At 31.4% G+C, this 57671-nt stretch carries 49 protein-coding genes, 1 riboswitch and 3 other annotated features; of the genes, 5 read left to right on the plus strand and 44 right to left on the minus strand.

Annotated features, from left to right (window positions below):
- Positions 1 to 103 precede the first annotated feature (103 nt).
- From EDD60_RS03365 to EDD60_RS03455, 19 genes are all read right to left on the minus strand, one after another.
- On the minus strand, positions 104 to 1882 hold the full coding sequence (locus tag EDD60_RS03365; protein WP_066449317.1) for an ABC transporter ATP-binding protein: 1779 nt from the start codon (positions 1880 to 1882) through the stop codon (positions 104 to 106).
- Entirely contained in the window at positions 1875 to 3608 is a 1734-nt protein-coding gene (locus tag EDD60_RS03370; RefSeq protein ID WP_132226212.1) for an ABC transporter ATP-binding protein, read from the minus strand. The genes EDD60_RS03365 and EDD60_RS03370 overlap by 8 nt, the downstream gene beginning before the upstream one ends.
- A 110-nt stretch (positions 3609 to 3718) precedes the next feature.
- Positions 3719 to 5452, minus strand: a complete 1734-nt coding sequence (gene thrS, locus EDD60_RS03375; RefSeq protein WP_132226213.1) for a threonine--tRNA ligase — start codon at positions 5450 to 5452, stop codon at positions 3719 to 3721.
- Positions 5449 to 5979, minus strand: a complete 531-nt coding sequence (locus EDD60_RS03380; RefSeq protein WP_066449313.1) for a GNAT family N-acetyltransferase — start codon at positions 5977 to 5979, stop codon at positions 5449 to 5451. Before EDD60_RS03380 ends, thrS begins: the two co-directional genes overlap by 4 nt.
- 36 nt (positions 5980 to 6015) lie before the next feature.
- Positions 6016 to 6213, minus strand: a binding site (T-box leader).
- Positions 6214 to 6215: 2 nt separating this feature from the next.
- The gene (locus EDD60_RS03385) at positions 6216 to 6488 is read right to left on the minus strand and encodes a hypothetical protein (RefSeq protein WP_132226214.1); all 273 of its coding nucleotides are present in this window, start codon (positions 6486 to 6488) and stop codon (positions 6216 to 6218) included.
- Positions 6489 to 6543: 55 nt separating this feature from the next.
- Positions 6544 to 6807 (minus strand): hypothetical protein, encoded by a 264-nt coding sequence (locus tag EDD60_RS03390; protein ID WP_066449311.1) that lies wholly within the window; start codon positions 6805 to 6807, stop codon positions 6544 to 6546.
- A gap of 108 nt (positions 6808 to 6915) precedes the next feature.
- Positions 6916 to 8340, minus strand: coding sequence for a pyruvate kinase (gene pyk / locus EDD60_RS03395; protein WP_066449309.1), 1425 nt, complete (start codon positions 8338 to 8340; stop codon positions 6916 to 6918).
- Positions 8341 to 8376: 36 nt separating this feature from the next.
- Positions 8377 to 9336, minus strand: a complete 960-nt coding sequence (gene pfkA / locus EDD60_RS03400) for a 6-phosphofructokinase (protein WP_066449307.1) — start codon at positions 9334 to 9336, stop codon at positions 8377 to 8379.
- A gap of 76 nt (positions 9337 to 9412) precedes the next feature.
- The gene (locus tag EDD60_RS03405; RefSeq protein ID WP_066449306.1) at positions 9413 to 10324 is read right to left on the minus strand and encodes an ATP-binding protein; all 912 of its coding nucleotides are present in this window, start codon (positions 10322 to 10324) and stop codon (positions 9413 to 9415) included.
- On the minus strand, positions 10321 to 11559 hold the full coding sequence (locus EDD60_RS03410) for a DnaD domain protein (RefSeq protein ID WP_243646624.1): 1239 nt from the start codon (positions 11557 to 11559) through the stop codon (positions 10321 to 10323). The genes EDD60_RS03405 and EDD60_RS03410 overlap by 4 nt, the downstream gene beginning before the upstream one ends.
- Positions 11552 to 12148, minus strand: a complete 597-nt coding sequence (coaE, locus tag EDD60_RS03415) for a dephospho-CoA kinase (RefSeq protein WP_066449303.1) — start codon at positions 12146 to 12148, stop codon at positions 11552 to 11554. Before coaE ends, EDD60_RS03410 begins: the two co-directional genes overlap by 8 nt.
- Complete coding sequence (locus tag EDD60_RS03420) at positions 12145 to 13092, minus strand: Gfo/Idh/MocA family protein (RefSeq protein WP_066449301.1); 948 nt, start codon at positions 13090 to 13092, stop codon at positions 12145 to 12147. The genes coaE and EDD60_RS03420 overlap by 4 nt, the downstream gene beginning before the upstream one ends.
- 1 nt (position 13093) lies before the next feature.
- Positions 13094 to 13906, minus strand: a complete 813-nt coding sequence (gene mutM / locus EDD60_RS03425) for a bifunctional DNA-formamidopyrimidine glycosylase/DNA-(apurinic or apyrimidinic site) lyase (protein WP_066449299.1) — start codon at positions 13904 to 13906, stop codon at positions 13094 to 13096.
- 11 nt (positions 13907 to 13917) lie between these two features.
- Positions 13918 to 16527, minus strand: coding sequence for a DNA polymerase I (gene polA / locus EDD60_RS03430; RefSeq protein ID WP_066449295.1), 2610 nt, complete (start codon positions 16525 to 16527; stop codon positions 13918 to 13920).
- A gap of 2 nt (positions 16528 to 16529) precedes the next feature.
- Positions 16530 to 19586 (minus strand): DNA polymerase III subunit alpha, encoded by a 3057-nt coding sequence (dnaE, locus tag EDD60_RS03435; protein ID WP_066449292.1) that lies wholly within the window; start codon positions 19584 to 19586, stop codon positions 16530 to 16532.
- Between the two features lie 232 nt (positions 19587 to 19818).
- Positions 19819 to 20127, minus strand: a complete 309-nt coding sequence (locus tag EDD60_RS03440) for a hypothetical protein (protein WP_066449290.1) — start codon at positions 20125 to 20127, stop codon at positions 19819 to 19821.
- A 75-nt stretch (positions 20128 to 20202) separates the two neighbouring features.
- The gene (locus tag EDD60_RS03445; RefSeq protein WP_066449282.1) at positions 20203 to 20448 is read right to left on the minus strand and encodes a TIGR03905 family TSCPD domain-containing protein; all 246 of its coding nucleotides are present in this window, start codon (positions 20446 to 20448) and stop codon (positions 20203 to 20205) included.
- A gap of 12 nt (positions 20449 to 20460) precedes the next feature.
- Positions 20461 to 21582, minus strand: coding sequence for an FAD:protein FMN transferase (locus EDD60_RS03450; RefSeq protein ID WP_396627785.1), 1122 nt, complete (start codon positions 21580 to 21582; stop codon positions 20461 to 20463).
- Positions 21583 to 21654: 72 nt separating this feature from the next.
- On the minus strand, positions 21655 to 22620 hold the full coding sequence (locus tag EDD60_RS03455; RefSeq protein ID WP_066449278.1) for a hypothetical protein: 966 nt from the start codon (positions 22618 to 22620) through the stop codon (positions 21655 to 21657).
- Positions 22621 to 22911: 291 nt separating this feature from the next.
- Between EDD60_RS03455 and EDD60_RS03460 the strand changes: the two genes are divergently transcribed.
- Entirely contained in the window at positions 22912 to 24684 is a 1773-nt protein-coding gene (locus EDD60_RS03460; protein WP_066449276.1) for a glycoside hydrolase family 2 protein, read from the plus strand.
- On the opposite strand, the gene EDD60_RS03465 is transcribed toward EDD60_RS03460, so the two are convergent.
- From EDD60_RS03465 to EDD60_RS03560, 20 genes are all read right to left on the minus strand, one after another.
- Complete coding sequence (locus EDD60_RS03465; RefSeq protein ID WP_066449274.1) at positions 24681 to 25880, minus strand: MFS transporter; 1200 nt, start codon at positions 25878 to 25880, stop codon at positions 24681 to 24683. The genes EDD60_RS03460 and EDD60_RS03465 overlap by 4 nt on opposite strands.
- Before the next feature lie 137 nt (positions 25881 to 26017).
- Entirely contained in the window at positions 26018 to 26737 is a 720-nt protein-coding gene (locus EDD60_RS03470) for a lysophospholipid acyltransferase family protein (protein ID WP_066449271.1), read from the minus strand.
- Entirely contained in the window at positions 26734 to 27210 is a 477-nt protein-coding gene (locus EDD60_RS03475; RefSeq protein WP_066449269.1) for a dihydrofolate reductase, read from the minus strand. The genes EDD60_RS03470 and EDD60_RS03475 overlap by 4 nt, the downstream gene beginning before the upstream one ends.
- Positions 27210 to 28097: a thymidylate synthase gene (gene thyA / locus EDD60_RS03480; protein ID WP_066449266.1), complete on the minus strand. Its 888-nt coding sequence runs from the start codon at positions 28095 to 28097 to the stop codon at positions 27210 to 27212. Before thyA ends, EDD60_RS03475 begins: the two co-directional genes overlap by 1 nt.
- Positions 28098 to 28215: 118 nt before the next feature.
- Positions 28216 to 28893, minus strand: coding sequence for a beta/alpha barrel domain-containing protein (locus EDD60_RS03485; RefSeq protein WP_066449264.1), 678 nt, complete (start codon positions 28891 to 28893; stop codon positions 28216 to 28218).
- Positions 28894 to 28930: 37 nt separating this feature from the next.
- Entirely contained in the window at positions 28931 to 29818 is an 888-nt protein-coding gene (locus EDD60_RS03490) for an ROK family protein (RefSeq protein WP_066449262.1), read from the minus strand.
- 207 nt (positions 29819 to 30025) lie between these two features.
- On the minus strand, positions 30026 to 30523 hold the full coding sequence (locus EDD60_RS03495) for a shikimate kinase (RefSeq protein WP_066449260.1): 498 nt from the start codon (positions 30521 to 30523) through the stop codon (positions 30026 to 30028).
- 8 nt (positions 30524 to 30531) lie between these two features.
- Complete coding sequence (gene pheA, locus EDD60_RS03500; RefSeq protein ID WP_066449257.1) at positions 30532 to 31653, minus strand: prephenate dehydratase; 1122 nt, start codon at positions 31651 to 31653, stop codon at positions 30532 to 30534.
- Positions 31650 to 32726, minus strand: coding sequence for a chorismate synthase (gene aroC / locus EDD60_RS03505; protein WP_066449254.1), 1077 nt, complete (start codon positions 32724 to 32726; stop codon positions 31650 to 31652). The genes pheA and aroC overlap by 4 nt, the downstream gene beginning before the upstream one ends.
- On the minus strand, positions 32704 to 33981 hold the full coding sequence (gene aroA / locus EDD60_RS03510) for a 3-phosphoshikimate 1-carboxyvinyltransferase (protein ID WP_066449251.1): 1278 nt from the start codon (positions 33979 to 33981) through the stop codon (positions 32704 to 32706). The genes aroC and aroA overlap by 23 nt, the downstream gene beginning before the upstream one ends.
- Positions 33982 to 33984: 3 nt before the next feature.
- Complete coding sequence (aroB, locus tag EDD60_RS03515; protein ID WP_066449245.1) at positions 33985 to 35043, minus strand: 3-dehydroquinate synthase; 1059 nt, start codon at positions 35041 to 35043, stop codon at positions 33985 to 33987.
- Positions 35044 to 35055: 12 nt separating this feature from the next.
- A complete protein-coding gene (gene aroF / locus EDD60_RS03520) occupies positions 35056 to 36072 on the minus strand; it encodes a 3-deoxy-7-phosphoheptulonate synthase (RefSeq protein ID WP_132226215.1) in 1017 nt (338 codons plus the stop codon).
- Positions 36073 to 36123: 51 nt separating this feature from the next.
- Positions 36124 to 36372 (minus strand) — a binding site (T-box leader).
- A gap of 107 nt (positions 36373 to 36479) precedes the next feature.
- Positions 36480 to 37319 carry an MBL fold metallo-hydrolase gene (locus tag EDD60_RS03525; RefSeq protein WP_066448148.1) on the minus strand — a complete coding sequence of 280 codons (840 nt, stop codon included), beginning with the start codon at positions 37317 to 37319 and terminating at the stop codon, positions 36480 to 36482.
- Positions 37306 to 37617: a DUF1330 domain-containing protein gene (locus tag EDD60_RS03530; RefSeq protein WP_066448145.1), complete on the minus strand. Its 312-nt coding sequence runs from the start codon at positions 37615 to 37617 to the stop codon at positions 37306 to 37308. The genes EDD60_RS03525 and EDD60_RS03530 overlap by 14 nt, the downstream gene beginning before the upstream one ends.
- A gap of 63 nt (positions 37618 to 37680) precedes the next feature.
- Positions 37681 to 38256 carry a TetR/AcrR family transcriptional regulator gene (locus EDD60_RS03535; protein ID WP_066448142.1) on the minus strand — a complete coding sequence of 192 codons (576 nt, stop codon included), beginning with the start codon at positions 38254 to 38256 and terminating at the stop codon, positions 37681 to 37683.
- Positions 38257 to 38354: 98 nt separating this feature from the next.
- Complete coding sequence (gene aroF, locus EDD60_RS03540) at positions 38355 to 39371, minus strand: 3-deoxy-7-phosphoheptulonate synthase (RefSeq protein WP_132226216.1); 1017 nt, start codon at positions 39369 to 39371, stop codon at positions 38355 to 38357.
- Between the two features lie 35 nt (positions 39372 to 39406).
- Positions 39407 to 39640 (minus strand) — a binding site (T-box leader).
- A gap of 43 nt (positions 39641 to 39683) precedes the next feature.
- Entirely contained in the window at positions 39684 to 41198 is a 1515-nt protein-coding gene (locus EDD60_RS03545) for an LCP family protein (protein WP_229105258.1), read from the minus strand.
- A gap of 169 nt (positions 41199 to 41367) precedes the next feature.
- Positions 41368 to 42690: an NCS2 family permease gene (locus tag EDD60_RS03550; RefSeq protein ID WP_066448845.1), complete on the minus strand. Its 1323-nt coding sequence runs from the start codon at positions 42688 to 42690 to the stop codon at positions 41368 to 41370.
- A gap of 104 nt (positions 42691 to 42794) precedes the next feature.
- Positions 42795 to 43253, minus strand: coding sequence for a pyridoxamine 5'-phosphate oxidase family protein (locus tag EDD60_RS03555; RefSeq protein ID WP_066448851.1), 459 nt, complete (start codon positions 43251 to 43253; stop codon positions 42795 to 42797).
- Positions 43254 to 43265: 12 nt separating this feature from the next.
- The gene (locus EDD60_RS03560; RefSeq protein WP_132226217.1) at positions 43266 to 43919 is read right to left on the minus strand and encodes an ECF transporter S component; all 654 of its coding nucleotides are present in this window, start codon (positions 43917 to 43919) and stop codon (positions 43266 to 43268) included.
- Between the two features lie 62 nt (positions 43920 to 43981).
- A riboswitch (FMN riboswitch) is annotated at positions 43982 to 44100 on the minus strand.
- Positions 44101 to 44209: 109 nt separating this feature from the next.
- Here EDD60_RS03560 and EDD60_RS03565 point away from each other — a divergent pair.
- Both EDD60_RS03565 and EDD60_RS03570 read left to right on the plus strand, forming a co-directional pair.
- A complete protein-coding gene (locus EDD60_RS03565; protein ID WP_066448858.1) occupies positions 44210 to 44692 on the plus strand; it encodes a DNA-deoxyinosine glycosylase in 483 nt (160 codons plus the stop codon).
- Positions 44693 to 44729: 37 nt separating this feature from the next.
- Positions 44730 to 45434: a hypothetical protein gene (locus tag EDD60_RS03570; protein WP_066448861.1), complete on the plus strand. Its 705-nt coding sequence runs from the start codon at positions 44730 to 44732 to the stop codon at positions 45432 to 45434.
- Here the strand turns inward: EDD60_RS03570 and EDD60_RS03575 are convergent.
- Together EDD60_RS03575 and EDD60_RS03580 are read right to left on the minus strand one after the other, a co-directional pair.
- Complete coding sequence (locus tag EDD60_RS03575; RefSeq protein WP_066448864.1) at positions 45424 to 45714, minus strand: hypothetical protein; 291 nt, start codon at positions 45712 to 45714, stop codon at positions 45424 to 45426. The two genes, EDD60_RS03570 and EDD60_RS03575, sit on opposite strands and share 11 nt — an antisense overlap.
- A gap of 81 nt (positions 45715 to 45795) precedes the next feature.
- The gene (locus tag EDD60_RS03580) at positions 45796 to 46644 is read right to left on the minus strand and encodes a YitT family protein (protein ID WP_066448866.1); all 849 of its coding nucleotides are present in this window, start codon (positions 46642 to 46644) and stop codon (positions 45796 to 45798) included.
- An 86-nt stretch (positions 46645 to 46730) separates the two neighbouring features.
- Between EDD60_RS03580 and EDD60_RS03585 the strand changes: the two genes are divergently transcribed.
- Entirely contained in the window at positions 46731 to 47351 is a 621-nt protein-coding gene (locus EDD60_RS03585) for a Crp/Fnr family transcriptional regulator (protein ID WP_066448870.1), read from the plus strand.
- 134 nt (positions 47352 to 47485) lie between these two features.
- On the opposite strand, the gene EDD60_RS03590 is transcribed toward EDD60_RS03585, so the two are convergent.
- Positions 47486 to 49090: an ABC1 kinase family protein gene (locus tag EDD60_RS03590; RefSeq protein ID WP_066448872.1), complete on the minus strand. Its 1605-nt coding sequence runs from the start codon at positions 49088 to 49090 to the stop codon at positions 47486 to 47488.
- Positions 49077 to 49373 carry a phasin family protein gene (locus EDD60_RS03595; RefSeq protein WP_066448874.1) on the minus strand — a complete coding sequence of 99 codons (297 nt, stop codon included), beginning with the start codon at positions 49371 to 49373 and terminating at the stop codon, positions 49077 to 49079. The genes EDD60_RS03590 and EDD60_RS03595 overlap by 14 nt, the downstream gene beginning before the upstream one ends.
- A gap of 149 nt (positions 49374 to 49522) precedes the next feature.
- Between EDD60_RS03595 and EDD60_RS03600 the strand changes: the two genes are divergently transcribed.
- Complete coding sequence (locus tag EDD60_RS03600) at positions 49523 to 50713, plus strand: MalY/PatB family protein (RefSeq protein WP_066448876.1); 1191 nt, start codon at positions 49523 to 49525, stop codon at positions 50711 to 50713.
- 76 nt (positions 50714 to 50789) lie between these two features.
- On the opposite strand, the gene EDD60_RS03605 is transcribed toward EDD60_RS03600, so the two are convergent.
- Complete coding sequence (locus EDD60_RS03605; protein WP_066448878.1) at positions 50790 to 57506, minus strand: glycoside hydrolase family 3 N-terminal domain-containing protein; 6717 nt, start codon at positions 57504 to 57506, stop codon at positions 50790 to 50792.
- Positions 57507 to 57671 lie beyond the last annotated feature (165 nt).

The following is a 57671-nucleotide window of genomic DNA, read 5'->3' on the forward strand; positions in this document are numbered from 1 at the left end:
TCTTTTCATTATCATAAAAAAGCCCTCCTACTTCTATATACGAGAGTAAGAGGGCAAATTTCTTTTTTATTTTCTACTTCACATAATTTCACATATTATCCTATTACATATCTTGGAATTGCGCATTATACAATTGCTTATAAAACCCATCTTGATGAATCAATTCATCATGTGTTCCTTTTTCAATCAGATGTCCATCCTTGATAACCAATATTAAATCAGCATTTCTAATTGTAGATAATCGATGTGCAATCACAAAACTTGTTCGTCCTTGCATAACATTATGCATAGCTTCTTGTAACATCTTTTCCAAACGTGTATCTACTGAAGAAGTAGCTTCATCTAATATCATAATTGGCGGATTTTTAAGAATTGCTCTAGCAATTGTTAAAAGTTGTTTCTCTCCTTGTGAAATATTATTTGCTTCTTCATTCACAATCATATCATAACCATCAGGTAAAGTTCTGATAAAATGATCAACATTGGCTTGTCTAGCTGCGGCAATGACTTCATCTTTTCTCGCATCTAAGCGACCATAACGAATGTTATCATAGATACTTCCATGAAATAACCAAGTATCTTGTAAAACCATTCCAAAAATAGAGCGTAATTGTTCTCTTGGCATATTTCTAATATCTACGCCATCTATCTTGATACTTCCTGATGTTGTATCATAAAAACGCATTAACAAACTAATTAAAGTTGTTTTCCCTGAACCCGTTGGTCCAACAACTGCAACCATTTGTCCACTTTTGATATCTACATCAATATCATGTAAAACTTCTTCGTCATGATATCCAAAACAAATATGCTCTAATTCTACATGACCTTCAACATGATCTAGAACTTGAACATTTTCAATCAATGGTTCTTCATCTTCATTCAAAACTTCAAAAATACGATGAGCAGCAGCAAAGGCCGATTGAATTTGAGAAGATAAATTACTCACTTGTGATATAGGATCATTAACTTGCCAAATATAACGAACAAAAGCTTGTAATTCCCCTATCAATAATTTTCCTTGCATAGCAAATAAACTTCCTAAAAAACCAATTGTACCAATAATAATATAAGTCACTAAAGAAATACAAGGAGAAATGATTGATGACATAAATTGAGCTTGAAATGCATTTTGACATAAATTTTCATTAATATCTTTAAATTTATCAATTGATTGTTGTTGCTTATTAAAAAGCAAGATTTCATTATAGCCGGTATACATTTCTGTAATAGCTCCATTTAATTTTCCTAAAGCATCTTGTTGAGCTTGGAACTTTCGTTGTGAACGTTTGACAATAACTTTCGTTATGAATAAAGCTGCTGGAATAATCAAAAGAACAACGAAAGTCATGAAAACATTGATATTAAACATCATAATAATGGCTAATATTAACATCAATGTCCCACGAATCATTTCAGTTAATGTTTGTTGTAAAGCATTAGATAATGTATCAACATCATTTGTAATACGACTTAATATATCACCATATTGATGTGTATCAAAATAACTAACAGGTAATTTTCTAATTTTATCTTGTAAAGCATTTCTTAAATCATGCATCGCATTTTGAATAGAATTTGTTAAAGTAATTGTCGTCACTGATTGAGATGCAGTCTTTAACAAATATAGTCCTAACAAAACCATCATAATTTGCATGACTTTATCAAATTCTACGCCTGCTCCTTCCACTTTATTAGCAATATCCATTGCATTTTTCATCAATAAAGAAGTCATCATTCCTTCTACCATTGGCGAAACAGATAAAGCAAAACACGTCACAATAACCATAAACATTGCTGTAAAGAAGCCCCATTTATAAGGAGAGATAAAAGGGGAAAGCTGTTTGATTGACGTTTTAAAAGTTTGCCATTTTTTACTCATAAGCCAACTCCTCCTCACTTAATTGAGATGCTGCAATCTCATGATAGATTGGACAGTTCTTCAACAATTCATGATGTTTCCCTTGCCCAACAACCTTTCCTTCATCCAAAACAATAATTTTATCAGCATCCATAATTGTTGAAATACGTTGAGCAACAATCAAAACAATTGATGTCTTTGTTTCTTGTTTAAGTGCCTTTCTTAAAGTCGCATCCGTCTTAAAATCAAGAGCTGAAAAAGAATCATCAAAAATATAAATTTCTGGCTTTTTAATTAACGCTCTAGCAATACTTAAACGTTGACGTTGTCCACCAGACACATTTGTTGCACTTTCTGTAATCACTTCATCAAAACCTAAAGGTTTTTCACAAATAAAATCATAACTTTGAGAAACTTTAGCAGCATGTTCTAATTCTTCTAAAGTTGCATCCTCTTTTCCATATTTCATATTTTCAGCAATTGTTCCCGTAAACAACATGGCCTTTTGGGGAATAAAACCAATCTTATCCCTTAAAACATTCATCTGGTAATCTTTAACATTCATTCCATCAACCAAAACCTCACCACAACTCACATCATAAAAGCGAGGAATTAAGTTAATCAATGTACTTTTACCAGAACCAGTACTTCCAATAAAAGCCACTGTTTCTCCCTCATGAGCTTCAAATGAGATATCTTTTAAAACAGCTTCTTCGCTATCAGGATAAACAAAAGTCACATGATTAAAGACCAATGAATGATGTTCAACTTGTGGATTATCTAAATTCTTATCATCATGAATGTGACTGTTCGTATTTAAAACTTCTTGAATACGTTTTGCTGAAACAGCAGCACGTGGATACATAATAAAAACACTGCAAAACAACATCATAGAAAACATAGCATGGAATAAGTAATCTTGAAATGCAACTAACTTTCCAACTTGTAAAGTTCCTACATTGATCATTGTACTAGCAACATAGAAAATCAGTAGAGTTGCAATATTCATCATTAAGTAGAATGTTGGTTGTGTTAATGTCATTAACTTAAAGATTTTCTTTGTATAACTTGTAAACTGATTATTTGTTTCATTAAATCTTTCTTGTTCATAATCATCATTATTAAAAGCACGAATAACTTTTAATCCTGAAAGGTTTTCACGTGTAATACGATTTAAACGATCTAATGATGATTGTTGTTTTTGTGATAATGGTTCAGATACTTTTGCAACAATAATAACTCCTAATACAATAATAGGTAAAGTTGCTGCAATGATTAAAGATAAATCAAGTGATGTTCTTAAAGTCATCACAAAACTAATAATAACCATAACTGGTGTCAATAATGCTGTTCTTAAAATCACATTAATAAACATTTGAATTTGAAAAGCATCATTGTTTGTACGTGTAATTAATGATGATATTCCAAATTGATTAAATTCATAAGGTGAAAAGGTTTGTACTTTGGTAAAGATTTCATTACGAATATCTCTTGTAATTGAAGTAGAAATCTTAGCACAACAAAAACCAAGTAAAATCGTTCCCCCAACACCTAATATTGAAATCACAATAGATAAAAACCACATAGAATATAAATAACTTTGATTATGTGTAGAAACCCCATAATCAATCATATTGGCAATAATTGTTGGTAATCCTAATTCAACCAATGCAAAACCAAAAACAGATATCATATTCAAAATGAGTAACTTCTTATACTTTTTTAAATACTTCCAGATAAGTAACATAGCTAGCCCTCCTTTTTCGTATAATACATATATCATATACTATAGGGTAAGCCTATAGTCAATAAAAAGTCATTTATTTTTAAAAATAGAAAAAGTCCCAAAGGACTTTTCTATCTTGCTTTTTCTTCAATTTGTTTTAAAACCATATTCACAAATTCATCTAATGATACAGTTGTTTGTTTTTGTTCACCATATTGACGATAAGTCACAGTTCTTTCATCTCTTTCTTTATCACCTAAAACCAATTGATAAGGAATCTTTTTCATTTGTGCTTCTCTAATACGATATCCTAATTTTTCTTCACAATCATCTAATTCCACACGAATTCCTTTATCTTCTAATAATTTAAAGACTTCTTTTGAATATTCTAAGTGATATTCATTTTTAACTGGAATGACTTTCACTTGAGTTGGAGCTAACCATAGTGGGAAAGCACCAGCAAAGTGTTCAATTAAGATACCAATAAATCTTTCAATAGAACCAAAGATAACTCTGTGTAACATAACTGGTCTCACTTTATCACCATTATGATCAACATAAGTTAAATCAAATCTTTCTGGTAAGTTCATATCAAGTTGGATTGTTCCACATTGCCAAACTCTACCTAATGAATCCTTAACATGGAAGTCTAATTTAGGACCATAGAATGCCCCATCTCCTGGATTGATTTTATAATCTTTTCCAGCGGCTTTACATGCAGCAGCTAAAGCAGCTTCACTCTTTTCCCAAATTTCAATTTCACCAATATATTTTTCTTCTGGACGTGTTGATAATTCAATTTCATAAGGTAATCCAAGATTTGAATATACACGATCAATAAAGGCAATTAATCTCACAACTTCACTTTCAATTTGATCTGGTGTCATAAAGATATGCGCATCATCTTGAGTAAAAGTACGAACTCTAAATAAACCATTTAAAGCTCCACTGGCTTCATGTCTATGCACTTGTCCAAGTTCACCCATACGAAGTGGTAAATCTTTGTAAGAATGTAATCCATTTTTATAAACTAACATTGACCCAGGGCAGTTCATTGGCTTAATCGCAAATTCACGATCATCGACATAACTTGTATACATATTTTCTTTATAGTTATACCAGTGTCCTGAAACTTCCCATAATTCTTTAGACATCATAATTGGTGTTTTGATAAATTCATAACCTTCTTTAGCATGTTCTTCATACCAATATTGTTCAAGTGTATTTCTAAGTAACATCCCATGTGGTAAGAAGAATGGCATACCAGGAGCATATTCACTCATCATAAATAAATCTAATTCTCTACCTAATTTCTTATGATCTCTTTTCTTAGCTTCTTCTAAGAAATCCAAATGTTCTTGTAATTCTTCAGGAGTTGGGAAACAAACACCATAGATTCTTTGTAAAACTTTATTATTTTTATCACCTTTCCAATAAGCACCAGAATGTTTTAATAATTTAAAGTTTTTACATAATTTTACTGTTTCAACGTGTGGTCCGCGGCATAAATCTACGAAATCTCCTTGACGATAACAAGTAATATTTCCATCTTCCAATCCACCAATTAAATCAATCTTATAAGGATCATCTTTAAACATTTCTAAAGCTTCATCTTTAGAAATTTCTTCTCTGATAATTCTTTTTCCATCTTTACAGATTTTTTTCATTTCTTTTTCAATCTTAGGTAAATCTTCATCAGTAATTACTTGATCACCTAAATCAATATCATAATAAAATCCTTCACTAACAACTGGTCCTACCCAAAACTTAGCATTTGGATACAAATGTTTTACTGCTTGTGCCATCACATGTGCACAAGAATGGTTTAAAGTATTTAAAGCTTCTTCATTTTTAAAATCTCTCATTTTTCTTCTCCTCCAATCCAATATCTTAAAGTAACATTTCCTTCATGACTATATTTATTTTCAAAAATACCACCACATTTTTCTATGGTTTTCTTTGAAGCCATATTGTCTTCATCACAGGTGACAAGGACAGGCCATATCTCCCATTGTTTACAAAACTTCAACGCTTCCTGTAACATCTTAGTCGCAAAGCCCTGTCTACGATATTTAGGGGCAATGCTGTAACCAATATGTCCACCAATATTTTTTAAATAATCATTTAAACAATGACGAATATTGATACTTCCAACGATTTCATCATCTAACATATAAAGAAAAGTTGTTCCAGGAACAAGACCTTCATCCATATGAATGCCTAAATGCATTTGTTTTTCTTTTTGAATCCAACTCACAAAATCATTTTCATAACTTTCATAGAATCCCACACCATTTAATCCTTCATGATCATGATTTCTTAATTCCTTAACAAATGTTTCCATCGCCTGTTGATGACAATAATCTGGAAAAACAAGTTTTGCATCATGCATAGTCCATCCTCCTCTTATATAAAAAAGAGACTTCATCCAAAGGACGAAATCTCGTGGTACCACCTTTATTCGTTATCAATTTGATAACCTCATTCACCTTAACGCAGTTTCACGACAATCTCTTTCGAGTGTAGCTATTAGGGAGTACCTTTATAAGTCTTGAGAAACTTTCACCAGCCGTTTCCTCTCTAAACAATAACCTTATACAGACATATCCTAAATCATTGCTTGTAGCACTATTTTACATCAATATTCTTTTTTGTCAAGTCATCTGCATGTTTCTCTTTAGCAATTTCATAATATTCTATAATTTCACCCAAACCATAAATCACTAATGCAATAATAAATGAAACAAAACAAGACCAAAGAAGCATAAACATTGATTCAACACCCATTAATTTTCCTGTATTTAAATACGAAGTATTAACAGCTATCTGGTAAGCTTCTCTAATAATATTCCCACCAAGAAAAAGATACGCACAAGCCTTAAGTATTTTAGAAACTTTCATTAACTATATCTCCTCCTTTTTCTTTAACTTTATCATAAATCAAACATCAACATTTTTATTTTTCATATTTTGAAATATTGTCATGATAATGTATTTTTTCAAAACAACCAAACAAATATCCTATTCCATAAATCATTAAAGAAACAAGAAATATTTGAAAACAATTTTGTATAATATTCAAAATCATAACTGATGATATAGATAAACTATTTTCTAATTGAGTCACATGTTCTATTTCTTTATAACAGATTCTTATTATATTCCCAAAGAAAAATAAATAAGAACATATGATTATTTTATGAGAAATATTTTGAAACATTCATCTCACCTCATATACACAATAACATAATGATGTGTAAAAAATATGAAAGTTTAAATTTTTCTCATCATGAAAAAAAGATGTCATTTAGACATCTCATTTCAACAATTACTTAACTGTAACTAATTGTAAATAACTTGTAGTTCCTTCAACACCTGGAGTACCACCAGTTACTAAAATAGTTTCACCAGCATTAATACCGTTTTCTTTAGCAATAACTTCTGCTAAGTTTAATAAACCTTCTCTTGTATCCATTTGTTTACATACAACAGCTTTAATACCCCAGTTAATAGCTAATTTCTTAGTAGTTTTTTCAAAAGGTGTAGCTGCAATAATTGGACATTCTGGTCTATATCTTGACATTTTCTTTGCTGTAAATCCAGATTCAGTAAATGCAATAATAGCAGAAACATCAAATTTATTAGCAATTTCAGCAACTGACATACAGATAGCTTCAGAACTATCATCTGTAGCTGTTAATACTGCTTTTCTATGTAAAGAAGCATAATCTAAAGTAGATTCAGTTTTTAAAGCGATTTTGTTCATAACCATAACGGCTTCTTCAGGATATTTACCTTGTGCAGATTCTCCTGATAACATGATTGCATCAGTACCATCAAAGATAGCATTAGCAACGTCACTTACTTCAGCACGAGTTGGTCTTGGGTTTTCTTGCATTGATTCAAGCATTTGAGTTGCAGTAATAACGATTTTACCAGCAGCTTTACATTTTCTAATTAATTCTTTTTGAATTAAAGGTACATCTTCAGCTGGAACTTCAACACCTAAATCTCCACGTGCTACCATGATACCATCAGCAACTTTGATAATATCATCCATCTTTTCAACACCTTCACTATTTTCAATCTTAGCGATGATTTGAATTTCAGGTTTACCATTTTCAACAAGAACTTTTTTCACATCTAAAACGTCTTGAGGACGACGTACGAATGAAGCAGCGATGTAATCTACATCTTGTTCACATCCAAATACTAAGTCAGCTCTATCTTTTTCAGAAATGAATTCAAATCCTAATTCAATACCTGGAACATTAATTCCACGTTTATTTTTTACTTTACCATCATTTGCACAAACACAAACAATATCAGTACCTTCAACATGGTCAACTAATAATTCAACTTGACCATCATTAACTAAGATAAAACCACCAGGTTTAACATCTTTATATAAATCTTTGTAAGAAATAGTGAAACGATCAGCTGTTCCTACGATATCTTCAACACAGATAGTAGATACTTGACCTTTTTTGAATTCAGTAAATCCACCTTCAAAATCTCCAGTACGGATTTCAGGTCCTTTTGTATCTAAAAGGATAGCACAGTGAGTTCCTAACTCAGCATTGACTTCACGCATAGTTTGCATTTTTTTACCATGTTCTTCAAAATCACCATGTGAGAAGTTACAACGCATAACATTCATCCCTGCTAAAACTAATTTTTTTAGCATCTTTGGATTTTCAGATGCAGGTCCAATTGTACAAACAATTTTCGTCTTTTTCATTTTATCTTTCATACTTTACTTTATCTCCTATACCCTTCTATTTATATATTAACGAAGTTTTAAAACATCTTCGTAAATACCTTGATTGACTTTACGTTTATGACTTAAGACTTCTTCAATAGGTAATCCAATGATTTCACCCTTAACATCACTTACGCATAATCCACCTTTTCCTTCTTCAAGAAGTTCTACGGCTTTAATTCCTAAACGTGTTGCTAAAACACGATCTCTAGCTGTTGGACTTCCACCTCTTTGCATATGTCCTAAAACATTTGCACGTGTTTCAAATCCAGTTGCTTCTTCAATACGTTTTGCTAAAGCATGAACATCAGTAATATGTTCAGTAATAACAACTAACGCATGTTTTTTATCAGATGCTTTTGAACGTTTTAAAGTTTCAATAATTTCAGCTTCATCAAAACCACTTTCACTTGTTACGATCATTTCTGCTCCACAAGCAAGTCCAGCATGAACAGCTAAATCTCCACATCTTCTACCCATAACTTCAAGAATTGTACATCTTTGATGTGAACTTGAAGTATCTCTTAATTTATCTAACGCATCTACAATTGTATTTAATGCAGTATCAAACCCAATTGTAAAATCAGTATCAGGAATATCATTATCAATTGTACCAGGAATTCCAATACAATTAATTCCCATTTCAGTTAATTTTAAAGCACCATTGTAGCTTCCGTCTCCACCAATAACAACCAAAGCTTCCATACCCACTTTTTTCATTTGTTCAATGGCTTCTTTTCTCACTTCAGGATCTTTGAATTCAGGGAAACGTGCAGATTTTAAGAAAGTCCCGCCAATATTAATAATATTACGTGTACTGTGACTATCAAATTCAATGAAGTCACCATCATGTAACCCTTTATAACCTAATCTTACACCATAAACCTTAATTCCCTTGTTCAAACAAGTTCTTGTGACAGCACGAATGGCTGCATTCATTCCAGGCGCATCTCCTCCAGAAGTAAGGATTCCAATACATTTTACCATAACACTTCTCCTCTCACTTTATAGCATTTTGATTCTATCATAAAACATTGATATATTCTACACTTTTGTTAACATTCTATATCTTCATTTTGCCCTCGTCAAGCATTATTTCAATGCTTAGCGCTTTCAATTTTGAAATAATTGTATTTGCTCGAATTTCATCACCTTTTTTTATAGTATAGACCTTTTTTAAATCTTTATAACCGTACATACTTGTAAAAAAAGTTGGCAAATGATTAAGCAAACGATAAGATAAAATTGACAACAAGATTTCATCTCTTGACCATTGTGTCACATTTTCTTCACCAATTCCATCTAACAATAAATAATCAACTTTCATTAATTTATCCATAGCATATTCATTATCACCTGTTGAAAAGCTAGCTTTTAAATCAATCAAATAAGTTGGAAAATGAATAAAACCTATCTCTTTTCCCTTTTTAGCTAACGAATTCATTAATCCCGCTAACAAAGTTGTCTTTCCACAGCCCATTTCACCATGTAAAAACAATCCTTTATCACTAGGTTCTTGAATATACTTTAAAATATTTCCTAATGCGTATTGTCCATTTGGTGATAAGCTTTGAGCATTTTTAACGATATTTAAAGACGTTAAATCTGTTAATAATAAATCATCATTCATATTTGTAATCACAAACTTTTCCAACAACAAACGTCTTTTTTCTAAAGATTTTCCATATGCACAACTCTCTAATTCTAAAACAATATCTCCATCATGATAAACCAGATTCTTTTTCATTCCTTTATTTGCTTTTGGGCAACTTTCTAAAGATTGACAATCAAGACACATATGATAATCATCATTATAATCTAAAAACTCAACCCAATAATCATCCATAATTGATGGCTGTAAGTGATGTTTTTTTAAAAAAGCTTGAATATGCTTTTGTGAAGCTAAGGCATATATGCTTTCTTTTTTCATATCTTCAATATCTGTTTGATTCATCATATCTCCTATTTTTTTCATAATTGCCCCTCCTTCAATTGACTAAGCAAATTCATTAACTCATCTGTTGATTCAACTTGTGGTTTTTCTTCTTGAACACTTTTTTCTTGAACTTCTTGAGTTTCTTCTTCATCTTTATTCATTAATTCATTATAAGCGTCCATTGCTGTTAAAATATTCTTACGAACCCATGAAGACCCAATTGCTTCACAATAACGTTTCGATAAACGATTATTGTTTTTCCCAAGCACATATTCTATTAACACATTAACCACAGCTGGCTTTAATCCTAGTTGCAACATCAAAGTTTCAACAATCATTAAATCATGAAAGACCGGTTCACGTCCACCTTGTTTTTCTTTTAAGAGTTCATATGGGGTAATACTGTCTAAATATTTCATATGTAAAACAAGTGGTGAATCTTGTTGATCTTGGGTTTGATATTGTAAAGGTTGTTTGTGATAGATTTCTTTTAATTGTGATGATTCACTTATTTCCATATGTTTTTTGATTTGAGTTTTTAATAGTTCACGATTCAATCCTTGAGATTGCATTGCATCTTTAACAAAACCGGCGAGTGTTAAAGCATCTATTGAATAAACACTTGCAAGTTGAGTCATATAATGAAAATCTTCTTGAGTTAACAAAGAACGATTAATTTGATAATTTGATAAAGCTTTTAACAATAAATCATAATCATAAGATATTTCTACATCCTTTTGCATTCTTTCCTGAAATTCTTCTTTATACTTTAAGATTCTTCCACCTTTTTTAAGATGCTGAATATGAAAAACATCTTGGAATCTTGCTGTAATATCCTCATAATGAGTCAAATCTTCTAAAGATATTTTAAAATATTGAATTGTCTTTTGAAAATCATCTGGTGACAAGGAATCTTCTAATAAAGAAGCAAGAATTTGATTTTTAAAAAAAGCTTTGATTGATAAAGGTGAATGAATTTGATAAACATATTGTGTTAAATCATTTTCATGCTTAACATAAGTCTTTAATAGACCAATAGCTTCCAAGGTTTTCAAATATTTTTCTATATCTAATAAGCTCATTGATAAAAAAGCATTTAATCTTGATAGAGAGGAAGGTGTAATCACTTTATTCATTCTCTTTCCTTCAACAATAAGCATCATATAAAGTGAAATAGCACTAGCCCCTACAATCGGCTGATAAAGATAATATAAACTATCCATTTGAACATCATCTAATGGATAATGCAATTCCACTCTATATAAATCACTCATATATAGTTTCATCTTTTAATACCTTTAATACCCCTTCTATATTTTGATATAAATCTTCAAAATTCTGACGATTATCAATGACATAATCACCCATCATCTTTTTATCTTCAATTGATATTTGTTGCCTGATTAAATGCTTTGCTTTTTCTTCATCAATCTTATTTCTTCTCATTAAACGTTTTAACTGTAATTCTTCATCAACATAAACAACTAAAATCTTATCACATAAATATTCCAAGTGAACTTCAAATAATAAAGGAATATCTAAGAAAATCAAATCATCCTGACACTCTTGAATAGCCTTTTGAATCATTTTAATCACATATGGATGAATAATATTTTCTAAAGCCTCTTTTTTTTGATGATCTTTAAAAACAATATCACCCAATGCTTGCCGATTCATTGTTCCATCTTCATTTAAACAACCAAACAGTTCTTTCACCTTTTCATAACAAGAATTTCCTGGATTCAATGCATCATGAGAAATCTTATCAGCATCTACCACTTGATAACCATGAGTTAATAAATAATGTGTAACTGTACTCTTACCCACAGCAATAGAGCCAGTCAACCCAATAACCCTTGTCATGCACAACTCTCCTTCATATCTTCAATAACCTTCATACACAAAATAGAATCCTGAAAAGACATTCTTTCACTTTCAATCAAATGCTCTTTTAAACAACGATGAACTTCAGCAATTTCACCATAAAAATCATTATCATTCATATACGGTTTTTCAATTACACGTTGTTCATCTGTAATAATTGTTGCCTGAACAGGGCGATAGAAAGGTTCAGCAATGAGCTTTCCTTTTGTTCCAGTAATCACCATCTTTTTTGCTTTCTTTTCATCTATAGCAATTTCAATACGTGCCTTTTGTCCATTTTCGAAAGTCAAATGGAAAACATCATGAACATCTACACCATAATTTTTCTTACAATTTGCACGTACTTTTACAAGTGGTGAATGAATATAATCAAGGGTAGAAGCAACATTGTAAATCCCTACATCATAAAGTGCTCCCCCTTGTTTCTCATCAAAAAGATAATGCTGAGGCTGATAAGGAACATCTGAGCAAAAGTAAGTTTCAATATTTAAAATATCTCCAATCACTCCACTATCAAGTTCCTTTTTTATATCATCAATCAAAGGAATAAATCTTGTTTTCATTGCTTCCATAAAAAATGTATGATTTTGAATGGCTAAATAACAAAGTTCCTGTGTTTGATTTAAAGATAAAGTTGCTGGCTTTTCACAAAGAACAGCCTTCCCTTTCATCAAAGCTTCTTTTGCCCACTGATAATGATCATTATGTCGCATTGCAATATAGACAGCATCAATATTCTTGTCATCTAATAAAGCATGATAATCATCATATGCAATAACATCAGGATGCTCATGAACAAATTCTTCACGCTTTTTTGCTGTATAGCTTGCTATTGCATAAAGTGAAGCATCATCAAAATATGCTAAACCTTGCATAAATCTTTTCGCAATATTACCTAATCCTAAAATACCCCAACGAATCATATCAATACCTCCTTTTTTGACAATGCGGACAATAATATGTACCTCTTTGATTCACGACTATTTTTTTTATTTCACCTTGGCACACGGGACATATCTTTTGAACGTGAACATTTAATTTCACCTGAAAAAGACCATGAATCCCATTAGCATCAAAAGAATGAATTGTCGTTCCCCCTTGGGCAATTGCACTCTTTAAAACTTCAATCGCAATATTTCTTAATTCATGAACACGTTTTTTAGAAAGTCTTGAAGCTTTTGTACGAGGATCAATCTTCATTAAAAAACATATCTCATTTGCATAAATGTTACCAATCCCACACATTATACTTTGATCTAATAAAGCTGATTTAATAGGCAATGATGTTTTGTGTAGTAAAGCATACAGTTCTTCATCACTGATATCAAAAGGCTCTTTTCCTAGCTTTTTTAGCGGTTCTAATTCTCTATAATGATATAAATCAGTCAATTCCATTCGTCCAAACTTACGCGTATCAATATAGCGTAAATCACGATGATTTTTCAAATGAAAGACTACATGAGTATGCTTATCAACTGGTTCATGACTATCTACAATATGATACTTTCCTTCCATTCTTAAATGTGAAACAAAAGCATCTTCATCTAATAAAAAGATCAAATATTTCCCATAACGATCAATCTCTCTAATCGTTTGATGAGTCAAACGATTCACAAATTCATTCGTATCACCATTAATAATTTTATCATAATAAACATCTATTCCTAAAATTTCTTCATCCAATATAAATTGTCTTAATGTTTGTCTTACGGTTTCGACTTCTGGTAGCTCTGGCATAATCTCACCTACTATTTCAAATCATACCAATTGGTTGCATAAGCACCATCAACTTTTAAAGGAACATCCATCAAGAACGCTTCTTCCATTGCTGATTTGATAATTGTCATCATTTCATCTAATTCTTCTTTATAAACATCAAAGATCAATTCATCGTGAACTTGCAAAATCATTTTTGATTTCAATTGTTTTTCTTTCATCAATTGATCAACCTTTACCATAGCTAATTTTAAAATATCAGCTCCACTTCCTTGAATCGGTGAATTCATCGCAAAACGTTTTGCTTGTTCTCTAACAATAAAGTTTTTATCATTAATCGTTGGAATATAACGTTTACGATTCAATACAGTTGAAACATATCCATCTTTTTTACAATCTTCAACAATATTATCCATATAACTTCTAATTTCAGGATATTCTTCAAAATATCTTCTAATAAATTCTTTTGCTTCCGCTAAAGAAACCCCAATTTGTTTAGATAATCTAAATTCACCCATTCCATAAATAATTCCAAAATTAACCGCCTTAGCTTGACGACGCATATTTGATGTTACTTCTTCATCCTTCACTTTAAAAACCAAAGCAGCAGTATGTGTATGAATATCTTTATCCTGATTAAAAGCTTCAATTAATGATTTCACCTGAGCTAAATGAGCTAAGATACGTAATTCGATTTGTGAATAATCAAATGTCACTAAGTAATCATGACTTGCAACAAAGGCTTTTCTAATTAATTTTCCTTCTTCTTGACGTACAGGTATATTTTGTAAGTTAGGATCAATAGATGATAATCTTCCCGTTTGTGTTAAAGCTTGATTAAAGATTGTATGAATCTTTCCATCAGGAAAAACTTGTTCTTGTAAACCTTTAACATAGGTTGAAGTTAATTTTGTAAGCATACGATATTGTTGAATTAAAGGAACAATAGGATGTAAATCTTCTATTTTTTCTAAGATATCTTGAGATGTTGAATAACCACTCTTGGTTTTTTTACCATTAGGTAAACCTAGTTTATTAAATAAAATTTCTCCTAATTGCTTTGGTGAAGAAATATTAAACTTTTCATCAGCCAACATATAAATATCTTCTTCTATCTCTTTAATTTGATGTTCAAATGTCTTTTCTAAATCTTTTAAAACCTGAATATCAACCTTAGCTCCAGTGTATTCCATTTCAGCTAAAATATAGGCCACTGGCAATTCTAATGTTTGATATAAATCATATTGTTCTTCTTCCTTTAATTTTCTAATCGCTTCATCTTTTAATTCATAGATAGCTTTTGCTTTGGAAACTGTATGCTTAGCAAGCAACGATAATTCAGGAATATGTTTTTTCGTATTCTTACCAAAAACTTCTTCTTCATATTGTAAAGATGTATAACCATAATAATCACAAATATACTTCATTTCATCTTTTAAACTTGGATTTAAAATATATGAAGCAAGCTGTAAGTCAAAATCCATTCCTTTTATTTCAATACCATTCCATTTAGCTGATAAAATTTGAGCTTTAATGTTATAGCTGTATTTATGATAATTTTCATTACTTAAATATTTTAAAAATTCTTCATCCTTTAAAGCATTTTCAAAGGTGATAAAATAAGCTTGACTGGCATTATATAAAGCATAACCTAAGACAATAGACTTATGATAATTTTGATCATAAATAGCTCCAATAACACTGCTATCTTGAGTAATTGCAGGCATATGCTCAACAATTTCAAACTTCAATTCACTTGTTTGTGGTTGTCTTGATTCCACAGAAATCTTTTTTAATAAAGAATTCATATCATATTTTTGATAAAAAGCTTTCAATTTTTCAAAATCATAACCTGTATAACGTGCATCATCTAAATCTAATTCCATCGGAATATCACGAAGAATAGTCGCTATTTTTTTTGATTGTAATCCTAAATCAATATTTTCACGAATTTTTTCACCCATTTTTCCTTTAATTTCATGAGCATGTTCTTTCAAGTTTTCAATTGTTCCATATTCATGCAACAATTTCAATGCTGTTTTTTCACCAACTCCTTTAATTCCAGGAATATTATCAGCGCTATCTCCCATCAAACCTAAGAAATCTCTTATTTGATCAGGCTCTAAACCATATTTTTCTTGTAATGTTGCTGGAGTATAAATATCTAATTGAGTAACTCCTTTAACTGTCCGATAAACTGTTGTTTGATCAGACACCAATTGAAATGCATCTTTATCCCCCGTAAAAATAGATACACTCAAACCTTCTTTTTCCGCTAAAGCTGAAAGCGTCCCAATCAAATCATCACCTTCAAATCCCTCCATTTCAAAATAAGGAATCTGATAAGCATCTAAAAATTCTCTAATCATTGCAAATTGACACTTTAATTCATCAGGTGTTTCTTTTCTTGTTGCTTTATATTCATCTAATAAATCATTTCTAAATGTTTTCTTACCATAATCAAAAGCAACAACCAAATACGCTGCTTCTCTTTGTAAAATCCTTTGCAACATATTAGCAAAACCAAAAACTGCATTGGTTGGAATACCATCTTTATTCACCATCAAGTTACCCATTGCGGCTGTCGCATAATAAGCTTTAAACAATAACGAGTTTCCATCTATTAAAACTAATTCTTCCATATCTATTCAATCACCCTCGCCTTATCAATAATAAACGATAACTTATCTTTCATATCTACTTTACCATTAATAAGACATATATTTCCTTTCTTTAACATCATACCTATACTTTTATACCTAGAAGCAAAAACTACGCCATCAATACTGCCCGTTTCATCAAAGCCTTCAATAAAACACATTTCATCACCTTTACGATCTGTAATATTTTTAATTCTTTGAAGTTGAACTACAATATTAACATGTTGATTAACATATTCATATAACGAAGATACATTTACATAAGGAACACCTAACTTAGCTTTCATCAATTCAATAGGATGCATTGATAAATAAATTCCTAAGACTGCTTTTTCCTTCGCTAATTTTTCCTCTTGTTGATCTTTATAAATCGTTAAGACTGGTTTTTCATCAATTCCTAAACTATTTCTTAAACTTCCATAATCCCGTATACTATCAAGATTCTTAAAGATTGTTGCTCGTGACATTCCAAATTCATCTAACGCTCCAGCATCAATCAAAGATTCAATCATCTTTTTAGACACCCTTGATTCATCCATACGTGTTACAAAATCAAAAACATCTACAAACAATCCTTTTTTTCTTTCTTCTATAATGGCCTTATATCCTGCATAACCCACATTTTTAATAGCTAACAGGGAATAACGAATATGACCATTCTCCACCATAAAACGCGCATGCGAATGATTTACAGATGGTGGCAAGATATCCACATGATATGCCTTACACTCTTGAATACAATGTAATTTTGTTGTTTCACTAGATAATTCATTAGACAAAATAGAAGCAAAGAAATAAAGTGGATAATTGGCTTTTAAATAAGCCAACTGATAAGCAATATATCCATAAGCAACACTATGCGATTTATTAAATCCATAATTTGCAAACTTCTCAATCAAATCAAAAACCTCATGAGCCTTCTCTAATGTATATCCCTGTTTTAAACAACCTTCAATAAATTCTTCTTTCATCGATAACATCAATTTTGTTTCTTTCTTAGAAGTTGCCTTCCTTAGTATATCAGCTTTTCCTAATGAAAAACCTGCCATTTTTTGGGCAACCTGCATCAGCTGTTCTTGATATATCATGATTCCATAAGTTGATTTTAAAATTGGTTCAAGTTCTGGTAATGGATAAGTCACTGGCTCTAAATGATCTTTACGCTTTAAATAAGCTGGAATATTTTCCATTGGTCCTGGTCTAAATAAAGCAATAGCTGCCACAATATCATCAAAACAACTAGGTTTCATCTTTCTCAATAAATTTCTCATACCTTGAGACTCTAATTGAAAAACTCCAAATGTATCAGCTTTTGATATCAATTCATAAGTCTTTTGATTATCTAATGGTATACTATTTAAAACAATATTTTGATGTGTATCTCTTTCAATATCCTTACAAATATAATCAAGCATTGTTAAATTCTTCAATCCCAAAAAATCCATTTTAAGAAGTCCAACTTCTTCAATATAATCTTTAGAATACTGCGACATCATTGTTGAGGTCGGTCCATTAATAAGTGGAACAACATCACGCAAAGGTTCTTTTGATAAAATAACCCCTGCTGCATGAGTTGAAATATTACGTGGTAAATGTTCAATAACACTTGTTGCACCAATAATTTTCTTTAACAAGCGATCTTGATTTATCATTGATTGAAAATTTGCTGATGTTTGATACATTTGCGTAATCGTCTTTTTATTTTTAGGTCCAGTAGGAATCATCTTCGCAATAATTTCTAATCGTGCTAAAGGAATCCCCATAACCTTGCCCATGTCTTTAATCGCAACACGAGGTCCATATGTATTAAACGTAACAATCTGTGCTGCATGATCTTGTCCATATTTATCAATCACATAATGAATCACATCATCACGACGATTATCTTGAAAATCAATATCAATATCAGGCATAGATACACGTTCAGGATTCAAAAAACGTTCAAAAAGCAAATCATATTCAATTGGATCAACATTTGTAATCCCCAAAACATAAGCAACCAAACTTCCAGCAGCACTTCCTCTGCCAGCCCCCACTTGAATTTTATTTATTTTTGCATAACGCACATAATCCCATACAATCAAAAAGTAATCATCAAAACCCATTTGATGAATAATATTTAATTCGTATTTTAATCTTTCAATATATTGTGATGGAATATCTTGATGAGAAAATCTTTTCTTCAAACCAACTTTACATAAACTTCTTAAATATTGACTTGCATCACCGTTATGAGGTACAGGATATGAAGGCAAATGCTTTTGTGATAAAGGAATCGTAGCTTTACAAAAATCAAGAACCTGTTTGGTTTCCTCAATAATTTCTTGATCAAACAATTGACTCATTTCTGCTTCTGTCTTTAAATATTTTTCCTGTGTTACTGGTTCATATTTACCATCCAATGTCACACCTTGTAATGAAGCTTGCATTAAATCAATTGCCAAAGCATCCTGTTTTTTTAAATAACGAACTTCATTAGAACATATAATTTTAACCTTAACATATTTAGCTAATGAAATCATTCTTTCATTAAATGTCTCTTGATATTTCAAATGATGATTTTGTAACATCACATAATAATTCTCTTGAAACTCATTCTTTAATAATTGAAGATATTTAACCGCCTGATCTTCCATTTCCTTAGCAACCAATCTTTCCACAATACCTTCAACACATCCAGAAATAACAAACAAATGTTCCTTATACAAAGATAAACTCTTTAAAGAAATACATTTATCCTCACTCAAATTAATATCACAACAAACCTTTACCAAATCAAAATACCCAACATCATCCTTAGCAAGCAAGATAAAAGGATAGATTTCTCCTTCAATCATAATGCTCGCTTCTAATCCAAAAATAGGCTTAATCCCATGCTTTAAACACTCTTTAGAAAACTCTAAAGCCCCAAACATATTATTCTTATCCGTCAAGGCTAAAGCATCCATATGTTTAGCACTTGCATCTTGAATAAGATCCTTCATTAAAATCGTACTATTTTGAAAACTATAACAACTATAGATCTGTAAATGCCCAAACATACGATACCCTCCTTTATTTTACTATTATACCAAAATTCGACCTCATAAGATACAATTATATATAGAAAACATTGAGATTAACTTTTTCATTTTATCATATTATAACATAATCAAAGCACTCTATTCCTTAACTACCAAAAAAGAAAAACTCATCCTAGAATTTTTCCTCTATTATTCTTTGTTATAATTATTTTATCACACAAAGTTGCATATTTCAATATATTTATGCAACCTATAAAATACAATGAAACGAAAAAAGAATCAACATCACTGCAATATATAAACATAAAACAACATAAACAAGCTGCAACAAATAAACCGCTTCAATACTCATAACCCACAACCTAAAAAGATATAAACCAATCAAATAAAAATGATATTGTAATTGAATAACTCTAAAAAAACGCTGATTCAAAATAATAATCAAGCTCAATAAAACCGCTATAAAATGAAAAGGAATAATCCACTTATAACAAACCAACTGTAATATCATACATATGGCACATAACAATTGTAACTTTTTAATTCGTAGTATCATCATATTTCTCACCTTATTCTATGATATGAGAAAAATAAAAAAATAGACAATATTAAACAAATAAAAAGTGAGTAAAAATTACTCACATTCTTTCAAAGCTTTAGCTAATTGATCTGGACAAGATGTTGGTTTCGCTCCACAACGAATTCCTTCTAAACGAGCAATTGCTTCATCCTTATCCATACCTTCAATAAGTCTAGCAACTCCTTGTGTATTCCCAGAACATCCACCAATAAATCTAACTCCTCTTACTTTACCTTCACTATCAACATCAAAATCAATGCGTGACGCACAAGTTCCTTTCGTTCTATAACTATAACTCATCTCTATTCCCTCCTACTTCAATCTACTTTTATCAATCACATAAACACGATCATTATCTTTGAGTCCATTAGACATTCTAATCTTACCATCCTCTAATAACCAGATAGCCTCAACTCCATCCAAAGAATTCACTAATTTCAATCCATCTTCATAACTCATTAAGAAAACTGCTGAACTAAGAAAATCAGCCAATCCACTATCATCAGTAATAATACTTACACTTCTAAAATGAACAGCTGGAAATAAAGTCGCTGGATCAATTAAATGATGATATCTTACTCCATGAATATCTTCATAGAATCTTTGATAATCTCCACTGGTTACAATTGACTCACCTTGTACAACCAAAACAGCTTCATTTTCAGAATCAGCATCTCCTTCTTTATGAGAAAAATTCCCATTCTTAGGTGATTCAATACCAACACAGAATTCATCTTGGCATTCTTTCAAATAGAAGTCTCCTTCTTTTGTGATTTTTCTTTTTCCATGACTAGCTACATTTCCACCACCACTTAACAAGAAATTATCAACACCACTCTTAATTAAATCCTGTTTAATCAACTCAATCGCATAACCTTTTGCTGTAGCACCTACGTCAATCGATACCAATTTATCACTAATATACACTGTTTTTGCTTTTTTATCAATCTTTATGCTGTCAATATTTGTATGTAAATTTGCTTTTTCAAGTTCTTTTTTACTTGGTACATCACCAACTCCATTATGACTTTCAGCTCTTTCACGATAATCATGCCAAATATCTATCACACTCCCAAAAGCAATATTGACCTTATTAGAAATCGTCTTATATCTTTCAATACTAATCGTTAATAAATCAATCAATGCTTGATCAACCTTAACCGCCTTTATTCCTGCATTATCATTAATTGTTTTCACATTATTAATATCATCATAAGAAGAATACTTATCAAAAAGACGATCATAATATTCTAATTTTTCTTTAATCATTTGACATTGACTATCAAAATCATCTTTATTCGTTGCATAACTCATATATTGTGTAATTGTATCAAAAGGTCCAGTAAAAACTTTAGAATAAAGTTGTGGTTTCTTTTGACATCCCATTAACAATAAAAAGCTTAAAACAATCATTACATTTATTAATTTCTTCAATTTCATCACCGTTTTCTATTATAACAACAAATAAAAAAAACTGCGACATATTTTCGCAGTTTTTATATTTTTTTATTTTAAAGCACTACCAGCTTCAGCGATTGCTTCTAAGAAAGCATCAATTGTAATAGTACATTTAGAAGCTAAATCAGTTCCAGTTTTTGGAGCTTTACCACCATGGTAATCTTCAACTTCAATTTTAGCAACTTCATCTAAAGTTTTGTTTTTGATTGAATCTTCGAATGCTTGAGCTTGTTCATACCATTCAGCACCATCTTTGATTTTACCATTCTTAGCTGAAGTTTCTTTCATACCATATTTTTCTTTTCTTTCTGATTTAGTATCAGTTACACCTTTGAGGATTTGAGCAACATCGATTTTTGAATAAACGATTTTACCAGCATCATCAGTAGCTACTAAAGCAATAGTTGTATCTAATTGTTTTTTCTCAGCATCATTTTGCATAACTTCACCGATACCAATTTTTGCAGCATCAACAGCTTGAGCGTTCTTACCAGCTTTATCTACAGCAGCTAAGAAATCATCAATTGTAATTGTACATTTAGAAGCTAAATCAGTTCCAGTTTTTGGAGCTTTACCACCATGATAATCTTCAACTTCAACTTTAGCAATTTGATCTAAAGTTTTATTTTTACAGAATTCTTCGAAGGCTTGAGCTTGTTCATACCATTCTCCACCATCTTTGATTTTTCCAGCTTTTGCTGAAGTTTCTTTCATTCCATATTCTTCTTTTCTTTCTTTTTTAGTTTTTGTAAGTTCACCTTTTGCATCACCAGGTGTAGATTGAGCTACGTCAATATCAATATATTGAACTTTTCCATCTTTGTCCAATCCAATTGCAGCCATAGTTGAATTAACTTGACCTTCATCATTAATTGAACTTACAACACCTAAACCAACTTTGGCATACTTAGCAGCAGTTGTTTCTCCACCAGTAGCACCATCTTTTTTACCACATCCAACTAAAGCAGTTGCAACTAAAGCTGAAGCAGCTAAAACTTTTACTAATTTGTTCATAAAAAATTCTCCTTCCCTATATCTTCCTCTGAACTATCTCTATTATATCTTGAAAGCGTTTATATGGCAAGATATTTTCACCAAAAAATGCCGTCATATTCACACAATTCTCCATTTCAAATCAAGATTGTGAATTTTTTCACTGATTCTATCAACATTTTTTTAGTTCCTTAAAATTCTTTATATTTTAAAAATATTTTTATCATTTATCATCCACATTAACTTTTTCACATAAGCAGAGTATAATGAAGATAGATTTATGAATTTAAACACATAAAGGAGGTGATTATCATGAATCTACTTAACGCAATAAAAACAGTTCGACTCTTTAAAAAACAAGAAGAATTAATTCCTTTAAAAACAAAATGGAGCCAACAATTAGACCCTAATCATGTTTTAGAGGACTATCCTCGTCCTCAAATGAAAAGAGATAATTATATCAATCTTAATGGTTTTTATCACTATGCAATTAACCAGCAAAAAGAAATCCCACATCTTTTTCAAGGTGAAATCCTCGTCCCCTTTTCTCCAGAAAGTCAATTGTCACAAGTTCAAAAACAATTGTTACCAGGTTATTATTTATGGTATGAGAGAGTCTTACCACCTTTAACCAAAGAAAATGGTCACTACCTTCTTCACTTTGGAGCAGTCGATCAAATTGCTGATATCTATATCAACCATCAACATGTTTTTCATCATGTCGGAGGATATTTACCTTTTCAAATAGATATAACCAATCACTTAAATCACCAACATGATATTCTCACAATCCGTGTTACTGATGACTCTGATACTTCCTATCACGCTAAAGGAAAACAACGACTCAAACGTGGTGGCATGTACTATACTGCTCAAAGTGGAATTTGGCAAAGCGTTTGGCTTGAATGGGTAGGCGAGACATATATTGAAGATGTAAAAATCACTCCTGATTATGACCATGACCAGATTCATGTAAAAGTTATTTTAAATCATGAATATCATCAAGATATTCAATTTCAAATCAACCAACAAGTACCCGTTTTAATGCAAGCTTCTTATAATATTATTGATGTGACATTACCTATTGAAAATAAAATATCTTGGGATGTCAATTCTCCTTATCTCTATAAGCTTTATGTATCTATTCAAGATGATAAAGTAGAATGTTATTTTGCAATGCGTTGTTTTTCAATTGAAAAAGATGATCAACAAATTCCAAGAATTTGTTTAAACCATCAACCTATCTTTATGAATGGCGTTTTAGATCAAGGTTATTGGCCAGATGGTTTATATACTGCACCAACCGATGAAGCTTTGATATATGATATTGAAACGATGAAATCATTAGGCTTTAATATGATTCGTAAACACATCAAAATTGAACCTGCTCGATGGTATTATCATTGTGATCGTTTAGGAATGATTGTTTGGCAAGATATGATCAATGGTGGTGAAGCTTATCATACATGGTTTGTTACTTGGATGCCTTCTTTATTAAGTTGGACAAAGAAACATATTTCTGATAAACATCTTCGATTACTGGCAAGAAAAGATGCTCATGGTCGTGAAGAATGGATCAAAGAATGTGAATTAACAATTGAACATCTTTCACATTTTCCTTGTATCAGTACATGGGTTTTATTTAATGAAGGATGGGGACAATTTGCTACTGAGAAGATTACGCAATATGTTCGTCAACTTGACCCAACAAGGCTCATTGATTCAGCAAGTGGTTGGTTTGACCAAAAATGTGGAGATTTTAGAAGTGAACATCATTATTTTGATGAACCAAAAATCATTTCTGATCCCCGTGCATTTGTCTTATCTGAATGTGGTGGATATGCCTGCCCGATTGAAAAGCATATCAGTGTTCATCAAGTATATGGCTATCAAAACTACACAAGTATACAAGAATTAACTCAGGCTTATGAAACTTTATATCAAAAAACCATTAACCCTCTGATTGAAAAAGGATTATGTGCCTGTGTTTATACCCAATTAAGTGATATTGAAGAAGAAGTAAATGGTTTATTAACTTATGATCGTAAAATTTGTAAAATTATTCAAAAAGAAAGGAATCACTAAGATTCCTTTTTCGCATGCTGATCAACATCCTCAACACTTATAAACATACAAATTGTCCCTAATACTGAAATAATCGCACCAATCATCAAGACTTTAGAAACACCTAATGCATCTAATAAAACCCCACCAGCTAAACTTGCAAAAACACTTGCAAGCGTCATGGCTCCAGTAACCAAAGCCTGACCTTTATTCATATCATGTTCTTCAACCAATTGACTCACATAATAAACCGAAGCTGGGATAAATACTGCATATGCTAACATTTGCATCACTTGAGCAACATAAATCATAAACATATTTACAGCAAAATAAGTTAAAACATGTTTCACACTAAAGAATACAGCTGAAATAAGCATCATATTCTTGCAGCCAATCTTTTGTTGGAATTTTGTAAACAATGCCATTGTTGGTAATTCCAATACAGCAGCTAAGAAAATAGCATTTCCCATATCAGCACTGTTTCCATTAATATGATTTACAACTTGAATAAAGAAATTATTAATCACAGAATGATCAAAGAATAATAAAACAGTTGCCACTAATAATAACATAAAAGTTTTATATTTCTTAATAAATTGTCCCATTGATAATTGATCATGTTCAGTTTCTTTTTCTTGATGAACAATTTCATCCTTATGTCCTGGTAAAAAGAAAGTATAAACAAAGAACAATGCACAAAGTGATAATCCAACATAGAAAAATGGTAATAATTCAGGACTAAATGCAGCCACTAAATTTCCTAAAATAAGTGACATCACAGCATAAGCAACTGAACCAATTCCTCTTGCTAAACCAAAGTTAATATGAATACCATTTTTTTCAAAAGCAAATGTTAATGAATTAATAAATGGTTGCAATGTTAACATTAAAGTAAATGCAACAATTGTTAAAACAACCATGACCATTGAAGCCCCAGTTAAAAAACATAATACTAATGATAAAGCAATAATCACAACCAAAATCAAAGAAATCAACATTCTTAAAGATAATTTAGATGTTTTATCCATATAAGAAGCGACAGCTGGTTGTCCAAAAACAGCCAAAATATTAGAAATTGCTAAAACAGTTCCTATTGTTGTATTCGTAAATCCTTTATCTAATAAAAACACAGATGCATATCCTATCATTGAACAGCAAAGCATCCAATAAAAGCCATGAATACACGCATAACGAATATCTAAAGACTTATTTTCCATTCCTTTTCCTCCCTATTTCTATTTGTATTTATCTTTCATCAACATTTGACGAATGTTCACATAAACAGTATAACACTGTTTGATATATGATTCACTTAAAATTTCAAAAAATGAAAAAGAAAGACAAACTGTCCTTCTTAAAAGCGATGTTCATTTTCAGCTATACATTTTGCAATTCTCGCTTGAACATAACTTGCAACTTCGGTACTATTCATATCTTTATACTCATCATAATAAATAGGTTCTAAATAATGAATTTGTGCATCTACTGGAGCAATTGTATTGTTATCAAAGACTTTATAACAATCAATCAAAGCTACTGGAACAATAGGTTTTTTCGCATCCATTACTGATTTAAAAGTTCCCCCTTTAAATTCAAGCATTTGATTTTGTTTTCGACATCTTGTTCCTTCAGGAAAAATAACATAATTTCTCCCTGCACTCATTTCCTTTGTTGCATTTTTAATAATCTTCATTGAAGCTCTTAAATTACTTCTATCCATAGCAACAAATTCAATCATCTTTAAAACATCTTTTAAAACAAAAACATCCATTAATTCTTCTTTAACAATAGCCTTAAAAGGTTTATCATGAGTTCCAAATAAAATTAAAGCATCAAACAATCCCTGATGATTAGGAGCAATCAAATAACCTTGTTCCTTAGGTAAATTCTCTTTTCCATAACAATGAATACGTACTCTTGATTTTTCATTCACTTTACGAATTAACTTTTGAGTAAAATCAAATCTTTCTTCAAAACTTGTTGTATCCAAATGCTTATTATAATAACGAATATTTAATAACCATCCGGGAATACGATAAATTAAACGAAAAACTAAAAATATAATTCTTTTCATTTTGTACCTCGACGATAGATTTGTAAATCAAAAGTTTCATAAGGTTTTGTTTCAACCAATTCAAATCCATATTCATTAAAATCAGGAAAATAAGTTTCACCCGTATGTGACCCAGGAATTCTAGAAATCAATAACTGATCAGCTAAAGGTAAAGATTGTTTATAAATAGATGCTCCTCCAGAAATAAATAAATCTTCATTTCTTTGTTTATATTCTTCAATGACATCTTCTAAAGATGTTCTTACTTCAACACGTTCATCATCAAAAGGTTCAAAGCTTACAACAATTGTTTTACGATTTGGTAATGGTCTACCAATTGCTTGGTATGTTGTATATCCCATTAAAATTGTTTTATTGATTGTTGTTTCTTTAAAATGTTTTAAATCTTCTTTATTGACCCAAGGCATTCCATTAGAAGAATCTTTCTTTCCAATTAATTGATCATCATCCATTGCAACTATAATACTAATCATTAGACACTCACCTTTCCAACCAACTTTCCATGGCTTTGATAATTTTCTATTTTGATATCATCAATAGTAAAATCAAAAATAGATTTCACTTCAGGATTTAATTTCAATTGACATTTAGGTAAAGGTGTTCTAGAAATTTGTTCCTTCACAACATCAAAATGATCTTTATAAATATGGGCATCCCCAATCGTATGTATAAACTCTTTAGCCTCATATCCACAAACTTGTGCAAGCATTGCTGTAAACAATGCATAAGAGGCAATATTAAAAGGTACCCCTAAAAAAGTATCTGCACTTCTTTGATATAATTGACAAGATAAATATTTTTGATCATGAGAAACATAAAATTGTAAAAAAGCATGACATGGAGGTAAAGCCATTTCATCAACTTCCGCTGGATTCCATGCACAAATAATATGCCTTCTTGAAAACGGATTATTTTTTAAAGAATCAACAAGCTTAGCAACTTGATCAATACCTTCATTATTAAAATTACGCCATTGTCTCCCATAAACAGGTCCAAGTTCTCCATATTTTACAACAAAAGGATCATCAGCAGGTAATTCTTTTATTTTTGCAATAAATTCTTCCAATGTTTCTCCATGGAAATCTTCAGATTTTTTAAAAGCCTCATATGGCCATTCATTCCAAATTTTCACATTTCTATCAACCAGATACTTAATATTTGTATCACCCTTAATGAACCATAGAAGTTCTTCAGCAATTGGTCTTAAAAACATCTTCTTCGTTGTCATTAATGGAAAACCATCTGTTAAATCATAACGTGTCTGATAGCCAAAAACACTACGTGTTCCAGTTCCTGTACGATCATCACGATCTTGTCCATGTTCTAATATATATTGACACATGTCTAAATACTGTTTCATTCATTTATCACCTCTATCGCCTATTATAGCGAATTCATCTTAAAAAGTCATTAAATTAATCTCTTTCATGTCCGTAAAAAAAGTTGAATTCAAACAAATGTTTGATTATTCAACCTTTTTATTCATGATGAGAACATTGCATCCGATATCTTTCCATCATTTCTTTAAATATTTCACCATTAGTTGGTGGTGTGTAAGTAATCGCATTAGCCCCTGCTTGAATAACTTCTTTAATTGTTTCTTCACTTGGACCTCCAGTTGCAATAATTGGAAAAGTCTTATCAATCTCTCTTAAAGCCTTAATAATCGCAACCGTATTTTTACCACCCGAAACATTAACAATACTTGCTCCAGAATGAAGCATTCTTTCTTCCAATGGTTCATCCAAAGAGACAATTGTTAAAACAATTGGAATATCCACAATCTGTGATAACTCTTGAACAAATCTGGTTTTTGTTGGTGCATTTAAAACAACCGCTGAAGCTCCATTTAATTCTGCATCTAAAGCAATATTATTGACTCTTGGTCCTGATGTTGTTCCTCCACCAACTCCTGCAAAAACTGGTTTTTGTGCAACCTCAATAATTGACTTAGTAATTTGCATCGTTGGTGTAAATGGATAAACAGCAATTACCGCATCAGCATTACAATTCGCAATGACTGCAACATCAGTCGAAAAAACCAATGATTTAATACGGCGACCATTCACATTAATACCTGAAACATCATAAATACATTCAGGTACTTTTACGATATGTCTTAATTTAGATTGGACGTGTGGCATTTGTTTTGCCATGGCATTCACCTCTTTCTTTGTTTATTATAAAAAACCTTTATGAATTGACTGTTAAGAAATGATAAAGCGCACCTAATAAATTCGCATCATTATGATATTGACAAGTGCAAACAACTGGTCTAATTTTTGCATGTGTAAAAGTTTTAAAAATTTCATCTAATCGAAGATTCACTTCATCCAATAAATCTTCTCTAACACTAATGGCTCCACCAATGACAATCTTTTCTGGATCATAAGCATATTGCAAATTATAAATACCATTTGCTAAAACAAAATAAAACTTATCAACAACCTTTTCATAAATTGGATCTTCATGATAATGATCAAAGATTTCTTTAGCATCCAAAGAAGCGACATCCACTCCTTTTAATCTGGCAACTTCTCTAACCACTGCCATTGTAGAACCAACATCTGACCATGTTTTCATAGCATGTGTTGTAAAATCAAAATCCGCAATCATATAACCAAATTCACCACCATGAAGATGCTTTCCTTTATGGATACGTTTATCCTTAACCACTGCACCTCCAATACCTGTTCCACTTACTATAAAACAACAATCATTAACATCACTTGCAGCCCCTTTCCAAACTTCTGCTAAAGCTGCACAATTCGCATCATTTTCCATCTCTACACGAACATGAATCCGATTTTCTAAATCTTCTTTAATCTTAGGACCATGAATATAATCCAAAGCACTTGAACCACCAATGATTCCCTTTTCACTATCAACAGCCCCTGGCATACTTAATGCAAGTCCTTCAATATTTTCATAACCATGAAAAACATCTTCAATGATTTGATACATTTTCTCAATTGTATCAGGACTCTTTATAGAATCTGTTTTTAAGATTTCTCCTTCTTCATTTAAAACCCCAATCTTCATTGATGTTCCACCAATATCAATACATAAAAATTGTTTCACTTTGATTTCCTCCTTGACTCTTATTTTATTATAAGGGTCACATATTTGTCATTATTTTTTAACATTTTTTTCAAAAAATGACACAAAAAGTCCATAACTTTTTGTTATGATATAAGAGGATGATAAAGAACCTCATATTTATCATCTACAATTCAATCCTTTTCCTCTATATCAAAGGAACATAGGTGCAAGACCCTCATCTTGCACCTATTTGTTTTCTTTTATACAGTTTATAATATTGTTTATGAATTCATCAATTGTTACATCATTCATGATATGATAGTCACAACTATCAAGATACAATTGATGTCTTTCTTTATATAAATCAAAAAGTTTTTCTGCTCCATCTTTTAATAAAGGACGAGAAGATGTCTCAACATCTTCTAATATCATAGAAATAGGACGATCAATATAAATCACAATCCCATTTTCTTTTAAAGCCTTCATATTTTCTGGATTTTTTATAACTCCGCCACCTGTTGAAATAATATATCCATTCAACTTAGAAACTTCCTGACAACAGATTGTTTCTCTTTCTCTAAAATAAGCTTCTGATATAGCAAACATTTCTGGAATTGACATTTGATATTTCTTTTCTAAATATTCATCAATATCAATAACTGGTCTTGCAAGTTTTTCTGCCAACAATAATGAAACTGTTGTTTTTCCACATCCCATAATTCCAATTAATACAATATTTTTCATAACTTCTCCTATTTTTTAGCATAGTTGCCTAAAACTCTTAAAGTAATTGTATGAGCTTTTAAATCTTCTAATGCTAAAATAATATTTTCTTGTTCAAGACTACCTTCAATATCAACATAAAAATAATATTCCCAAGCTGTTTGTTTTAAAGGTCTTGATTCTATTCTTAACATATTGATATGATGATCATTTATAATTTTCATCACTTGATAAAGCGTTCCAACATGATGTTTTAAAGTAAAGACAAGGCTGATATGCGAAACATCTTGTGATGTTTCTAAATTTTTACCAAAGATAATAAAACGTGTTGCATTTGTCTTTAAATTTTGAATATTTTCTTGTAAGATTTCTAATCCATAAAGTTGCGCAGCTTTTTGAGAAGCAATTGCGGCAATGGTTGGATTTTTTTGTTGGGCAACAAATTGTGCCGAAGTTGCAGTATTTAAATATTCATGTTTTTGAATATAAGGATGAGCATCTAAAAAGTCACTGCTTTGTAAGAGTCCTTGAGGATGGGAATAGACTTCACGCAAATCCTCAATATGACTACCTGGTAAGCCAAGTAGATGTTGTTCTACAGCAATACTCTGTTCACCAACAACATAAAAACCATAATCCCGTATTAAATCATAATTATCATTAATCGCTCCGGTTGATGAATTTTCAAGCGGCACAACCCCATAATCAATTTCATCATTTTTTAAAGCTTCAAATACATCTTGAAAATGAACATAGTTTTTTCTTTGCGTTGTTTCTTTAAAATAAGTTTCTAATGCACTTTCTGAAAATGAACCTGGAACCCCTTGATAGCCTACAACAATATTATCAAAACGGGGAGCTTTTAACTGATAGTGATTTTCACTAGGAATAAAAGTAGCTTGATAAGTTTTAGAAATATTCATCATATCTTGAATAAAAGTTTTTGCATATCCTTTTAATTCTTCATTTCTTATGCGATTAACATTTTTTTCAATAACTTCCTGTTCACGAGCAGATTGGAATATTTCCATATCATGCGCTAATTTATAAGTAATAACATCTTTAGCAACATTCATTCTCTGTTCAAATAAAGCAATGATTTGTTGATCAATTGCATCAATTTCTTCACGACATGTTTTTAAATCTTTCATATATCTTTCATCATATCCAAGATACCTATTGCTGCCATTGATTCTACTACAACAACTGCTCTAGGAACAATACATGGATCATGCCTTCCTGTAATTTCTAATTTGGTATTTTCTTTTGTTTTAACATTGATTGTTGATTGAACTTGAGAAATTGATGGTGTTGGTTTGATAGCTACTTTAAAAACAATTGGCATCCCATTACTAATTCCACCCGTAATGCCACCATTATGATTGGTCTTTGTTTTTACTTTTTCACCTTCATAATAATAACAATCATTAGCTTCATGACCATACAATTCACTCATTTTTTCACCCATTCCAAAACTTACACTTTTAACTGCTGGAATACTAAATAAAAGTGGTGATAAATGTGATTCAATGGAATCAAAAAAAGGATTTCCTAAACCAGCTGGAACATTGATTATTGCACATTCAATAGTCCCTCCAACTGAATCTTGTTTCATTCTTGCATCTTCAATCACATTTTGCATTTTTAAAAAGACATCTGAATTAAGTGTTGGATATTGTTGTTTTGTTAATTGTTGAAGATCTTCACATGTTATATCTACACCAAATGAATCATCATAAACATCTTTAATGCTTTGAATATGGGCACCAACAATAATCCCCTTTTGTCTTAAAATTTGTTTAGCCACACTTCCGGCAAAAACAATTGGAGCCGTTAATCTTCCAGAAAAATGACCACCACCACGCACATCATTATAACCATGATATTTCACATAAGCCGGATAATCACTATGTCCAGGTCGCATGCATTCTTTAAGCAATGAATAATCTTTAGAATGTTGGTCACTATTTTCAATCATAGCACAAAGTGGTGCTCCAGTCGTCACTCCATCTAGTAATCCACTCATAATTTGAACTTCATCTTTTTCAACACGTGGAGTGGACATTTTATTTTGACCAGGTGCACGTCTTTTCATTTGCCAACGAATTTCATCCATATCCAATGCAACACCTGCTGGTAAATTACCAATCACGATCCCAATCGCTTTACCATGACTTTCACCAAACAACGATAACTCAATATTATTTCCCCAATTCGCACTCATTCATGAGACCTCCTAACATTTGAAAATGTTGCCAAAAACTTGGATAAGATTTTTTCACACACTTTTCTTCATCAATCACAACTGCTTCTTCACAAACTGTCGAAGCAATTGCTTCCATCATTGCCATACGATGATCATTATAAGAAGAAACATATCCACCTTTTAAACGCTCAACCCCTTCAATAACCATAGCATCTTCTAGTTCTTGAGCATGTCCACCTAACTGATTAATCACTTCAACCGTTGCTTTTAAACGATCACATTCCTTAATCCGTAAACGGGCAATATGTTCAATCCGCGTTGTTCCTTGACTTAAAGCACAGGCCAAAGCTATCACGGGAATAATGTCTGGACATTGCGAACCATCAATAATCGTTGCCTTTAAGTTGGAAGATATCATTTGATGCCCAGTTTCTTTTGTGATTAAATGAGCATTCATTCTTTCTAAAATATCAATTGCTTCTTTATCCCCTTGAAATGAATCTAAATTTAAATCTGTTAAAACAACATCATTACCAAGTGCTCCGGCAACAAGATAGAAAGCTGCTTGTGAAAAATCCGCTTCAACTCGATAATCATGAGCAACATAGTGTTGAAAACCAGGAATAATCAATTCTTGATAATCATGATTAATGACTTGAATACCATATTGATTTAACATTTGTAAAGTTAAATCAATATATCCTTTAGATTCTAAAGGTGACGTTATCTTAATAATTGAATCTTCATCCATTAAAGGTAATGCAAATAATAATCCACTAATAAATTGTGAAGATACATTTCCTGGGATTTCAAAAACACCACCTCTTAATCTCCCTCGCACATATAAATCTAATACATTTTCTCGATATAAATAAGAAATCCCCTGTTTTTCAAAGATATCATAATAAACATCTAATGGTCTCTTTCCCAAACGTCCTTCCCCAATAAAATGAACATTTGCTTCACAGACAAGGGAAATAGGAACCATAAATCTCAATGTTGAACCTGATTCAAAACAATTGATTTCACATTGATTTTTTAAAAAAGTTGTTGTTCCATCAATTTCTAAATAATCATCATATTCAAAAATCATGGTTCCAAGTGCCTTCATAGCAGCAATTGTTGCTTTTATATCTTGAGAATACTCAATATTTGTAATTGTACTTCTTCCTCTTGCAAGTGACGCACAAATAATTGCACGATGAGCCATGCTTTTTGATGGAGGAACACAAACTTGTCCTTTTAATGAATGTGGGGTTATACTCACTGCCATTTTTTAAATCTCCTTTACAACATCAATGAATGTTAAATCACTTGGATAAATATAACATTGTCCAATTTCTTTTAATAAAACATAAGATAACTTCTGATGGATATTCTTTTTATCCAAAGCCATAGCTTTCTTTAATTCTTGAGTAGAAACATGTGCTTGAGTAGGTAACTCATATTTTTCCACAACTTCTTTAATAAGTTGAGATGTTCCTTTTGGTGTTAAACCGTGTATTTCTGCAATATGTGTTAATTGCACCATACCAATACTTATAGCCTCACCATGAGAATATTTTTCATAATGATAATATTGTTCAAGCGCATGTCCTAACGTATGACCAAAATTCAAAGCCAAACGATCACCAAAATCAAAAAGATCTTTTTCAACAACATCTCTTTTTAAATCAACACAACGATAAATAATCTCATCAATATCTTCATAAAGTTCTTCAAATGATGAATAGCTTGCTAAACGCTGAAATAAGGATTGATCAAAAATACAACCATATTTAATCACTTCACCCATACCATCATGAATAAATCTTTCATCCAAAGTCTTTAAAGTCAATGGATCAATCAAAACAAGTAATGGATGTTTAAAAGCCCCAACTAAATTTTTACCTTCTGGTAAATCTACAGCTACTTTTCCTCCAACACTTGAATCAACTTGAGCAAGCAAAGATGTAGGAATTTGTACAAATTTAACCCCTCTTAAAAAAGTACTTGCTACAAAACCTGCCAAATCCCCAATAACACCTCCACCTAAAGCAATAATTAAATCACTACGAGTCAATTGAAATGAAAGTAATTGACTATAAAGACTTGGTAAAATATCAAAACGTTTAGATTGTTCACCATGAGGAACAATAATATGTCCCACCTCATAACAACTCTCTAATTGTTCAAATAGCTTTTCACCATAATATCCATAAACCTGATCATCAGAAATAATCATAATCTTCTTTCCTTGATAAATAGGTTGAATATAATCTATGACATGTTCTAATATTCCCTTTTGAATATAAATCGGATAACTATCTTTACCTAAATTCACTTTCATTTCCATCTTTTTTCTCCTCTAAACTTCTTTTCCAACAATATGTCCAATTTCTCTAATTTGTTCAATTAATTCTGTATATTTCTTTGGTTTCAATGATTGTGGTCCATCACATAATGCACATTCTGGATTATTATGCACTTCTATCATCAAACCATCACATCCTGCTGCCACGGCTGCCTTTGCCATCGGTTCGACTAACCACCATTTTCCTCCGGCATGTGATGGATCAATAATGATTGGTAAATGAGTTAATTTCTTAATCACTGGTATTGCTTGTAAATCCAATGTGTTTCTTGTATATGATTCAAATGTTCTGACACCTCTTTCACATAAAATGACATTTGGATTTCCACTTGCCATGATATATTCAGCACTCATGATCCATTCTTCATATGTTGAACTTAACCCTCTTTTTAACAACACTGGTTTTGTACAACGTTTTCCAACTTCTTTTAATAAATCGAAGTTTTGCATGTTTCTTGCCCCAATTTGAACAAGATCAACCTTTTCATTAAATTCTTCAATATAATCTGCACTCATTAATTCTGATACGATTGGTAATCCTGTTTCTTTTTTAGCTGCCACCAAAATATCCAATCCTTCTGTTCCCATACCTTGGAAAGCATATGGTGAAGTTCTAGGCTTGAAAGCTCCCCCTCTTAACATATTTGCGCCGGCGGCTTTGGCGGCTTTAGCAATCTCAATCACTTGTTCCTTAGATTCAACTGAACAAGGACCAGCAATCAAGGCTAAATGGTCTCCTCCAACCTTTACTCCTGAAACATCAATAATAGAATCATCAGGATGGAAAGCACGGTTAGCAAGCTTGTATGGTTCACTGACATGCATAACTCTTTCAACAACTGGTGACACTTCAATTTGTTTTGGATCAACAATTGTTGTATCCCCAATGATACCACAGATTGTCACATCTTCCCCTACAACAATATGTGTTGTTAATCCTTTGGCTTCAATTTGTGAAGATACTTTCTTCACATCTTCTTCACTTGTTTTTGGTTTAAATACAATAATCATAATCTCTATCTCCTTTTCATATCCCTACTGTATAAATAAAAATCTCCCATCCATAAGGACGAGAGATAGATCTTTCGTGTTACCACCTTAGTTTATTTCTATATCACTATAGAAACCTTCATAAGTACGCCTATTGTTAGGTTCATACTCTGATGCGATAACGGGCATTCCCGGACTAAGCCTACTTTATTCAGCCGTCTACTCCAAGATGAATTCAATTATATTCCAACATTCTTTTTCACCAACCAAGAATTCTCTACGCTTGTTCAATAATCTACTCTTTCTTTTCACTGTATTTATATCAGTAGTTTGTTGATAGTATTCTATGCGATATCCTCTCATTTGTCAATGCTTTTTACCTAAAATGTAAATATTTTCTATTTATTTACAAATAATCTAAAATCAATTTATTCATTTTTATAATCAATATGACTTAAAATCGTCTTTTTAAATAATGGATTTTGCCAAAAAGAGACCATATCCATCCTTTGACTAACAATTTCAAATAAAAAATCATCACATGCATCAGGAAAATCTTTCATCACCATTTCAACACATTCTTGAATAGAATCAATCACAGCTATAGCTTCAAGTATTTTTCTCCTACCTGTCGATGAATCATAAACACAATCCCAAGCGGGACAATAATATTCAACCAATTGCAATGATAATAATTTATTTAATGAATCTATACTTTCTTTGACATTTGTATATATAGGAATATCTCCCTTAACCAAAATGGCATCACCGCTAAACAATATTTTCTGATTAACCAAATAAGAGAGCGAACCTGATGAATGACCTGGAGTTGAAAGAATTTTCATTGATAAACAATCTTCCAATTCTATTTCTATATCCTTGTCAATAATTTTATCAACAATAACCGAGTTCTGCAATAATTTATCAAAATTAGGAATAGGTCTTTCAATAAATTGTTGATGAATATCCTCTATCCAATCTTTTTCCCTTATACTTGCATAAATTGGACATCCACTTTTCTTTTGCAAAGCAAAAGCACCTCCCATATGATCAGGATGCGCATGAGTTAGAAAAATACCACGAATATCTTCTATTTTATATCCTAATTCACAAATATAATCCTCAATCATCTTTTCACTATCATGAACACCTGTATCAATCAAATAACAAAATTGTCCAGTTAAAATATAAACATAAACATATCTTTCAATATCTGGAGTCACATGAAAATTAATTTTCAATTGATGAACACCTTTACATATCTCCATCTTCATAACCTCCTATAATGATGGCATGACTCTCGACACTCATTTCACGTTTATAAGACATATTTAAATACGCTTGAGAATGAAAGCATTCATCTAACTTTTCCCGATTTGAAAAACGAATGAGAATCACTCTATCAGGTTTCCAATCTTGACTCAACGATACAACATCTTCACTTCTTATAAGATACTCTCCTCCATAACTTTCAACGATGGGTTTTACATCATGAATATATTCATCATATAAACTACGCTTTTGTTGATCAGTACAAAAAATCTGAACTAAAAAATAACAACTCATAACACGCCTCCTTCGCAAGTGTTTACTTGCATATTTATTTAAAAAAGAAATGACATATCAATGTCATACTTTTTCAATTCCTTTAACAAAAACAGCAACACTATTTTTTATATAAGATTCCTGACTCACCGTCATTAATTGATTATCAAAAGAAGCTTTCAAAAAAACAAAACCAAACATCATAGATAAAAAAGCAACAGCTAAAGATTCAATATCAGTTTGAATTATTTTATCTAATTTCTGCATTTCAAGAAAATATTGTATCAATACTTCCTTAAAAACTTGTGGAACTTTCATAATACCTTCAGCTGTATCATCAAACAGTTCAGGGCTTCTAAGTCCTATGGATATTTTAACAAATTGCGGTGTCACTTTACTCATATAAACGCATGCAAAATGACAAAGATCATGATATAAATCACCACTTATTGGATAAAAATCATCAGATGAAAGATGTGGATGCCAATTTTCCTCCATAGCACACAAAACAATATCTTTTTTATTCTTAAACTTTCTAAATAATGTACTTTCATTAACTCGAGCATATTTAGCAATATCTTTAGTTGTCATTGAAGCATAGCCTTTTTCCATAATTAAATTCATCGTTGCATCAATAATCTTTTGTCTTGTTTTATCCATATTCCCTCCGCAAGTGTTTACTCGCATTTATTATGATGGATTTCTCTCAAAAAGTCAATAAGAAAAGACTTCAACAATTTTGTTAAAGTCCATCCACACTATACTTCTTTTCCAACAATATGTCCAATTTCTCTAATTTGTTCAATTAATTCTGTATATTTCTTTGGTTTCAATGATTGTGGTCCATCACATAATGCACATTCTGGATTATTATGCACTTCTATCATCAAACCATCACATCCTGCTGCCACAGCGGCCTTTGCCATCGGTTCGACTAACCACCATTTTCCTCCGGCATGTGATGGATCAATGATGATTGGTAAATGAGTTAATTTCTTAATCACTGGTATCGCTTGTAAATCCAATGTGTTTCTTGTATATGATTCAAATGTTCTCACACCTCTTTCACATAAAATGACATTTGGATTTCCACTTGCCATGATATATTCAGCACTCATGATCCATTCTTCATATGTTGAACTCAACCCTCTTTTTAATAACACTGGTTTTGTACAACGTTTTCCAACTTCTTTTAATAAATCAAAGTTTTGCATATTTCTTGCTCCAATTTGAACAAGATCAACCTTTTCATTAAATTCTTCAATATAATCTGCACTCATTAATTCTGATACAATTGGTAGCCCTGTTTCTTTTTTAGCTGCCACCAAAATATCTAATCCTTCTGTTCCCATACCTTGGAAAGCATATGGTGAAGTTCTAGGCTTGAAAGCTCCCCCTCTTAACATATTTGCTCCGGCGGCTTTGGCGGCTTTAGCAATCTCAATCACTTGTTCCTTAGATTCAACTGAACAAGGACCAGCAATCAAGGCTAAATGATCTCCTCCAACCTTTACTCCTGAAACATCAATAATAGAATCATCAGGATGGAAAGCACGATTAGCAAGCTTGTATGGTTCACTAACATGCATAACTTTCTCTACGGCTTCATCAACTTCAATTTGCTTTGGATCAACTCGTGTTGTATCTCCTACTAATCCAACAATCGTTGTTTCTTCACCCTTAGAAACATGTGCTGTTAATCCTAATCTTTCAACTTTATCAACAACTCTTTTTAAATCTTCATCCTTTGCTTTTGGTTTAAATACAATAATCATTTTCATTACCTCCTATAAAAAAAGTCCCTCCATCCCATAAGGACGAGAGAGACCATCGCGTTACCACCTTAATTTATTGTTATATCACTATAACAACCTCATCGAGTACCAACATACTCTAACACTATAACGGGCGTTCCCGTGTTAGCCTACTTGATTCAGCCACCTACTCCAAGATGTATTCAATGACAATCCAAGATTCTTTTTCACCAACCAAGAACTCTCTACGCTTGTCTTTATCATTTACTCTTTCTTTTCACTGTATTTAAACTTATTCTATAAAACTCTTTTTCTTTTGTCAAGAATAAACACTTAATCTTCTTCTACTTTTACAATTTCATTTTTCATAACTAATTGAATATATTCTTTAGCTTTATCAATAGATTGTTGATCTGGTAAAGTAATAAAAACACCATCTTTATTAAACTTTGTAACATCTCCAACCGTTGCTAATTGACTTGTACGTTTTGAAGCATCACCATCCAAATGATAAGTTTGAACATCCCAAGAAGCCATATCATCAATCTGCATATTAATTAAAGACTTAATCTCCTGAGCAGACATATTTGTTTCAAAACTACTTGATAGTGATTCAAAAACTTTATCCATCTTTGTAATAATACTTGCTGAACAGCATTTCTTTAAAATCGCTTTTAACATTAACATTTGATTTTTACCACGGATTGCATCACCTTCTACAAAAGCTTTTCTTTCTCTTACAAAAGATAAAGCTTGTTTTGCATTAAAATGATTAACCCCAGGTTTAATTGTATAATGTCCCTTCTTTGTAACAAAAACACCATCATCTCTACCAATTACACGATATTTAGGAACTTTAACCGTAATTCCACCTAATGCATCAACAACATTTATAAATGATGTAAAATTAAATTTAGCATAATAGTTAAAATCAATTCCCATAAAGTTTTCAATCGTATCCATAGTACAATTCATGCCACCCTTAGCACTATGTGTTAACTTATCTTTTCCACTGACACCATCCATCCCAACAATATCAACAAAATAATCTCTTGGAATACTTGTTAATAAAACTTGTTTTGTTGTTGGATTGATAGTCGCAATCATATTAACATCAGATAATGCAAATGTATCAATAGGTCCTGACTTATCAGTTCCACTAATTAAAATATGGAATGGCTCTTTAGTTACCTTCGCACTATTAGCATTAATACGTGGTTTCTTAATTTGAATCTTTTTAATAATCCTAATTTGATCAGTAAAATCTTTTTCAATATCATTTAAAGAATCAAGTTCAACCTCTTTAACAATCATAGCTTCAATTTCATGATTTTTTAAAGCATTAATCACTTCATTATTTGTTTTATAGCTTGTAACTTTAATATCACCAATCTCATCCTCAATAATCGTTTCAGATTTATTAATATCCAAAGCTCCCATACTTGTATTAGCACCAAAGCTTTTTCCTTTTAATGAAGCAAGTTTATCATAGCTAGATGATTTTAATACAGCTACATCTATTTCAACACTTTGAACGCCTCCATTTGTAATACTCGCTAAAAAATCTGAGCCTTTTAAAATTGAAAGTGAACCAAAAACCAAAGCAACTGCTAAAATAATATTCACTAACTTAAAAAAAGCAACTTTAATTGGATGGTTATCATTTTTATCTTTTTCTATAAAATAAAGCAATAAAGCAAATAGTAATAATATAACAACCATTGGAATATAATATTTCAAAGGTAAAACATTGAGTTCAAAAGTGACAAAACTAAAAAATATAGTTGCAAGAAGGGTCAAAATCAATAATAACCTTCTTGAAAGAATCTTATTCATAAAAGTTTTCATTTCATTCCTCTTTTCTCGTACATATAGTAATCTTATTATACACGCTCTTTATATAATTACAAATAAAATTTATTCGTTGATGCAATTCTATTATAGAAACAAGTTATGAACTTTTGATGAAAAAGTTGTAAATAAAAATGATGAATCATCGATTCATCATTTTTATTCATTATTTAGGTAAGAATACCAAGAAAATAACAAAGAATACAACCAATACCCAAACAATTGGTTTAACTTCTTTAGCTTTTCCTACACCTACCATTGTTAAAGCATAAGTAATAAATCCAATTGCAATCCCATCAGAAATAGAATAAGCTAAAATCATAAATAGAACTGTCATAAATCCACTAGCAGCATAAACAAAGTTATCCCAATCAATTCCTTTTAATTGTTGAGCCATTAAAATACCAACAACAACTAATGCTGGAGCTGTAACAGCACTTGTAACTGCCGCTAATAATGGTGAGAAGAAAACAGATAATAAGAATAAAATACCTGTAGTTAAAGCTGTTAAACCAGTTCTTCCTCCAACTTCTACACCAGAAGTAGATTCAACAAATGAAGTAACTGTAGAAGTTCCCATAACAGAACCAAAAACAGTTCCAATCGAATCAGCTAATAAAGCTCTTTCAACATTTTCTAATTCCCCTTTATCATCAATTAAATTAGCACGATTTGCTACAGCAACTAAAGTTCCTGCAGTATCAAAGAAATCAACAAATAATAATGAGAAAATAGCAACAAAACAACTTGGATGAGATAATAATTCATCCATTCCTGAAGCAAAAACACCTACTAAGCTAAAATCAAATTCTGCTGAAACAACTGCATTAGGTAATGTTGGCATACCTTTAATCCCACATAATCCAGCAATAATTCCAGCTACAGCAGTTACTAATAAACCATAGAAAACTGCAGCAGGCACTTTACGCGATAACAATAAAATTGTAACCAAGATTCCAAAGATCGCTAAAATAACAGCTGGTTGAGTAAAATCACCCAAACTTACAAATGTTGCTGGACTAGCAATAATAATCCCAGCATTCTTTAAACCAATAAAAGCAATAAAGAATCCAATACCCGCACCAATAGCTAATTTCAATTGCGCAGGAATCGCATTAATAATCATTCTTCTTAATCCAGTCACTGAAATCACAACAAAAATAATTCCAGAAACAAAAACACAAGCCAATGCTCCCTTATAACTTAATCCCATTGTTCCACAAATTGTATAAGTAAATAAAGCATTAACCCCCATCCCAGCAGATAAAGCTACTGGATAATTAGCAATTAACCCCATAATAATAGTAGCAACTGCACTACTAATCGCTGTGGCTAAAAAGACCCCTTGCACACTCATACCAGTTTCCCCTAACATTGCTGGGTTAACTGCTAAAATATATGCCATTGCCAAGAATGTTGTAACCCCAGCTAAAATCTCAGTTTTAACTGTTGTTCCTTTTTCTTGGAGCTTAAAGATTTTTTCTAACATTTTTCTCCATCCCTTCTATAAAAAACATCTCAATTGTACATTGTTTTTTTAGATTTGACAAGTAAAAACAAAAGACAAACAAAAAAGAGTAAAATATTTCTATTTTACTCATCATAAGGAACATATTCAACTGTTTCACTATCAAAATGAATGAAGATTTGATAGGCTTTATTCTTTTCATCTGTATCCCATAATTCAACAAATGTTGGTTTAACTTCTACTAAAATCTCATCTTCTTCATGACTATAAGCATTATAACTTCCCCATAAATACTTTTGATAAAGTTTTTCAAATTGACGACCAGGTTCATCAATAACCAAGCCTTTAATTGTTGCAAGACCCTCCACTTGAATCCCACCAACACATAAAGCAACATGAGGATTTTCATAAAGTTGTTTTGTCTTTCTAAAATTCTTATCTGTCTTAAAATAAATAGCCTCATTATAAATTAAACAACTTACATTTCTCACCATCACATAATCATTAACACTTGAAGCCAATGCCATAATCTTAGATGGTGCTAATTTTTGAAATAATAAATCTTTTGCTTCTTGAAATTCCATTTTCTTTTCCTCCTAGATAATTCCCTGCATTGCTAAAATAATACATAAACTTGTTATAATGATAAAAAAACCAACAATAATTAAATATGAGTTCTTTTGATATGCCTGATCATCATGTCTTTCAACCAAGTTTGTACTTCTTAAAATAGTCACAATACTCTTATAAAGAAATAAAGTCACCCCAGCATTCAATCCTGCTTTTAAAAGATTAAAAGGAATAATTCCTGGAAGCAATAAAGCAACAACGGCTTCCCTTGGCATACCATAATAAATTGGTGTGACAATATAATTCCAAAATACCATAGCAATCGTCATACAAATAACACCAGCACCCAAAGCCAACATTGCCCCTTGTTTTGTATGTTTCTTTTTGTAAATAGCCGCTGCTACACAGGCAAATGAACAAGTTGCAATGACATCCATTAAAACATCAAGAACAGTTCCACCTTTAATCATAATTTCAATGATTGAACAAATGGCACTCATCATAAATGAAGCAAATGGACCATAGATAAATCCCCCAATCACAATGATAATGTCCTTGGGATCATAGGTTAACCAAGGAACGGCTGGAACAAGTGGAAAAATGGCTAATAAATTAATCACAATAGCAAAAGCACATAAAATTCCAAGTGTTGTCATTTCTTTAACTTTCATGTTTTTCATACTCTGTCTCCTTCTTTCTAAAAAAAATAACCTATACAAAAAATTGTCTAGGTGTGCACAGATTATGTCTTTTCTCATCCGGACTATACCGTCGGTTCTGGAATTACACCAGATCAGCCGCAATTGCGGGTCATGGACTTTTACCATCGGTAGGGACTTACACCCTGCCACAAAGACGCTATTTAATTGTGAAACAGGTCAATGATAAACACTATCTGCACTATTATCATATACCTTTTCTATCATTTTGTAAATTTATATGTTAAAATTTGTGAAAAGGAGTGAGTTTTATGAGTGAAATCCATAATATTACACCAGTTTATAATCAAGACTCTCGTATTTTAATTTTAGGATCATTTCCTTCAGTTAAGTCACGACAAGCACAATTTTTCTATCACCACCCACAAAATCGTTTTTGGCGCGTTTTAGAGAATTTATATCAAGTAGAAAGACTAGAAACAATTGAAGATAAAAAAGCTTTTTTATTAGAACATCATATTGCTTTATGGGATGTAATTGAAAGTTGTGAGATCAAAGGATCAAGTGATAGTAGTATTAAAGATGTGAAAATCAATGATATTCAAAAATTAATAAATGAAAGTCATATTCATAAAATTTATACAAATGGACAAAAAGCTCATCAGCTTTATCAAAAATATTGTCTAGAAATAACACAGCTAGAAGATATCTGCTTACCTTCTACTTCTCCAGCTAATGCGACATATTCTTTAGAAAAACTTTTACTTTCTTGGCAAATTGTATTACAATCATAGACATATATTGATTGTCTAAATGAGAAGGAGGTCAAAGATGAAAGAAAAATTCAAAGAAAAGAAACCGTATTATCTGATTATTGCAAGAAAGATTATTTTTTGGCTTGTCATGCTTATGTTATTGATTGCTGTTTTCTTGTTATTGACAAGAAAGAATGCAAATAAAGGGCGATTAATTTTTACAATGGTACAATTAATTGCAATGTTATTTGTTTTACGTATTCCAAAGTTTATTCAAGATAAATATCATTTTACCATTCCTAATCTTTTAGACTTTGTCTTAATTACTTTTGCTTTTAGTGGTTTTATTTTAGGTGATGTTTTAAATTTTTATGGGAAGATTCCTTATTGGGATTCAATCTTGCATACTTTCTCTGGAATTGTCATTGCCTATGTTGGATTTATTGTGATTGAGTATTTAGATAAAGAATACACTATTCCCTTATCTGTCTCACCTTTATTTATGAGTGTTATTGTTGTGAGTGTAGCTTTAGCTATAGGGGCTGTCTGGGAAATTGGTGAATATACGGTTGATGATATTTTCCATACCAATAATCAGCAATATATGCAATCAACCCGTGCAACACTCTATGATGAAGATGATATACCTTTACAGGGGCATGCCGCTTTAGATGACACTATGAAGGATTTGATGTTGGATTTAGCCGGTGCTATCGTTGTAGCAACTATAGAATATAAAAAAATTGAAAGAAAACAAAAGAAGGCACTACTTAATAAGTAGTGTCTTCATCATTTCTAGGCATTGGTCCTGGAAACGGTGGTCTAGGCCCTGGTCCTGGGGGACGTGGTGGTCCCGGTGGGAATGGTGGTCTAGGCCCTGGCCCTGGAAATGGCGGACGTGGTGGTCCTGGTGGAAATGGCGGTCTAGGTCCCAGTCCTGGAAATGGAGGACGTGGTGGGAATGGTGGGAAGAAAAACCACCAAAACCAAGGTGGGACGATAATCCCTTGCCTTTCCATAGAATTCATTGGCTGATACATATCTTCTTCATAGGGTTCCATTCATTTATTCACCTCAAGATAAGATATGTTATGATTATATTTTGGTATGGGCGAAAAAAGGGATTTTTAAAAATCCCTTGATTAATTTCTCTTTTCTAAAGTGAACCCTTTTCCCCCAACTTCATCAACATGTGAAACAATCATAAAAGCTAAAGGATCAATTTGATTAATCATTTCTTTAATAACTGGTAATTTACGATAAGGTAAAATTGATAAAACAATTTTAGAAGATTCTTTTGTATAGCCTTTCTCACTTGCCAAGAGTGTAACACCTGCATCATGAGTATGTAAAATCATATTTTTGATTTCTTCATAATGATCACTCATAACAACAAGCTGCATTAAACTTGTTCCTGATGATAGTGTTTTATTTAACATAACAGCAGTAATCATAACAGTAACAATTCCATAAATCACATGTGTTGGATCATTAAATGAAATTTGTAAAACCAAAACACTTAAATCAATACAATTCAATACAATATGAACAGGTAATCCAAACTTTTTATTCAATAAAATAGCTAAAATATCAACTCCACCAGTAGAAGCATTAGCTTTTAAAACAAAACCAATTCCTACTCCAATTAAACATCCTGCAATAATACAAGCAAGCAAAGGATCATTTAAATAATGATGGAACATACTTTGACTTTCAAAAAATTGTAAAACCATTGGAAATAAGAATGTAGAAACCAATGTTGTCATGGCAAAGACTTTTCCCAAGAAAAGAAGTCCTAGTAAAAAAAGAACAACATTAATCAAACCAACACTCATTGAAATAGATAAACCAAAATAATGATTTAAAACAATCCCAATTCCAGAAACCCCTCCAGCAATAATATGATTTTCTAATAATAATGTACTTAAAGCAAAAGCAATTAAGATATTTCCCACTACAATATAAACCAAATGTAATAATTTTTGTTTCATATGCCTCACCTCGGTCAAGACTTTATCATATCTTCTTTTTTAAGATTGTAATCTATGTTACAATTAAAGCAGAAAGTGGTGAATTTATGAAAATTAAAGAGAATTTATTTCATTATTTTGAACAAGCAGGTACAAAAGTCATATATCATCCTCATGATATCATTTATATGCAAGAAGATGATGCAAACAGTCTCTATCTTATTTTAAGAGGACGAGTCAGAGTTTATGTGATGACATCCAGTGGTGAGGAAGTGACTTTAGAAATCATTGATAGAGGTCGTATTTTTGGTGAATCTTCATTTATTCAAAACTCATCACGACCAACAAGTGTAGAAGCAATTAATGAAGTTGAATTAATTGCTTGTCATCTCAATGACTTATTTCCATATCTTAAAGAATCCAATGAATTAACAATTTCATTATTACAAATGATGTCACAAACATGTGATTATCTTTCAGCTATGGTTAAACGTGCTTACACTTATAATCGTTATGAAAAAGTTGCCTCTTTTCTTTTAGAACAAGAACAACAAATCAATCATACAATTCCTTATACCCATGAAGAATTAGCTTCTCTACTAGGATTATCTAGAGTTACAGTGACAAAAGTTCTTAATGAATTTGCCAAAAAAGGATATATTAAAATAGCCTATAAAAAAATTTCAATTATCAACAAAAAAGGATTGGCCTCACTTTTAAATAAGTAAGCTAATCCTTTACTATAATAAAAAAAGGAGAGTAGATATTATAGCCATACCTACTCATTGCGGTTTGCACGCCCATACGGTTAATATGAACAATATATATTCTAATGATTTTTTGTCATTTGTCAATATATTTTTTACTTTTTCTTCTTTTTTTCTTTCAATACCGTCAATAACAACCAAATTCCTAGTCCAACAGCTGTCATATAACCAATAAAACCAAGCGCTGGAATCCCAAAAACTTTAGGTGTCATCTGGGTTGTACATAACAAACTACTTGCCATTAATAATCCTGCACTTACAATTCCAACAACCAATTTATTAACCATATGATTAATTGAGATAAGTGGTACACTTGATTCTACAATATCTAAATTAATCTTTAAACGTCCTTTCATCATCATCCTCATAATATCGGATAATTGAATAGGTAATTCTAAAAAATTTTGACTAGAATTATAAAGCTTTTGCACTGAGTTCGTTAACTCTTTTTTTAAATCAAAATGATTAGCCATATGATTTGTAACATGATTAGCTGCTATTTCAATAATACTAATATGTGGATCTATCAACATGACAGTACTTTCAATTGTCACTAATCCACGGGCTAACATACTAACCCCTTTAGGCATAGAAATACGATGCTTATGAGCAATTGTAAAGATTTCTTGAACCACATCACCTAAGTTAATATCTTTTAAATCAGCACTCACATAATGACTCATGAACGTTTCAATATGATCATAAAATAACGTATAATTAATACGCCCATCATGTTCACCTAGAGTCAAAATAACATCGACCAACTTTTGTGTATCATTCTTTCCAATCGCCATAACTGCAGTTTTCATTAAGTCCTTGTCATTATGACTTAAAATTCCCATCATCCCAAAATCAATCCAAATAATCTTTCCATCTCTTATTCTTAAATTCCCTGGATGAGGATCAGCATGAAAGAAACCATCATCAACAATTTGCTTAATATAATTTTCTGCTAACTTAGCAGCAATTTCTTCAACATCATAACCATTTTCTTTCAGTTTGATAAGATTATCAATATCAAAACCGTCAATATACTCCATAACCAAAACCTTGTGTGTACTAAAAGCCATTTCTATAACTGGTGCCCCAATATAACAAATATCTGCATTAAGTTTTGCAAACTTTCTTGCAAATTGTGCTTCATTGAGAAAATCCATTTCTTCTTTGGCAGTATGCCAAAATTCATCTAAAACTATATTCAAATCAACAACACTGCCTAAAACTTCATTTAACTTCAACAACTTAATAGCTTTTCTCACAAGGGCAATATCTCTTTCCATCATCTCATAAATATGCGGACGCTGAACTTTCACAACAATATCTCTACCATCTTCTTTTAATCTTGCCTTATGAACCTGAGCAATCGAAGCACTTCCTAAAGGTTTCTCATCAAAATCCTCAAAAACATCAGATAATTTTTTTCCATACTCATCTTCAATAACTTCTCTTACTGTTTCAATATCCATTGCAGCAACATTATCTCTTAATTTAACCAATTCAAGACAATAACGTTGTGAAAACATATCTTGGCGTGAAGCCATAATTTGACCAATCTTAACAAATGTTGGTCCTAAATCTTCTAAAATCATTCTAAACTTAACAGGATCTATTCCTTTGGCTAAATGATGTTTCTTTAATATTGTAATAATTTGAACAAGCCTTCTTTGACTACTTAAAGTTTTTTGATTATTCTGACTCATTCTTAATATTTTGTAATTCTTCAATCTTAGCTTTTAGTTTTTCTAAATCTTCTACATCCATTTTTTCAAGATCTTTACTAATTGTTTCCGTACTTACTGGTTCTCTTAATTTTTCTGCCACATTATGTTTCAATTCTTCATTCAAAACTTTTCCTTGTTCTACAGTCAATTCACCTTTTTTAACCAACTGATCAACAACATCTTTAGATTTTTCAGCTGTCACTGCAACTGCACCAAGTCCAGCTAACACAAGCTTTCTTAAATCTTCACCAAAATTATTCATAATAACATCTCCTTGTCTTTTCATCTTAATTCTATTTTACTACTTTTTTATAAAAATGTGTAGTTTTTAAGTTTTATCCTCAAAAGTCATATTATAGTGATGAAATGAATCAGCTATGTTATAATGAACTTAGTCAAGGAGTGATAAAAATGAATCAAAAATTTGATCAAATTTTACAAAGAAGAAACAATGGATCAATGAAATGGGAAGATGCTTATATTCAAAAAAGATTTCAAATAGAAGTAAATCACGATACTGAAATATTCCCATTATTTATAGCTGATATGGATTATGCACTTGATGAGAAAATAAAAAAAGAGATGTTAAAGTTATATGCCCAGCCAGACCTAGGTTATTTTCACATTCAAGATTCTTTTTATGAAAGTATTGTGAATTGGTATGACCATATTCATCATATAACAATTTCTAAAGATTGGATTATTCCTTCAATTGGTACAATTACATCATTAAACTTAGCTTGTGATATGCTAGCTAGAGATCAAGAAATTATCATTATGCCACCTGTTTATGGACCATTTCAAAATTGTAGTCGTGTTGGAAAAACGATTTCTTTACCTTTAATTTATCAAAATAATCGTTATTATATTGATTTTGAAAATCTTGAACAGATTTTAAAAACACATCATGTTCGTGTTTTGATGTTATGTCATCCTCATAATCCTGGTGGCAGAATGTGGAGTCAAGATGAATTACAACAACTTGTTGATTTGTGTAAACTTTATCAGGTGATTATTTTAGTAGATGAAATTCATAGTGATTTTAATTTAACAAATCAAGATTTTATATCAATGATTGAATTCAGTCATCAATATGATCAGATCATGGTTTCAGCTTCTCCTAATAAAACTTTTAATATATCAGGGTTATCAACTTCCTATATGTTATGTGCAAGCCCTATTTTAAAGCAACAATATATTGATTATTTAAACCATCTTCATATTGGCTGTAATCGTGTAGGAATATCTATGATTGAGTTGGTTTATACATATGGTGAAGAATGGTATCATGAATTAATTGATTATATTAGAATTAATGTTAATATGGTAATTAAAACATTAGAACAAGCGGAATTAAAAGTTATGGAACCTGATTGTGGTTATCTTGTTTGGGTCTATCTCCCACACATTGAAAATGTTGACCAATTTGTATTAGACTTAGCAAAAGAAACTCATGTTTTAGTAGAAACAGGTTCGCGATTCTTAAGTCACTATGATGGTTTTATTCGTATTAATACAGCAACAAGCTATGCTTTATTAAGTGAATCAATGAAGCGATTAGTAGAATTTTATAAGAATTATACAAAGAAGATTGATGATTAAATCAATCTTTTATTTTATACAAAAAAGACTTGGCATTTAACCAAGTCTTTACAAATATGAAACTATTTTTTAATTATTAAGCCTTACGAGCTTTTCTTTTTTTAGATACCACAACAATAGCCAATAATGCTATACATCCTGCAACTAAATAATAATTCATGTTTGTTGTATCTTCAGTTACAACAACAGATTGATCAGGTGTACCAGGTGTAACATCAACTGAAGGAGTATCAGGATTTGTTGGTTCATCTGGTTTGACATTAATATCTGGTTTGTCAGGAGTATCTGGATTATCAGGTGTATCAGGATTATCTGGTGTATCAGCTTTTTCAACCTTAACAATACGAGTTAATGTTGTCTTTGTACCGTATTTATCAACAACTTGATAAACAACTTCATATTCTCCAACTTCATCTACATTAACATTATTAGAAATCACTTCAGCTTTAGAAGTAATATCTTTACCATCTACATCTAAAATACGTACATTTTCAAATGGATCAAATTCATCTCCCACTTTCATTGGATCATTTGAATATTCAATTGTAGCTGGTGAAACAACTGTAATTGTAAATGTTTTTTCACTCTTATTACCTTCTACATCATATGCAGTCACAACAACTTTGTATTCTCCAACTTTATGAGAATCAAATGTTGTTTCAATATTAACAAGTTCACTGTTGATATCAATTGTTCCATCAACATTATCTTCAATTGCTAGAGCAATTGCATCAGTAGCTGAAATATCACTTCCTGCATAAACAATAACATCTTTACCAGTAATAACTGGTGCTTCTTTATCAATATCCTTAACATAATCTAATGTAAATGAACGATAGTTAAATCCATCACCATCATCATATACACGTAAAATTTGTTGACCAGCCAATAGTTTAACCATTGTTGATTCACTATCTACAAATTTACCCCAGTCTCCAGTATTTGCAATACTTACAATTCCTAGGTCTGTCACTTTATCAGTGACTTGTTGTAAAATAGCGTTAACGCTTGTTGAACTACTACGTGCGGCCTTAATACTAAAGTTATAATATCCATCTTCTTTAACATCTACTAAGTAATCTTGATAAGATCCTGCTTCAGAGCATCCAATATTTGAAATCTTATCCTTTACTTCAATACCCCAACCTTTTGTCTTAGATCCATCATATAATTGATCTACAGAGATTGTTGTCTTTTTATTGATTTCAGTAGGTGCTTTTGTAGCGGCAATTTTAATGTTTTCAATCTTGAATCCATCACTATAGTTATTCATTTCAAAACGTAAAGTTTGTTGACCTGCTTTTAAAGTTAATGTTTGTACATAACCTAAAGCATTACCCCAGAACTTATTAAATGAAACACTACCAATATTATCGGTTGCTAAAAGAGCTCCACCACTTAGTTTTAATCCATTAACTACAGCTTCACTATTTGCAACTGAATAAGAAATTGTATATTGTCCAGCTTCTTTCACATCTAAGAAAAAATCAACATAATTTCCTTTCGCTGGATTTTTAGCAAGACTTCCTTTTTGACGATATGCTAAGTTTTCAGCTAATGAAACTGAATTAATTGGTCCAACTTCAATTGCTGTTGGTAATTGATCAGTTGCTTTAAATGTTATTTCTTTTTCTAAACTTAAAGTTCCATCACTATAACCATCACTTGTTATACTGATTGTTCCTTTATAATGATCATACATTGGTTTCCATACAAGTTGAACTTCTAATTCTGTATGAGAAATTTGCTTTACTTCTTTAATACTTACATATTGAGCAGCATCACCTGTTAATGTTAAATGTTTTGCAACATCATCTTTAAATGTACCACCCTTAATTGTTAAATTTAATGTTTCGCTATTAAATTCAACTTCATCTAATGCAACAAGAACTTCTTCATCATCAACAGCCTTAATATTAACATATTGAACTAATGAAGTTCCTTCTAATCCATTAAATTCTTTTGCATCTACATTTAATAATACTTTTAAATCAGTATCAAAGTCTTGAATTGCTTCACCAGTTAAAATAATCTTAACTGTTGAATCATTGACTCTTTCTAATTTGAAATCTAAACCATCTGGCAAATCAAGTGACCAGTTTTCTTTAGTAAGGTTTGCATTAAATGATGCACCACTTAATTTAACAATCAATTCTTTATTATTCAATGCACCTTCTTTTAATTCTTCATAATCTAATGAGATTGCTTGTCCAATAACAACATTTCTAAAGTTAGTATCACCAGATTTGAACTTAATACGAATCGTATATTCTCCAGCTTCTAAATCAAAAGCTTTTGTATTATGTGCATAAGTATCAGTATCTTTTGTATTTTCAAAGTTAATTTCACCTAAATACTTATTCTTGCTACCATCAGGATTTAAAAGATCAATCCAAGCCCCAGCTTTATCATCTTTTGTAGCAATTTCAAAATCAAAATTGTATTTTCCAGATTTTTGAACATTAATCTTATAATCTAAATAATAATCTAACTGAGAGAATCCGAAATTAGGAATTTTTCCTTCTTCTAAAACCATACCATTTTTATCAAAATAATTTGTAGTATCTAATTTTCCAGGAATAGATTGTACTGCATCAGCAAGGGTAAATTGAACTTTCTTAAAGTTCATACCAGCTTCAGGGAAAGTAATCGAAATATTTTGGAGTCCTGGTTCTTCTAAAGTGATATATGTTTGAATTTTTGAATACTTACTCCATTCTCCTCCCCATAACCAATAACGACGAGTATGTGCAGTTCCCAAAACCTTATCATCTTTTGAAATAACGACTGGGAAATTCTTTCCTTCCTCACCACCAACCGCAACATCTAATTCTACCTTATAAGTACCAGGTTGTTTGACATTAACTGTGTAATTTAATTTTGTAGTTGAATCAATATAACCTAATTCACCATTTTCAATTTTTCCGCTTCCTTCAAGGAGAGCATCATCCAATGTTAAATCATCAGTAATATTTTTATAACTTCCACCATCAACTGGATTCCAAATATAAGTTGCAACATTTCCAGCAGGTAAAGTGGCATTAAATTGTGTTCCATTATTAACAACTTTAAATTCTTGCTTACTTCCTGTTGAGTTAGCAACAACCATAACAATCTTACCAGTTTCTGGATCTTTGAATGCAACATTTGTAACTGATGAAGTACTTCCGCTACTTGAAGCAATACGAACAAATCCAGGACGAACATATTTTGTTAATTGTCCAATTAAATAAACTTCTGGTGTTGCCCAGTATTTATTACGATTATATGCATCTTGGACAAATAATGTTGGATCTGGTGTACCTACCCATTGATGTGGAGCAATTTTACTATCAAGCATTGTTACCCATGCATTATAGCTTTCAGAACCATTTCTAAACCAGCTAATAATATCGCTGACTCCACTTGCACCCCAAACTGAACGTTCAGTTAAATGCATTGTATAATCTTCTTTATATTGATCATATAAAGATCCCATTGTTGAAGGACTTCCACCATATGGATGGAAAGCAATACCATCAACATTTTCACGTCCATCAGCTGTTGCAAATAAATCTGCAACATAAGCTTGAGCACCATCAAAGTTATGATCAAATGCCCATACTTTCACATCTTTTTCTTGATCATTTAAAACTTTACTTTTTGCAAGTTCTTGTTTAATTGCTTTGGCAAGTTTCGCTTCTTGACCACCTGTAATATAACAGCTTGGATAATCAATTTCTAATAAAGGTTCATTTTGTAATGTCATTGCATAAATAGGAATACCTGCTTTTTGATATTCTTCGATGAAACGAACATAATATTTACCTAATTCATCGATATATACATCATTAAGTTTTCCACCCTTTAATAACAATTCATTATTTTTATATGATTGACTTGAAGATGTAGCAACTTTCATCCATCCTGGAGGTGTCCATGATGAAGCAAAGAATTTAAGATCTTTTTCTACACCACATTCTTTAGCGATTTCTTGAATTTCTTTAATGACAGAAATAATACCATATTGTTTATCTTTTTCGATACTAAATCCATGTCCTGTCTTATTTTCCCAGTCAGGTTGACCATCTAATTCTTTACCTGTTCCATCATAATATGTATAGAATGGACGACCAGTAAAGTCAGCAGTACCAATTGTCAATCTGAATAATGTATTTCCCATACCATTAACTGGATCAACTAATCGTTTAATAAATTTACGTCTTGAAGCATCATCCATTTTCATTAAGTTATTAACAGTTGATTCTTCTACTGAAGTTCCCATACCTAATACTGATTGATATGTTTTATCTTCATCAACAGTAATTGTTGTCATTTTTAAATCATCAGCATTACGAATATCTAATGCTGCTTTTTCAGTATTACGATTTGTTATTTCTTGATTTCCAGCATACCAAGTCATACTACCAGAATTATCTGATGATGACATTGTCACTTTAACAGCATCTTCTTTAATCATTGCCCCTGATCCTTCATTAGGTACATCAGGTTTGATTTCTGGTTCTTGATATTCATCATCGAATTCAATAAATTTAAAGTAATCAATATTTAAATCTTTTGTTTGAGAAACAAATTTAATAATATGTTTTCCATCAGGCAATGAAATTTTATCATTCATTTCTTGTTCTTTAAAACTTGCCCATCCACCAGTATTTAGTGCTGGCGTAGATGTACTATAATATAAAACATTATCAACATAAACATCAAATGCTGCTTTCACACCATCATTTTGAGTTGCAGCTGCAACATTTAAAGTATAACGAGCTTTTTTAGGAACGATGACATTATAACTAATATCATAACCATTCCAGAAATAACCAATAGATGTATTGTTATTTTCTAAGACAATTTTACTATGTTTTGAATAGAAATCTTCTGCTTGAACAATTCCGCCTGTTTTTGATAAATCAATAACTGAAGGATCATTAGGTTTAGGATTAGTAATTGCAGTTGTCTGATTTTTTGTTAATCCTCTACCATATTCAAACATGACTTTTGTTTCATCTGTTAATTTCTTTTCAATATCTTGTGCATACCAAGGCCAAGTCATTGTTAAATGACCAGTAAAATCATAATCTCCTAATAATACATCAGCAACCCCAGCCCCTTCAGTTCCAGGGAAACCAGCCATGACAATTGCATCTAAATCATCAACTTGATCAACAATTGTAATAGGACGTCCAGTAACCAATACAGCAATAATAGGTAAATCTGGATGTTGTTGCTTAATTCTATTAATAGCTTTAATATCATCAGCATCAATAGTTAAATCTCTAGCTGATCTATCTCCATTGCTTTCAGCATATGGTCTTTCTCCTACCACAACAATTGCAGCTTCATAATCATCTTCTTCAAAATAACCATTAGCATTATAGTCGATTGTTTTGTCTTTACCAGCTAATTCACGTAATCCAGAATAAATTGTTGTTCCTTTAGTAATTTTACCTTTAGAACCTTGCCAAGAAATTGTCCAACCACCACATTGTAAACCAATATCATCTCCAGTTTCTCCAGCTACGATAATCTTTTTCATGTTTTTCAAATCAGCCATTAAAGTTGATCCGTTTTGTGTTTCACTGTTTTTTAAAAGTGTCAAAGATTTTCTTACTGCTTCACGAGCAATTTGACGATGTTCATCACTACCAAACTGTGCAAGTAATTCTTGATCAGCATAAGCTAATTTCACATCATCTAGTAGCCCTAATTCGCATTTTACTGTTAAAATACGTCTGACTGCATCATCAATACGTTCCAATGAAATTTTCTTTTCTTCTACTGATTTCATAATGTTATCTCTTGCAAGAAGCCATTTTGGAGTATTACCTTCATTACCATCAATCATTAACATATCCATTCCTGCATTGATAGTTTTTTCAATTTTTTCTTTATAAGTACTTCCACTTACTTGATCTGTACCATTGTAATCAGTAATAACAATACCTTTAAAACCTAAATCTCCCTTTAAGATATCTGTTATTAAATTTTTATTTTCATGGCACTTTACTCCATCAATACTACTGTAAGTGACCATTACACTCTTAACTCCACTTGCAATAGCTTTACGATATGGAATTAGTAATTCCTCTAATTCTTTCTCAAATAGCTTTCCATCAATATCACCTTGATTGATACCATTTTTTGCAATACCTTCACCAATATAATGTTTTGCTGTTGCAATCGCATATTGTGAAGATAAATCACCTTGCATTCCTTCGATTAAGGCCGCACCTAATTTTGATGAAATTTCAGATGTTTCACTGAAACATTCATAAGTACGTCCCCATCTTTCATTTTGAGGCAATCCAAGCGTTGGGGTAAATGCCCAGTTTGCTCCAATTGCTCTCACTTCTTGGGCTGTTGCTTTCCCAATTCTTTTCATAAGTTCAGCATCATTTGCTTGACCTAAACCTATGTTGTGTGGATAAACAGTTGCATCTTCAACATTGTTATTTCCATGCACCGCATCTACACCATACAACAAAGGAATACCAAATCCATCAATGGCAGCTTTTTGAAATTCATCTAGTCTATCTGCCCAATCCTTTGCAGTATTTCCAGTTGAGGGACCTGCCCCTCCACCACTCAAAATTGAACCAATGAAGTATTTTTTAACTTGTTCAGGTGTAATACTTCTGGTATCAGGTTGCAACATTTGTCCAACCTTTTGTTCTAATGTCATAGTTGACATTAGAGATGTAACTTTCTTTTCTACATCGTTACTAGCACTTACTGGCGTCATCGCTGTAGACAATGCCATAAATGCTGATAACATACCAACAATTAACTTCTTCATAACATTCCCTTTCCTCATTATTTTTTTGACACTTTGACATTTTTAAAACAGTTGACAATTCTTTGGTACGAATTTATTATATACCATTGACTTTTGTGTGTAAAGCGTTTTCACAAATTAATTCCTATATATACAATTTGTACCAATGTTTTGATTTTTTTAAAA

Source organism: Longibaculum muris (assembly GCF_004343035.1).
Taxonomy (GTDB): Bacteria; Bacillota_I; Bacilli_A; order Erysipelotrichales; family Coprobacillaceae; genus Longibaculum; species Longibaculum muris.

What these genes read in the sequence shown, in the direction of transcription:
- EDD60_RS03555 (WP_066448851.1), bottom strand. Translation starts at nt 43,253, where the DNA reads ATGGAATTTCAAGAAGCAAAAGATTTATTATTTCAAAAATTAGCACCA.
- coaE (WP_066449303.1), bottom strand. Translation starts at nt 12,148, where the DNA reads ATGACAAGGGTTATTGGGTTGACTGGCTCTATTGCTGTGGGTAAGAGT.
- pheA (WP_066449257.1), bottom strand. Translation starts at nt 31,653, where the DNA reads ATGAAAGATTTAAAAACATGTCGTGAAGAAATTGATGCAATTGATCAA.
- EDD60_RS03485 (WP_066449264.1), bottom strand. Translation starts at nt 28,893, where the DNA reads ATGGCAAAACAAATGCCACACGTCCAATCTAAATTAAGACATATCGTA.
- aroF (WP_132226215.1), bottom strand. Translation starts at nt 36,072, where the DNA reads ATGATTATTGTATTTAAACCAAAAACAAGTGAAGAAGATGTGAAGAAA.
- EDD60_RS03495 (WP_066449260.1), bottom strand. Translation starts at nt 30,523, where the DNA reads ATGAAAAATATTGTATTAATTGGAATTATGGGATGTGGAAAAACAACA.
- EDD60_RS03570 (WP_066448861.1), top strand. Translation starts at nt 44,730, where the DNA reads ATGAAAGAAAAATTCAAAGAAAAGAAACCGTATTATCTGATTATTGCA.
- EDD60_RS03575 (WP_066448864.1), bottom strand. Translation starts at nt 45,714, where the DNA reads ATGGAACCCTATGAAGAAGATATGTATCAGCCAATGAATTCTATGGAA.
- EDD60_RS03410 (WP_243646624.1), bottom strand. Translation starts at nt 11,559, where the DNA reads ATGAGTGATTTATATAGAGTGGAATTGCATTATCCATTAGATGATGTT.
- EDD60_RS03420 (WP_066449301.1), bottom strand. Translation starts at nt 13,092, where the DNA reads ATGATTCGTTGGGGTATTTTAGGATTAGGTAATATTGCGAAAAGATTT.
- dnaE (WP_066449292.1), bottom strand. Translation starts at nt 19,586, where the DNA reads ATGTTTGGGCATTTACAGATCTATAGTTGTTATAGTTTTCAAAATAGT.
- EDD60_RS03525 (WP_066448148.1), bottom strand. Translation starts at nt 37,319, where the DNA reads ATGGAGATATGTAAAGGTGTTCATCAATTGAAAATTAATTTTCATGTG.
- EDD60_RS03390 (WP_066449311.1), bottom strand. Translation starts at nt 6,807, where the DNA reads ATGTTTCAAAATATTTCTCATAAAATAATCATATGTTCTTATTTATTT.
- EDD60_RS03535 (WP_066448142.1), bottom strand. Translation starts at nt 38,256, where the DNA reads ATGGATAAAACAAGACAAAAGATTATTGATGCAACGATGAATTTAATT.
- EDD60_RS03380 (WP_066449313.1), bottom strand. Translation starts at nt 5,979, where the DNA reads ATGCATGATGCAAAACTTGTTTTTCCAGATTATTGTCATCAACAGGCG.
- EDD60_RS03455 (WP_066449278.1), bottom strand. Translation starts at nt 22,620, where the DNA reads ATGAACAAATTAGTAAAAGTTTTAGCTGCTTCAGCTTTAGTTGCAACT.
- EDD60_RS03605 (WP_066448878.1), bottom strand. Translation starts at nt 57,506, where the DNA reads ATGAAGAAGTTAATTGTTGGTATGTTATCAGCATTTATGGCATTGTCT.
- EDD60_RS03465 (WP_066449274.1), bottom strand. Translation starts at nt 25,880, where the DNA reads ATGGAAAATAAGTCTTTAGATATTCGTTATGCGTGTATTCATGGCTTT.
- EDD60_RS03600 (WP_066448876.1), top strand. Translation starts at nt 49,523, where the DNA reads ATGAATCAAAAATTTGATCAAATTTTACAAAGAAGAAACAATGGATCA.
- EDD60_RS03580 (WP_066448866.1), bottom strand. Translation starts at nt 46,644, where the DNA reads ATGAAACAAAAATTATTACATTTGGTTTATATTGTAGTGGGAAATATC.
- EDD60_RS03460 (WP_066449276.1), top strand. Translation starts at nt 22,912, where the DNA reads ATGAATCTACTTAACGCAATAAAAACAGTTCGACTCTTTAAAAAACAA.
- EDD60_RS03595 (WP_066448874.1), bottom strand. Translation starts at nt 49,373, where the DNA reads ATGAATAATTTTGGTGAAGATTTAAGAAAGCTTGTGTTAGCTGGACTT.
- EDD60_RS03475 (WP_066449269.1), bottom strand. Translation starts at nt 27,210, where the DNA reads ATGATTAGTATTATAGTTGCAATGGATGATGATCAATTAATTGGAAAG.
- pyk (WP_066449309.1), bottom strand. Translation starts at nt 8,340, where the DNA reads ATGAAAGATAAAATGAAAAAGACGAAAATTGTTTGTACAATTGGACCT.
- EDD60_RS03470 (WP_066449271.1), bottom strand. Translation starts at nt 26,737, where the DNA reads ATGAAAAGAATTATATTTTTAGTTTTTCGTTTAATTTATCGTATTCCC.
- mutM (WP_066449299.1), bottom strand. Translation starts at nt 13,906, where the DNA reads ATGCCAGAGCTACCAGAAGTCGAAACCGTAAGACAAACATTAAGACAA.
- EDD60_RS03440 (WP_066449290.1), bottom strand. Translation starts at nt 20,127, where the DNA reads ATGATGATACTACGAATTAAAAAGTTACAATTGTTATGTGCCATATGT.
- aroF (WP_132226216.1), bottom strand. Translation starts at nt 39,371, where the DNA reads ATGATTATTGTATTTAAACCAAAAGCAAAGGATGAAGATTTAAAAAGA.
- aroC (WP_066449254.1), bottom strand. Translation starts at nt 32,726, where the DNA reads ATGAGTGCGAATTGGGGAAATAATATTGAGTTATCGTTGTTTGGTGAA.
- EDD60_RS03545 (WP_229105258.1), bottom strand. Translation starts at nt 41,198, where the DNA reads ATGAAAACTTTTATGAATAAGATTCTTTCAAGAAGGTTATTATTGATT.
- EDD60_RS03560 (WP_132226217.1), bottom strand. Translation starts at nt 43,919, where the DNA reads ATGAAAAACATGAAAGTTAAAGAAATGACAACACTTGGAATTTTATGT.
- EDD60_RS03550 (WP_066448845.1), bottom strand. Translation starts at nt 42,690, where the DNA reads ATGTTAGAAAAAATCTTTAAGCTCCAAGAAAAAGGAACAACAGTTAAA.
- EDD60_RS03565 (WP_066448858.1), top strand. Translation starts at nt 44,210, where the DNA reads ATGAGTGAAATCCATAATATTACACCAGTTTATAATCAAGACTCTCGT.
- EDD60_RS03585 (WP_066448870.1), top strand. Translation starts at nt 46,731, where the DNA reads ATGAAAATTAAAGAGAATTTATTTCATTATTTTGAACAAGCAGGTACA.
- EDD60_RS03405 (WP_066449306.1), bottom strand. Translation starts at nt 10,324, where the DNA reads ATGAAAAAAATAGGAGATATGATGAATCAAACAGATATTGAAGATATG.
- polA (WP_066449295.1), bottom strand. Translation starts at nt 16,527, where the DNA reads ATGGAAGAATTAGTTTTAATAGATGGAAACTCGTTATTGTTTAAAGCT.
- pfkA (WP_066449307.1), bottom strand. Translation starts at nt 9,336, where the DNA reads ATGGTAAAATGTATTGGAATCCTTACTTCTGGAGGAGATGCGCCTGGA.
- EDD60_RS03370 (WP_132226212.1), bottom strand. Translation starts at nt 3,608, where the DNA reads ATGTTACTTATCTGGAAGTATTTAAAAAAGTATAAGAAGTTACTCATT.
- thyA (WP_066449266.1), bottom strand. Translation starts at nt 28,097, where the DNA reads ATGAAACAGTATTTAGACATGTGTCAATATATATTAGAACATGGACAA.
- EDD60_RS03445 (WP_066449282.1), bottom strand. Translation starts at nt 20,448, where the DNA reads ATGAGTTATAGTTATAGAACGAAAGGAACTTGTGCGTCACGCATTGAT.
- aroB (WP_066449245.1), bottom strand. Translation starts at nt 35,043, where the DNA reads ATGGAAATGAAAGTGAATTTAGGTAAAGATAGTTATCCGATTTATATT.
- EDD60_RS03365 (WP_066449317.1), bottom strand. Translation starts at nt 1,882, where the DNA reads ATGAGTAAAAAATGGCAAACTTTTAAAACGTCAATCAAACAGCTTTCC.
- EDD60_RS03530 (WP_066448145.1), bottom strand. Translation starts at nt 37,617, where the DNA reads ATGAGTTGTTATTTTTTAGTTCAGATTTTTTGTACTGATCAACAAAAG.
- EDD60_RS03590 (WP_066448872.1), bottom strand. Translation starts at nt 49,090, where the DNA reads ATGAGTCAGAATAATCAAAAAACTTTAAGTAGTCAAAGAAGGCTTGTT.
- EDD60_RS03385 (WP_132226214.1), bottom strand. Translation starts at nt 6,488, where the DNA reads ATGAAAGTTTCTAAAATACTTAAGGCTTGTGCGTATCTTTTTCTTGGT.
- thrS (WP_132226213.1), bottom strand. Translation starts at nt 5,452, where the DNA reads ATGAGAGATTTTAAAAATGAAGAAGCTTTAAATACTTTAAACCATTCT.
- aroA (WP_066449251.1), bottom strand. Translation starts at nt 33,981, where the DNA reads ATGGCAGTGAGTATAACCCCACATTCATTAAAAGGACAAGTTTGTGTT.